The sequence below is a fragment of the Variovorax sp. GW460-12-1-14-LB1 genome (assembly GCF_059423605.1).
The window spans coordinates 1-44,357 of record NZ_JBWKYF010000056.1 but is presented as its reverse complement, the minus strand read 5'-3'; the positions used below and the strand labels follow the sequence as shown (position 1 = coordinate 44,357).

At 69.3% G+C, this 44,357-nt stretch carries 35 protein-coding genes; 18 read left to right on the top strand and 17 right to left on the bottom strand.

What is annotated here, in order from left to right; all coding sequences use genetic code 11:
* Positions 1-207: 207 nt before the first annotated feature.
* Positions 208-2,388 (bottom strand): 1,4-alpha-glucan branching protein GlgB, encoded by a 2,181-nt coding sequence (gene glgB, locus AC07Y4_RS23990; protein WP_487848769.1) that lies wholly within the window; start codon positions 2,386-2,388, stop codon positions 208-210.
* 5 nt (positions 2,389-2,393) lie between these two features.
* Positions 2,394-4,052, bottom strand: coding sequence for an alpha-amylase family glycosyl hydrolase (locus tag AC07Y4_RS23985; RefSeq protein WP_495275203.1), 1,659 nt, complete (start codon positions 4,050-4,052; stop codon positions 2,394-2,396).
* Positions 4,053-4,182: 130 nt separating this feature from the next.
* Between AC07Y4_RS23985 and AC07Y4_RS23980 the strand changes: the two genes are divergently transcribed.
* From AC07Y4_RS23980 to gshB, 9 genes are all read left to right on the top strand, one after another.
* Positions 4,183-5,658, top strand: a complete 1,476-nt coding sequence (locus AC07Y4_RS23980) for an FAD-dependent oxidoreductase (RefSeq protein WP_487848767.1) — start codon at positions 4,183-4,185, stop codon at positions 5,656-5,658.
* An 87-nt stretch (positions 5,659-5,745) separates the two neighbouring features.
* Positions 5,746-8,376 (top strand): leucine--tRNA ligase, encoded by a 2,631-nt coding sequence (leuS, locus tag AC07Y4_RS23975; RefSeq protein ID WP_369644976.1) that lies wholly within the window; start codon positions 5,746-5,748, stop codon positions 8,374-8,376.
* A gap of 35 nt (positions 8,377-8,411) precedes the next feature.
* Positions 8,412-8,933 carry an LPS-assembly lipoprotein LptE gene (locus tag AC07Y4_RS23970; RefSeq protein ID WP_062477729.1) on the top strand — a complete coding sequence of 174 codons (522 nt, stop codon included), beginning with the start codon at positions 8,412-8,414 and terminating at the stop codon, positions 8,931-8,933.
* A gap of 20 nt (positions 8,934-8,953) precedes the next feature.
* A complete protein-coding gene (gene holA / locus AC07Y4_RS23965; protein WP_062477727.1) occupies positions 8,954-10,024 on the top strand; it encodes a DNA polymerase III subunit delta in 1,071 nt (356 codons plus the stop codon).
* 64 nt (positions 10,025-10,088) lie between these two features.
* Positions 10,089-11,381, top strand: a complete 1,293-nt coding sequence (locus AC07Y4_RS23960) for a glutamate-5-semialdehyde dehydrogenase (protein WP_487848766.1) — start codon at positions 10,089-10,091, stop codon at positions 11,379-11,381.
* 184 nt (positions 11,382-11,565) lie between these two features.
* Positions 11,566-12,882: a glutamate--cysteine ligase gene (gene gshA, locus AC07Y4_RS23955; RefSeq protein WP_062477724.1), complete on the top strand. Its 1,317-nt coding sequence runs from the start codon at positions 11,566-11,568 to the stop codon at positions 12,880-12,882.
* A 156-nt stretch (positions 12,883-13,038) separates the two neighbouring features.
* Complete coding sequence (locus AC07Y4_RS23950; RefSeq protein WP_062477721.1) at positions 13,039-14,907, top strand: potassium transporter Kup; 1,869 nt, start codon at positions 13,039-13,041, stop codon at positions 14,905-14,907.
* 41 nt (positions 14,908-14,948) lie between these two features.
* Positions 14,949-16,232 (top strand): benzoate/H(+) symporter BenE family transporter, encoded by a 1,284-nt coding sequence (locus AC07Y4_RS23945; protein WP_487848765.1) that lies wholly within the window; start codon positions 14,949-14,951, stop codon positions 16,230-16,232.
* Positions 16,232-17,185, top strand: coding sequence for a glutathione synthase (gene gshB / locus AC07Y4_RS23940; protein WP_095743317.1), 954 nt, complete (start codon positions 16,232-16,234; stop codon positions 17,183-17,185). Before AC07Y4_RS23945 ends, gshB begins: the two co-directional genes overlap by 1 nt.
* On the opposite strand, the gene AC07Y4_RS23935 is transcribed toward gshB, so the two are convergent.
* The 13 genes from AC07Y4_RS23935 to AC07Y4_RS23875 form a co-directional block, all read right to left on the bottom strand.
* Positions 17,186-19,393 (bottom strand): TonB-dependent receptor, encoded by a 2,208-nt coding sequence (locus AC07Y4_RS23935; protein ID WP_487848764.1) that lies wholly within the window; start codon positions 19,391-19,393, stop codon positions 17,186-17,188. It abuts the gene before it with no gap.
* A 115-nt stretch (positions 19,394-19,508) separates the two neighbouring features.
* On the bottom strand, positions 19,509-20,276 hold the full coding sequence (locus tag AC07Y4_RS23930; protein ID WP_056584331.1) for a class II glutamine amidotransferase: 768 nt from the start codon (positions 20,274-20,276) through the stop codon (positions 19,509-19,511).
* Positions 20,277-20,296: 20 nt separating this feature from the next.
* Positions 20,297-20,929: a CHAP domain-containing protein gene (locus AC07Y4_RS23925; protein WP_487848763.1), complete on the bottom strand. Its 633-nt coding sequence runs from the start codon at positions 20,927-20,929 to the stop codon at positions 20,297-20,299.
* A gap of 72 nt (positions 20,930-21,001) precedes the next feature.
* A complete protein-coding gene (locus AC07Y4_RS23920) occupies positions 21,002-22,114 on the bottom strand; it encodes a class II histone deacetylase (protein WP_487848762.1) in 1,113 nt (370 codons plus the stop codon).
* Positions 22,111-23,142 (bottom strand): branched-chain amino acid ABC transporter permease, encoded by a 1,032-nt coding sequence (locus tag AC07Y4_RS23915; protein ID WP_495275202.1) that lies wholly within the window; start codon positions 23,140-23,142, stop codon positions 22,111-22,113. Before AC07Y4_RS23915 ends, AC07Y4_RS23920 begins: the two co-directional genes overlap by 4 nt.
* A 10-nt stretch (positions 23,143-23,152) precedes the next feature.
* The gene (locus AC07Y4_RS23910) at positions 23,153-24,019 is read right to left on the bottom strand and encodes a branched-chain amino acid ABC transporter permease (protein WP_095743322.1); all 867 of its coding nucleotides are present in this window, start codon (positions 24,017-24,019) and stop codon (positions 23,153-23,155) included.
* Positions 24,020-24,032: 13 nt separating this feature from the next.
* Positions 24,033-24,731 carry an ABC transporter ATP-binding protein gene (locus AC07Y4_RS23905; RefSeq protein ID WP_487848760.1) on the bottom strand — a complete coding sequence of 233 codons (699 nt, stop codon included), beginning with the start codon at positions 24,729-24,731 and terminating at the stop codon, positions 24,033-24,035.
* Positions 24,718-25,473, bottom strand: coding sequence for an ABC transporter ATP-binding protein (locus AC07Y4_RS23900; protein ID WP_487848759.1), 756 nt, complete (start codon positions 25,471-25,473; stop codon positions 24,718-24,720). Before AC07Y4_RS23900 ends, AC07Y4_RS23905 begins: the two co-directional genes overlap by 14 nt.
* Positions 25,470-26,780, bottom strand: coding sequence for an ABC transporter substrate-binding protein (locus AC07Y4_RS23895; protein WP_159273605.1), 1,311 nt, complete (start codon positions 26,778-26,780; stop codon positions 25,470-25,472). Before AC07Y4_RS23895 ends, AC07Y4_RS23900 begins: the two co-directional genes overlap by 4 nt.
* Before the next feature lie 107 nt (positions 26,781-26,887).
* Positions 26,888-27,871, bottom strand: coding sequence for a Bug family tripartite tricarboxylate transporter substrate binding protein (locus AC07Y4_RS23890; protein WP_354348013.1), 984 nt, complete (start codon positions 27,869-27,871; stop codon positions 26,888-26,890).
* 56 nt (positions 27,872-27,927) lie between these two features.
* Positions 27,928-29,382, bottom strand: a complete 1,455-nt coding sequence (locus AC07Y4_RS23885; protein WP_487848758.1) for an amidase — start codon at positions 29,380-29,382, stop codon at positions 27,928-27,930.
* 101 nt (positions 29,383-29,483) lie between these two features.
* Positions 29,484-30,479: a helix-turn-helix domain-containing protein gene (locus AC07Y4_RS23880; protein ID WP_487848757.1), complete on the bottom strand. Its 996-nt coding sequence runs from the start codon at positions 30,477-30,479 to the stop codon at positions 29,484-29,486.
* Between the two features lie 125 nt (positions 30,480-30,604).
* Entirely contained in the window at positions 30,605-31,135 is a 531-nt protein-coding gene (locus AC07Y4_RS23875; RefSeq protein WP_487848756.1) for a MarR family winged helix-turn-helix transcriptional regulator, read from the bottom strand.
* Between the two features lie 143 nt (positions 31,136-31,278).
* Here AC07Y4_RS23875 and AC07Y4_RS23870 point away from each other — a divergent pair, with 143 nt between their 5' ends.
* From AC07Y4_RS23870 to AC07Y4_RS23830, 9 genes are all read left to right on the top strand, one after another.
* The gene (locus tag AC07Y4_RS23870) at positions 31,279-32,721 is read left to right on the top strand and encodes an NAD-dependent succinate-semialdehyde dehydrogenase (RefSeq protein WP_487848755.1); all 1,443 of its coding nucleotides are present in this window, start codon (positions 31,279-31,281) and stop codon (positions 32,719-32,721) included.
* A 31-nt stretch (positions 32,722-32,752) separates the two neighbouring features.
* The gene (locus tag AC07Y4_RS23865) at positions 32,753-34,132 is read left to right on the top strand and encodes an aminotransferase class III-fold pyridoxal phosphate-dependent enzyme (protein ID WP_487848754.1); all 1,380 of its coding nucleotides are present in this window, start codon (positions 32,753-32,755) and stop codon (positions 34,130-34,132) included.
* Entirely contained in the window at positions 34,129-35,373 is a 1,245-nt protein-coding gene (locus AC07Y4_RS23860) for a Tm-1-like ATP-binding domain-containing protein (protein WP_487848753.1), read from the top strand. Before AC07Y4_RS23865 ends, AC07Y4_RS23860 begins: the two co-directional genes overlap by 4 nt.
* Entirely contained in the window at positions 35,370-36,041 is a 672-nt protein-coding gene (locus AC07Y4_RS23855; protein ID WP_487848752.1) for an HAD-IA family hydrolase, read from the top strand. The genes AC07Y4_RS23860 and AC07Y4_RS23855 overlap by 4 nt, the downstream gene beginning before the upstream one ends.
* An 11-nt stretch (positions 36,042-36,052) precedes the next feature.
* Positions 36,053-37,444 carry a transaminase gene (locus tag AC07Y4_RS23850; RefSeq protein ID WP_487848751.1) on the top strand — a complete coding sequence of 464 codons (1,392 nt, stop codon included), beginning with the start codon at positions 36,053-36,055 and terminating at the stop codon, positions 37,442-37,444.
* The gene (locus tag AC07Y4_RS23845; RefSeq protein WP_487848750.1) at positions 37,441-38,238 is read left to right on the top strand and encodes an SDR family oxidoreductase; all 798 of its coding nucleotides are present in this window, start codon (positions 37,441-37,443) and stop codon (positions 38,236-38,238) included. Before AC07Y4_RS23850 ends, AC07Y4_RS23845 begins: the two co-directional genes overlap by 4 nt.
* Positions 38,235-39,005, top strand: a complete 771-nt coding sequence (locus AC07Y4_RS23840) for an SDR family NAD(P)-dependent oxidoreductase (protein WP_487848749.1) — start codon at positions 38,235-38,237, stop codon at positions 39,003-39,005. Before AC07Y4_RS23845 ends, AC07Y4_RS23840 begins: the two co-directional genes overlap by 4 nt.
* A 116-nt stretch (positions 39,006-39,121) precedes the next feature.
* Complete coding sequence (locus tag AC07Y4_RS23835) at positions 39,122-41,116, top strand: O-linked N-acetylglucosamine transferase, SPINDLY family protein (RefSeq protein ID WP_487848748.1); 1,995 nt, start codon at positions 39,122-39,124, stop codon at positions 41,114-41,116.
* Positions 41,117-41,209: 93 nt separating this feature from the next.
* Positions 41,210-41,629, top strand: a complete 420-nt coding sequence (locus AC07Y4_RS23830; protein ID WP_062479768.1) for a hypothetical protein — start codon at positions 41,210-41,212, stop codon at positions 41,627-41,629.
* Positions 41,630-41,650: 21 nt separating this feature from the next.
* Here AC07Y4_RS23830 and AC07Y4_RS23825 read toward each other — a convergent pair whose 3' ends face one another.
* Together AC07Y4_RS23825 and AC07Y4_RS23820 are read right to left on the bottom strand one after the other, a co-directional pair.
* Entirely contained in the window at positions 41,651-42,736 is a 1,086-nt protein-coding gene (locus AC07Y4_RS23825; RefSeq protein ID WP_487848747.1) for an ABC transporter substrate-binding protein, read from the bottom strand.
* Positions 42,737-42,873: 137 nt separating this feature from the next.
* Positions 42,874-44,328 (bottom strand): DHA2 family efflux MFS transporter permease subunit, encoded by a 1,455-nt coding sequence (locus tag AC07Y4_RS23820; RefSeq protein WP_495275204.1) that lies wholly within the window; start codon positions 44,326-44,328, stop codon positions 42,874-42,876.
* Positions 44,329-44,357: the final 29 nt, after the last annotated feature.

The following is a 44,357-nucleotide window of genomic DNA, read 5'->3' as shown; positions in this document are numbered from 1 at the left end:
GGATCAGGGCTCGCCCTTGTTTGAGCGAAGCGAGTTTGGGCGAGACCCCGCGAAACGTGAGCACCGCAGGTTGCCCGAAGCGAAGCGTAGGGACGCAGACAGCAGGGTCGCCTTTCTTTTGCCTACGTTTCTTTGGCGAAGCAAAGAAAAGTAGGTCGCCTGCCGGGGCGAGACCCGGCCTCGGGAAAAAAGACGATTCCAGGCCTATCAAGCCAACACCCACATCACGGTAGCGAGCGGCGGCACGCTGACCGAAATCGAATCTGCTTTCCCATGCCAGGCGGTGGGAGCGCTCTCGACAATCCCGTTTCCCACGCCGCTGCCGCCATACACCGAACCATCGGTGTTGATGATTTCGCGATAAGTCCCCGCGACAGGAACGCCAAGCCGATACGCATGCCGAGGCAACGGCGTGAAGTTGCAAGCCACCACCACAAACGTCCCATCCCGAGCCCGCCGAACAAACGCAAACACCGACTGCGCCACATCGTCATGCACCAACCACTCGAACCCGGACCCTTCATGGTCCAGCTCATGCAAAGCAGGAAAGTGCCGATACACGTTGTTCAGATCGCGCACCAACCGCCGCACCCCTTGATGCCCCGCATGCTCGAGCAAGTGCCAGTCCAACCCGCGATCCGCATTCCACTCCGCGTACTGCGCAAACTCCCCGCCCATGAACAGCAGCTTCTTCCCCGGATAAGCCCAGAGGTACCCATACAGGTTGCGCAGCCCCGCGAACTTCTGCCATTCATCCCCAGGCATGCGCCCGATCATCGATCCCTTGCCGTGCACCACTTCGTCATGTGACAGCGGCAACACGAAGTTCTCGCTGTGCGCGTACATCAGCCCGAAGGTGATCTGCTGGTGATGGTGCTTGCGATAGACCGGATCGGTCCCGGCATACGCCAGCGTGTCGTTCATCCACCCCATGTTCCACTTGTAGTGAAACCCCAGCCCGCCGTCTTCCGGCGGTCGCGTCACCCCCGGAAAGCTCGTCGACTCTTCCGCAATGGTCACAGCCCCCGGACGCTCCACGCCCACCACGCGGTTCATGCGGCGAAGGAAGTCGATGGCCTCCAGGTTCTCGCGCCCGCCCTGCGCATTCGGCACCCACTCGCCGGCCTTGCGGCTGTAGTCGCGGTACAGCATCGACGCCACCGCGTCCACGCGCAGGCCGTCCACGCCGTAGCGCTCCAGCCAGTACAGCGCATTGCCCACGAGGTAGTTGCGCACCTCCGTGCGGGCGTAGTTGAAGATCAGCGTCTGCCAGTCGTTGTGGAAGCCTTCGCGCGGATCGGCGTACTCGTACAGCGCGGTGCCGTCGAAGTTGCCCAGGCCGTGCGCGTCGGTCGGGAAGTGCGCGGGCACCCAGTCGAGGATCACGCCGAGCCCCGCGGCATGCGCGGCTTCGACGAAATGGCGGAAGTCGCCCGGTGTGCCGAAGCGTGAGGTCGGCGCATAGAGACCGATCGGCTGATAACCCCACGAGCCGTCGAAGGGATGCTCGGTGATGGGCAGCAGCTCGATGTGCGTGAAGCCCATGTCGCGCACATAGGGCACGAGCGTGTCGGCCAGTTCGCGGTAGTCCAGCCATTCCTGGCCGTGGTGCTTGCGGCGCCACGAGCCCAGGTGCACTTCATAAATGCTGATCGGAGCCTCGCGCGCATTGGCTTCGGCGCGCCCGGCGGGCATCGGCACGGGCGCGGGCAGCGGCGCCACGACGCAGGCGGTGCCGGGGCGCAGCTGCGACGAGAACGCGAAGGGGTCGGCCTTGCGCAGCACCTCGCCGCGCGACGACAGGATCTCGAACTCGTAGCTGTCGCCGGTTGTCACGTGCGGCGCGAAGATCTCCCACACGCCGCACTCGCGGCGCAGCCGCATCATGTGGCGCCGGCCGTCCCAGTTGTTGAAGTCGCCGACCACCGACACGCGCCGCGCATTCGGCGCCCACACGGCAAAGGCCACGCCCTTCACGCCGTCGATCTCGCGCAGGTGCGCGCCCAGCCGCTCCCACGGCCGCAGGTGCGTGCCCTCGGCCAGCAGCCACACGTCGGTCTCGCCGAGCACGAAGGGAAAACGGTAGGGGTCTTCGAGCCGCGAGGCGTGCCCGGTCTCCCAGTCGACCTGGAACGAGTAGCCCATGCGCGCCTCGGCCGCGGGCACGAGGCCGCTGAACAGGTCGGAGCCTTCGTGCCGCGCAAGGATCGACAGTGGCCAGCCGGTGCGCGAATGCACCACGGCCACCTGCCGCGCGCCGGGCATCAGCGCGCGCACCTCGAGGCCGTCGGCGGTCTCGTGGGGGCCGAGCACGGCGAACGGGTCACCGTGTTCGGCGCGCATCAGCGCATGGATGTCGGCAGCTTGGAGGAAGGGAGAAGGGGGCATGGGGTTCAGCGTCCTCCTGCTTCGGCAGGCGTGCCGAAGCACACGCCATAAGGCGCCAATGTCAGCAGGGGCTTTGGAGCGGCGGTGACCGTTGCGGTCGGCGCGAGCGGGTGGCCGGCCAGCGGCACCAGCGGCTCGGGCAGCGGAATCGACACCGGTTCGCTCCCCGTATTGAAGATCGCATGCAGCACCGCGTCCCCGTCGCTGCGAACGATGTGCAGCAGCGGCGCGGGCGCATCGACGAACGCCAGCGCACCCGTGCGCAGCAGCGGCTGGGTGCGCCGCCAGTGCAGCAGCGCGCGGCTGAAGGCGAGCATCGAGCCGGGGTCAGCCTCCTGCTGCGCGACGGCCAGCGGCAGGTGGGCGCTGTCCACCGGCAGCCAGGGCGTGCCGGTGCTGAAGCCGGCGTTGGGCGCGTCGGCGGTCCAGGGCATCGGCGTGCGGCAGCCGTCGCGGCCCTTGAACTCGGGCCAGAAGGCGCGGCCGTAGGGGTCTTGCAGCAGTTCGAAGGGCACGTCGGCCTCGGGCAGGCCCAGCTCTTCGCCCTGGTAGAGGCTGGCGCTGCCGCGCAGCGCCAGCAGCAGCGCGAGCCAGAGCCGGTCGCGGCGCGTGTCGGGCGCGGTGCCGTCGCTCCAGCGCGTGGCGACGCGCGGCACGTCGTGGTTCGACACCGCCCAGCAGCCCCAGCCGCCCGTCACGGCCAGTGCGGTGTCGAGCGACTCGACCTGGTGGCGCAGGTGCTTCGGGCTGTGGTCGGCCGTGAGCAGGCTGAAGCTGTAGGCCAGGTGCAGGCGCTTGCCGCGTTCGGTGTACTGCGCCATGACCGGGGGCGCGTTCTCGTCGCCGACCTCGCCCAGCGCGACCGCGCCGTAGCCGTCGAGCAGCTGGCGCAGGCGCTCGAGGAACACGAGGTTCTCAGGCTGGCTCTTGTCGTACAGGTGGACCTGCATCGCATACGGGTTGTCGGCGCGCACGGTGCTGACCTCGCCCATCGATTCGACCGTGGCGGGCGGGTTGTCGCGCAGCAGCGCGTCGTGGAACTGGTGGTTGCAGGCGTCGAAGCGGAAGCCGTCCACGCCGCGCTCGCACCAGAAGCGCACCTCGCCGAGCAGCGCGTCCTGCACGGCGGGGCAATGGAAGTTGAGATCGGGCTGCTCGGCGAGAAAGCTGTGCAGGTAGTACTGCCGCCGGCGCGAGTCCCACTGCCAGGCCGAGCCGCCGAAGACCGAGAGCCAGTTGGTGGGCGGCGTGCCGTCGGGCTGGGGGTCGGCCCAGACGTACCAGTCGGCCTTCGGGTTGTCGCGCGAGCTGCGGCTTTCGGCGAACCAAGCGTGCTGGTCGGAGGTGTGCGAGAGCACCTGGTCGATGATGAGCTTCAGGCCCAGCGCATGCATGCGTGCGCGCATGGCGTCGAAGTCGGCCAGCGTGCCGAACAGCGGATCGACGGCGCGGTAGTCGGCCACGTCGTAGCCGAAATCTTTCATGGGGGAGCGGAAGAAGGGCGAGACCCAGACCGCGTCGACGCCCAGGCGGGCGACGTGGTCGAGCTTCGACGTGATGCCGGGCAGGTCGCCGACGCCGTCGCCGTTGCTGTCCATGAAGCTGCGCGGGTAGATCTGGTAGATCACCGCGCCCCGCCACCATTCGCCGTTGCTGCCGCTCATGCCTGCCCCTGTGGTCGAAATTCATTGTGGCATGCGAAATCCGGGCCAGCGGTACGCTGTGGCAGGCGGGCGCCGCGCGGAAGTGGGTAAATTCAGCAGGGCGGGGCGCTGCCGCCCCGACCCCCGACCGATGACCACCGACGACACCGCTTTCTCCCCCTCTGCCCCACCCATCGGCCTTGCCGCGCTCGAGCGCCGGCTCGCCCAGGACCTCGACTACCTCGGCTGGCCCGCCCGCGCCTGGGTACCGCCGCGCCAGGTCGACGGCGAGCCCGTGCTCGACGTGGCCATCATCGGCGGCGGCCAGGCCGGGCTGGCCGCGGCGGGCGCGCTGGCGCAGCAGGGCATCCGCGCCGTGGTCTTCGACCGCGCGCCGGCCGGGCGCGAAGGCCCCTGGGCCACCACGGCGCGCATGGAAACCCTGCGCTCGCCCAAGGAACTCACGGGCCCGGCGCTGGGGCTGCCCTCGCTGACCTTCCGCGCCTGGTTCGAGGCCCAGTTCGGCACCGAGGCCTGGGCCGCGATGGACAAGATCCCGCGCCTGCAGTGGATGGACTACCTGGTCTGGTACCGCCGCGTGATGGGCGTGGACGTGCGCAACGACACCGCTGTTACGGGCCTGCAACCACTGCCCGACGCCAGCGCCGTGCGCCTGGACCTGCGCACGCCCGAGGGCGAACGCCGCGTGCTGGCGCGCCGCGTCGTGCTGGCCACCGGCCGCGACGGTCTGGGCGGCCCGGCCGTGCCCGCCCTTGTCGACGGCCTGCCGCGCGCCAAGTGGGCGCATTCCTCCGACGAGATGGACTACGCGCGCCTGAAAGGCCTGCGCGTGGGCGTGGTCGGCGCGGGCTCCTCGGCCATGGACAGCGCCGCCACCGCGCTCGAGGCCGGCGCGCACAGCGTCGAGCTGCTGATCCGCCGGCCCGACCTGCCGCGCGTCAACAAGGGCAAGGGCGCCGGCGTGCCGGGGCTCACGCAGGGGCACTACGACCTGCCCGACGAACTGAAATGGCGCATCCGCCACTACATCAACGTGCTGAACGTGCCGCCGCCGCACGGCAGCACGCTGCGGGTGTCGCGGCACGCCAACGCCTTCTTCAACTTCGGCTGCCCCATCCTCGCCGTGGCGCCGCAGGGCGAGGCGCTGCGCGTGGCCACGCCCAAGGGCGATTTCGAATTCGACTTCCTGATCGTGTCGACCGGTTTCCAGGTCGACTGGACCGCCCGCCCCGAATTCGCGGGCATTGCCGCCCACATCCGCACCTGGAAAGACCGTTTCACGCCCGCGCCGGGCGACGAAGACCGCGAACTGGCCGATTCGCCCGACCTCGGGCCGGCCTTCGAATTCCAGGAAACCGCGCCCGGCGCCTGCCCGGGCCTCGCGCGCATCCACTGCTTCTGCTACCCGGCGGCGCTGTCGCATGGCACGGTGTCGGGCGACATTCCCGCCATCAGCGACGGCGCGCGGCGCCTGGCGGCGGGGCTGGCCAGCCTGTTCTACCGGGAAGACGCGGCCCACCACTGGGCGAATCTGCAGGCCTACAGCGAGCCGGAACTGTTCGGCGACGAGTGGACGCCCGCCCCGCCGCCGCAGGAAAGGGCCTGATTCCGGCATGGGGCCCGGGGGACGATCACGCACGGCGCGATAATCCGCCTTCCCGGCCGCCGTCGAGCCGGGCCCTGCCGAGATGTCATGAACCCCAGCTACAAACCCAGCGACGTCGAGTCCGCTGCCCAGGCGCAATGGCGCGCCGCCGATGTCTACCGTGTCACCGAGGACGCGAGCCGCAAGAAGTACTACGCCTGCTCGATGCTGCCGTACCCGAGCGGCAAGCTGCACATGGGCCACGTGCGCAACTACACGATCAACGACATGCTCACGCGCTACCTGCGCATGAGCGGCTACAACGTGCTGATGCCCATGGGCTGGGACGCCTTCGGCCTGCCGGCCGAGAACGCGGCGCTGAAGAACGGCGTGCCACCGGCCAAGTGGACCTACGAGAACATCGCCTACATGAAGGGCCAGCTCCAGGCCATGGGCCTGGCGATCGACTGGAGCCGCGAGATCGCCACCTGCGATCCGAGCTACTACAAGTGGAACCAGTGGCTGTTCCTGAAGATGCTCGAAAAGGGCATTGCCTACCGCAAGACCCAGGTCGTGAACTGGGACCCGGTCGACCAGACCGTGCTGGCCAACGAGCAGGTGATCGACGGCAAGGGCTGGCGCACCGGCGCCACGGTCGAGCGCCGCGAGATCCCCGGCTACTACCTGAAGATCAGCGACTACGCCGAAGAACTGCTCGAGCACACCCAGCACAAGCTGCCGGGCTGGCCCGAGCGCGTCAAGCTGATGCAGGAAAACTGGATCGGCAAGAGCGAAGGCCTGCGTTTCGCGTTCACGCATGACATCCGGGACGCGAGCGGCAAGCTCATCCAGGACGGCCGCATGTACGTGTTCACCACGCGCGCCGACACCATCATGGGTGTCACCTTCTGCGCCGTCGCGCCCGAGCACCCGCTCGCCGCGCACGCCGCCACGCTCGATCCCAAGGTCGCGGCCTTCATCGAGGAATGCAAGGGTGGCGGCACGACCGAGGCCGAGCTGGCCACGCAGGAGAAGAAGGGCGTGCCCACGGGCCTGACCGTGAAGCACCCGATCACCGAGGAGCAGGTGCCGGTCTGGGTGGGCAATTACGTGCTCATCGGCTACGGCGACGGCGCCGTGATGGGCGTGCCCGCGCACGACGAGCGCGACTTCGCCTTCGCCAACAAGTACGGCATCGAGATCATCCAGGTCGTGCTGGTCGACGACGAGCCGCACTTCGACTATCACAAGTGGCAGGACTGGTACGGCGACAAGCAGCGCGGCGTGACCATCAACTCGGACAACTTCAGCGGCATGACCTACAAGGAGGCCGTGGCCGCCGTGGCGCATGCGCTGGGCCAGAAGGACCTGGGCGAGCTGCAGACCACGTGGCGCCTGCGCGACTGGGGCGTGAGCCGCCAGCGCTACTGGGGCACGCCGATCCCGATCATCCATTGCGAAGAACACGGCGCGGTGCCGGTCCCCGAAAAGGACCTGCCCGTGGTGCTGCCGACCGACTGCGTACCCGACGGCTCGGGCAACCCGCTGGCCAAGCACGAGGGCTTCCACGCCGGCGTGGTGTGCCCGGTGTGCGGCAAGGCCGCGCGGCGCGAGACCGACACGATGGACACCTTCGTCGATTCGTCGTGGTACTTCATGCGCTACTGCGATCCGACCAACGACAAGGCCATGGTCGCCGAGGGCGCCGACTACTGGATGCCGATGGACCAGTACATCGGCGGCATCGAGCACGCGATCCTGCACCTGCTGTACGCGCGCTTCTGGACCAAGGTCATGCGCGACCTGGGCCTGGTGAAGGCCGACGAGCCCTTCGCCAAGCTGCTCACGCAGGGCATGGTGCTCAACCACATCTTCTACAAGCGCAACGAGAAGGGCGGCAAGGACTACTTCCCGCCCCTCGAAGTCACGGCGGTGCTCGACGCGCAGGGCCGCATCACCGGCGGCACGCTGGCCGACGGCACCAAGGTCGAGTACGGCGGCGTGGGCAAGATGGGCAAGAGCGAACGCAACGGCGTCGACCCGCAGGACCTGATCGAGAAGTACGGCGCCGACACCGCGCGCCTGTACACCATGTTCACCGCGCCGCCCGAAGCCACGCTCGAGTGGAACGACGCGGCCGTCGAGGGCAGCTACCGCTTCCTGCGCCGCGTGTGGAACTACGGCGTGGCCCAGGCCGACGTGGCGCCCGTGGCGCTCGCCGGCCAGAGCTTCGGCAAGCCCGCCCAGGCGCTGCGCCGCGAGGTGCACACCGTGCTGCGCCAGATCGACTACGACTACCAGCGCATGCAATACAACACGGTGGTGTCGGGCGCGATGAAGCTGCTCAATGCGCTCGAGGGCTTCAAGCCCGACGGCAGCGCGGGCGACGCGGCTGCCGCGCGCGAGGGCTTCGGCATCCTGCTGCGCTGCCTGTACCCGGCCACGCCGCACATCGCGCACCAGCTGTGGCAGCAGCTCGGCTACGACAAGGCATCGGGCGACCTGCTCGACGCGCCCTGGCCCGTGGTCGACGTGGCCGCGCTGGCGCAGGACGAGGTCGAGCTCATGCTGCAGGTCAACGGCAAGCTGCGCGGCAAGCTGCTGGTGCCTGCCGGTGCTTCGAAGGACGAGATCGAGCGGCTGGCGCTCGCCTGCGACGACTTCGTCAACTTCGCCGAAGGCGCGCCGGCCAAGCGCGTGATCGTGGTGCCCGGGCGCCTGGTCAACGTGGTCATCTGAACCCGACACTGCAGAACGACGGAAACGACAGACGCATGAACATTCGCAATGCCTCGCAGCCGCGCCGCGGCTTTCTCCTGGGCCTCGGCGTGGCAGGCGCTTCGCTGGCCCTGTCCGGCTGCGGCTTCGCGCTGCGCAAGGCGCCGAACTTCGCGTTCAAGACGCTGTCGCTCGAAGGCAATACGGCGCTCATCAACCAGCTGCGGCGCGAGCTGCGCGCGGCCGGCAACGTGACGCTGGTGCCCAAGGAAGAAGCCAGCACCGCCGACGCCGTGCTCGTGGTGCTGGGCGAGGACCGCGACCGCTTCGTGATCTCGACCAACTCCGCCGGCCTGCTGCGCGAATTGCAGCTGCGCCTGCGTGTGCGCTTCAGCCTGCGCACGCCGGGCGGCAAGGAATTGCTGCCCGCGTCCGAGGTCTCGCAGACGCGCGACCTGAGCTTCAACGAGACCAACGCGCTGGCCAAGGAAGGCGAGGCCGACCTGCTGTTCCGCGACATGCAGGCCGACATCGCGCAGCAGCTGATGCGCCGGCTGGCGGCGGTGCAGTCCCTGTAAGCGTCGCTTCCGTTCTTTCAATGCAACTTGCCAGTGCCCAGCTCGGCGCCCACCTGCAAAAGGGCCTGAAGCCGCTTTACACGATCCACGGCGACGAGCCGCTGCTCGCGCAGGAGGCGGCCGACGCCATCCGCGCTGCCGCGCGCGCCCAGGGCCACACCGAGCGCAGCTCGTACACCGTGGCCGGCGCGCACTTCGACTGGAGCGCGGTGCTGGCGGCGGGGGGCTCGCTCTCGCTGTTCGCCGACAAGCAGATCGTCGAGATCCGCATTCCCTCGGGCAAGCCCGGCAAGGACGGCAGCGTCGCGCTGCAGCAGCTGGCCGAGGGCGCGCCCGGCAACGACAGCACGCTCACGCTGGTGATGCTGCCGCGCCTGGACAAGGCCACGCGCACCGGCGCCTGGTTCTCGGCGCTGGAGAACAACGGCGTGAGCATCCAGGTCGACCCGATCGAGCGGGCCGCGCTGCCGCAATGGATCGCCCAGCGCCTGGGGCTGCAGAACCAGCGCGTGATGCCCGGCGACGAAGGCCAGCGCACGCTGCAGTTCTTTGCCGACCGCGTCGAAGGCAATCTGCTCGCCGCGCACCAGGAAATCCAGAAGCTCGCGCTGCTGCACCCGGCCGGCGAGCTGAGCTGGGAACAGGTCGAGGGCGCCGTCAACAACGTGGCGCGCTACGACGTGTTCAAGCTGTCCGAGGCCGTGCTGGCCGGCAACCCGCAGCGCGTGGCGCGCATGCTCGACGGCCTGCAGGCCGAGGGCGAGGCCGAGGTGCTGGTGCACTACACGATCGCCGAGGACATCCGCGCCCTCAAGCGCGTGAAGGACGCCATGGCCGCCGGCCGCCCGCTGCCGATGGCGCTGCGCGAGAACCGCATCTGGGGCCCGCGCGAGCGCGCCTTCGAGCGCGTGCTGCCGCGCCTGGACGACCGCATGCTGACACGGCTGCTGCGCGCGGCCCATCTGGTCGACGGCATCTGCAAGGGCCTGAAGCAGCCCGACTGGCCCGCCAGCGGCTGGCAGGCGCTGCAGCGGCTGGCGCTGATGCTGTGCCGGGCCTGCAGCACGGCCGCGGCACCGCGCCGCGCCTGACGTCGATCGCCATCAAAAGGCCCGCGTCAGCCGGGCCGAAGGTCCGCGTGGGAAAATGCGCGCCATGAACGCGTTCAACGTCAGCGAGCACATGCAGACCCTCGGTCTGCAAGCCAAAGCCGCTGCATTCCTCATGGCCCGTGCGGATGCAGCTACCAAAAACAGAGCACTGAAGGCGCTGGCCCAGCGCCTGCGCGAAGCCGGCCCCGCGCTGGCCGTCGCCAATCAAAAGGACCTGGAGCGCGCCACGGCCGCCGGCCTGTCGGCCCCGATGGTCGACCGGCTCAAGCTCACGCCCAAGGTCCTGGAGACCGTGGCCGAGGGCTGCGAGCAGCTGGCCGGCATGGCCGACGTGATCGGCGAGATCATCGGCATGAAGCAGCAGCCCAGCGGCATCCGCGTGGGCCAGATGCGCGTGCCGATCGGCGTCTTCGGCATGATCTACGAGAGCCGCCCCAACGTGACCATCGAGGCCGCGAGCCTGGCGATCAAGTCGGGCAACGCCGCCATCCTGCGCGGCGGCTCGGAAGCCATCGACTCGAACAAGGCGCTGGCGCTCCTGGTGTCCGAGGCGCTGGCCGAAGCCGGCCTGCCGGTCGATGCGGTGCAGCTGGTGCAGACCACCGACCGCGAGGCCGTGGGCCAGCTGATCGCCATGCCCGAATTCGTCGACGTGATCATTCCGCGCGGCGGCAAGGGCCTGATCGAGCGCATCAGCCGCGACGCCAAGGTGCCCGTCATCAAGCACCTGGACGGCAACTGCCACGTCTACGTGGACGACACGGCCGAGTTCGACATGGCGCTGCGCATCGTCGACAACGCCAAGACCCAGAAGTACAGCCCCTGCAACGCCGCCGAAGGCCTGCTGGTGGCGGCCTCGGTGGCCGACCACTTCCTGCCCGAGATCGCCGCCATCTTCGCCGCCAAGGGCGTCGAGATGCGCTGCGACCCGGCCGCCGCCGCGATCCTGCGCGCCAGCGAGGCGCACCATCCGCAGGCCAAGGTGATCGATGCGGTCGAGTCCGACTGGTCCGAGGAGTACCTGGCCGCCGTCATCAGCATCAAGGTGGTGGCGGGGCTGGACGAGGCCATTGCGCACATCAACCGCTACTCGAGTCACCACACCGACGCCATCGTCACGCGCGACCACATCAACGCCCAGCGCTTCCTGCGCGAGGTCGATTCGGCCAGCGTGATGGTGAATGCGAGCACGCGCTTCGCAGACGGCTTCGAGTACGGGCTGGGCGCCGAAATCGGCATCAGCACCGACAAGTTCCACGCGCGCGGCCCGGTCGGCATCGAAGGCCTGACCTCGCTCAAGTATGTGGTGCTGGGGCAGGGCGAAGTCCGCGGTTAATCGGGGTCCGAAGGGCCGGGGCCATCGGGCCGGCGGCGCGGCGAGGCTCGTGCCGCGGTGTTCTTGCAACGTGTGTTGTGGATTGGGGTGCTTTGTTCTCTTTGACTGCTTGTCATCGGGCGCGCCATCCCCAAATCCTACAATTCCACTCCACCTTTAAGCACAAAACCAACAAGGCCGCTGCATGGTTCCGCATCTCGTCACTGCCCTGACCGGCCCGATCAACGAACTGGAGCAGCGGGTGCTCGACTCGATGCCCGCCATCGAGCGCTGGTTCCGCCTCGAGTGGATGGAGCACACGCCGCCGTTCTACAGCGCCGTCGACATCCGCAACGCGGGCTTCAAGCTGGCTCCGGTCGACACCAACCTGTTCCCGGGCGGCTGGAACAACCTCACCAAGGAAATGCTGCCGCTGGCGGTGCAGGCCGCGCAGGCGGCCATCGAGAAGATCTGTCCGGAGGCGCGCAACCTGCTCGTCATTCCTGAAAACCACTCGAAAAACACCTTTTATCTCGCCAACGTCGCGCAATTGGTGCGCATCTTCCACATGGCGGGCCTCAATGTGCGCATCGGCTCGATCGATCCGGCCATCAAGTCGCCCAAGAAGATCGAGCTACCCAACGGCGAGACCGTGACGCTCGAACCGGTGGTGCGCTCCAAGCGCCGCCTGGGCCTGAAGAACTTCGATCCCTGCACAATTTTGCTCAACAACGAGCTTTCTGCAGGAACGCCCGGCATCCTCGAAGACCTGCACGAGCAGTACCTGCTGCCGCCGCTGCACGCGGGCTGGTCGGTGCGCCGCAAGAGCAACCACCTGCACAGCTACGAAGAGCTGTGCAAGCGCTTCGGCAAGCTGCTGGGCATCGACCCCTGGCTGATCAACCCGATCTACGCCCGCGCCGAAGGCGTCGACGTGGCCGAGGGCCGCGGCATCGACGTGCTCACCAGCCATGTCGACGCGGTGCTCACCAAGGTGCGCCGCAAGTACAAGGAATACGGCATCAACGAGAAGCCCTTCGTGGTCGTCAAGGGCGGCCACAGCGGCAGCGGCAGCCCGGGCGTCGTGACCGTGCGCGACGCCAAGGAGGTCGAGGCGCTGATCGGCAAGTCGCGCACCGCCACCTCGTCGCCCGCCAAGACCAGCGCCGGGCGCGACCTGCGCGAGCCCACCGAGCTGATCGTGCAGGAAGGCGTGCTCACCAACGAGCGCGTGCACAACGGCGTGGCCGAGCCCGTGGTCTACATGATGGACCGCTACGTGGTGGGCGGCTTCTACCGCGTGCACGCAGAGCGCGCCGCCGACGAGAACCTCAAGCAGCCGGGCGCCAGCTACGTGCCGCTGGCCTTCTCGGAAAGCGCGCAGCTGCCGCAGCCGGGCGCCAAGCCCGGCGCCAGCGCCCCCAATCGTTTTTACATGTATGGCGTGGTGGGCCGCCTGGCCATGGTCGCGGCCAGTTACGAGATGGAAGCGACCGACCCGGACGCCGAAATCTACGAATGAGCGGCGGGGGCGGGTTGCGGCGTCGGCGGGCAACGGCAAAATAGCGGCCCCACAGCAACGGAACCAAAAGGGCGGAGGGATGCGCGGCACGGCCGCGGCACCCCGGCGTGACTGACGCGTCGATCATTGCGAGCCAACCTTTTCCCATCGACCCCCGTGTCAGCCCCCAAAAACATCTCTGCCGGCCTCATCGTCGGCGCCATCGGCGTCGTCTACGGCGACATCGGCACCAGCGTTCTCTATGCGGTCAAGGAAGTCTTCGGTCACGGCCATGTGCCGTTCACCGTGGAGAACGTCTACGGCATCCTGTCGATGTTCTTCTGGACTCTCACGGTCATCGTCTCCATCAAGTACGTCGTGCTCGTGCTGCGCGCCGACAACGAAGGCGAGGGCGGCCTGGTCGCGATGCTCGCGCTGGCCTCCCAGGCGGTGGCCGACAAGCCCAGGCTGCGCCAGCTGCTCCTGATCGTCGGCATCTTCGGCACCTCGCTGTTCTACGGCGACGGCGTGATCACGCCGGCCATCTCGGTGCTCTCGGCGGTCGAGGGCCTGGAGGTGGTGTCGCCGCACTTCAAGCACTACGTGATCCCGATCACGCTGGTCGTGCTGTTCTGCCTGTTCGCGGTGCAAAAGCGCGGCACGGCGGGCATCGGCAAGTTCTTCGGCCCCGTCACGCTGGCATGGTTCGCGGCCATCGCCGTGCTGGGCGTGTGGCAGATCGCGCACCACCCCGAGATCATCAAGGCGCTGAGCCCCTGGTATGCGCTGAAGTTCATCTGGGACAACCCGGGCACCAGCTTCATCCTGCTGGGCGCGATGGTGCTGTGCGTGACCGGTGCCGAGGCGCTGTACGCCGACCTGGGCCACTTCGGCAAGAAGCCGATCCGCATCGCGTGGTTCTCGGTCGTCATGCCGGCGCTCACGCTCAACTACCTGGGCCAGGGCGCGCTGCTGCTGGAGAACCCCGAGGCCGTGAAGAACCCGTTCTTCATGATGGCGCCTGAATGGGCCCTCATTCCGCTGGTGCTGCTGGCCACGCTCTCGACGGTGATCGCCTCGCAGGCCCTCATCACCGGCGCCTTCAGCGTCACGCGCCAGGTGATCCAGCTGGGCTACCTGCCGCGCCTGAACATCGAGCACACCAGCGTGCGCACGGCCGGCCAGATCTACATCCCGCTGGTCAACTGGGGCCTGTTCGTCGCCATCGTGATGGCGGTCGTGATGTTCCGCACCTCGAGCAGCCTGGCCGCGGCCTACGGCATCGCCGTGACCACCGACATGCTGATCACCACGATCCTCACCTTCTTCGTGATCCGCTACGCATGGAAGCTGCCGCTGGCGCTGTGCATCGCCTCGACCGCGATCTTCTTCGTGGTCGACTTCCTGTTCTTCGCCTCGAACCTGCTCAAGCTGTTCGAAGGCGGCTGGTTCCCGCTCCTGATCGGCGGCGCCGTGTTCACGCTGATGGTCACCTGGAAGGAAGGCCGTCGCCTCATGGGCGAGGCGCAGCACGCCGACGCGATCGACCTGAAGTCCTTCCTCGGCTCGGTGTTCATGAGCCCGCCCGCGCGCGTGGACGGCACGGCCGTGTTCCTCACGGCCGAACCGGGCGTGGTGCCCAACGCGCTGCTGCACAACCTCAAGCACAACAAGGTGCTGCACGAGCAGAACATGTTCGTCACCGTGCGCAACCACGAGGTGCCCTGGATTCCGATGGACAAGCGCATCGAGATCGAGGCGCTGGGCAACCACTGCTGGCAGGTGATCGTGCACTACGGTTTCAAGAACGACATCGACCTGCCGCGCGCGCTCGACAACGCACGCATGCGCGGCTGCCAGCTCGAGCCGATGACGACCAGCTACTTCCTCTCGCGCGACGTCGTGATCCCCACGCTGGGCAGCGGCATGGCGCCCTGGCGCGAGAAGCTGTTCGCGCAGATGCACCACAACGCGAGCGGTGCGGCGGCCTTCCTGGGCTTGCCCAACAACGCGGTCGTCGAGCTGGGCTCGAAGATCGAGATCTGAGGCACGCGGCGCCAGAGCGCGCGCCCCGGCAGAATCGCGGCATGCGATTCTTCAAGGACCTGAGCCTTTCGGCCTTCACCGCGGGCTTCGTCGCCGTGCTCGTGGGTTTCACGAGTTCGGTGGCCATCGTGTTCCAGGCCGCCCAGGCCTTCGGCGCCACGCCCGAAATGGCGGCCTCGTGGATGTGGGCGCTGGGCATCGGCATGGGGCTGGCCTCGGCGCTGCCCTCGCTGTGGTGGCGCAAGCCCGTCATGATCGCCTGGAGCACCCCCGGCGCGGCCGTGCTGGCCGTGGCCGGCGCGGGCTACGGCATGGGCGAGGCGGTGGGCGCCTTCATCGTCTGCGCGGTGCTGATCGTGCTCGCGGGCGCCACCGGCTGGTTCGAGCGCGTGATGAACAAGATCCCGATGGCCATCGCCTCGGCGCTGCTGGCCGGCGTGCTCGCGCGCTTCGGCATCTCGGCCTTCACGGCGGCGCAGACCGCGCTGCCGCTGGTGCTGCTGATGCTCGCCACCTACCTCGTGGGCAAGCGCCTGCTGCCGCGCTATGCGGTGCCGCTCACGCTGCTGGTGGCCATCGCCTTCACGGCCGCGCGCGGCGAGCTGGCATGGTCTTCCGTGCACTTCGCGCTCACCTGGCCGGTGTTCACGGCGCCGGTGTTCACCTGGCAGGCCATCGTGAGCCTGGCGCTGCCGCTGTTCGTCGTGACCATGGCCTCGCAGAACCTGCCCGGCGTGGCGGCGATCCGCGCCAGCGGCTACAGCGACCTGCCGGTCAGCAAGCTCATCACGATCAGCGGCCTCGCCACGCTGGTGCTCGCGCCCTTCGGCGCCTTCGCGCTCAACCTCAGCGCCATCACGGCCGCGATGTGCATGGGCCGCGAGGCGCACGAAGACCCGGCGCGGCGCTACACGGCGGCCGTGAGCTGCGGCGCCATCTACGTGGTGATCGGCCTGTTCGGCGCGGCCGTCACGGGCCTGCTCACGGCGTTCCCGAAAGAGCTGGTCGCGGCCATCGCCGGGCTGGCGCTGCTGGGCACCATCGGCGGCGGGCTGGCGGCGGCGGTGCGCGACGAGGCGCACCGCGAGGCCGCGCTCATCACCTTCCTGGTCACGCTCTCGGGCGTGACGCTGGCCGGCATCGGCTCCGCCTTCTGGGGCGTGGTGGCCGGCGCGGTGGCGCTGGCGGTGCAGCAGGTCGGCCGCGCACGGGTGCAGGTGCCCGTTGAAAAAGCCCCCGCCGGCAAGGACATCGCCGCTTCCGGCAACATGCCGCCAGAAACCCCCTCCACAGCCGCCGCTCCCGGCGCCGGAAAGAACGCCTGATGAAAAACATCCTCTTCGTCGCCGACCCGCTCGATCACTTCAAGATCTACAAGGACACGACCTTCTCGATGATGCGCGAGGCCCAGCGCCGCGGCCACCGCATCGCGGCCTGCCTGCCGCAGGACATCCAGTGGACCTCCGGCGGGCGCGTCTCGGCCGTGGTGCAGCAGATCACGCTGACGGGTGACCCGAAGGACTGGTACCGCGTCGACATCGTCGAATCGAAGGCGCTGAAGGACTTCGACGCCGTGCTCATGCGCAAGGACCCGCCCTTCGACGCCGAGTACATCTACTCGACGCACCTGCTGCAGCAGGCCGAGCGCGAGGGCGCGAAGGTGGTCAACTCGCCGCGCGCGCTGCGCGACCACCCCGAGAAGCTCGCGATCATGGAGTTTCCGCAGTTCGTCACGCCCACGCTGGTCACGCGCAGCGCGCAGGCCGTGCGCGACTTCCATGCCGAGCACGGCGACATCATCCTCAAGCCGCTCGACGGCATGGGCGGCATGGGCATCTTCCGCGTGAAGCAGGACGCGCTGAACCTCGGCTCCATCGTCGAGACGCTCAACAAGGACGGCGCCGAAACCATCATGGTGCAGCGCTTCGTGCCCGAGGTGACGCAGGGCGACAAGCGCATCCTGATCATCGCGGGCGAGCCGGCGCCCTTCGTGCTGGCGCGCATTCCGCAGGGCACCGAGGTGCGCGGCAACCTCGCGGCCGGCGGCAAGGGCGTGGCCCAGCCGCTCACGGCGCGCAACCGCGAGATCGCCGAAGCCATCGGCAAGGTGCTCGCGCCGCGCGGGCTGCTCCTGATCGGGCTCGACGTGATCGGCGATTCGGTCACCGAGATCAACGTGACCAGCCCCACGTGCTTTCAGGAAATCACCGAGCAGACCGGCTTCGACGTGCCGAAGATGTTCATCGATGCGCTCGAGGCGCACCTGGCCTCGGCCTGATCAGAAGTCGACCGACGCCGACAGCGTGAAGGTGCGCGGCGCACCGAGCACCAGGTAGCCGTTGTTCGGGTAGCCGCCCACCGAGGCCCAGTAGTTCCGGTTGGTCAGGTTGTCGATGCGCGCGCGCAGCGTCACCAGCTTGCCGGCCACCTCGGTGAGGTAGCGCGCGCCGACATCGAAGCGTGTCCAGCCGGGCACGCGCAGCGTGTTGGCGGCGTCGGCGTAGCTCGGGCCCGTGGACACCACGCGGCCGTCCAGCGACAGGCCGCGCACGCCCGGCACGTCCCATTCCACACCCAGGGTGCCCTGCGTCTTCGCGATGCCGATGACGCGGCGGCCGTCGGTCGTGGCGTCGCCCGTGGCGCGCTGCTTGGCGTCCAGGAAGGTGATGCCGCCCATCAGGCGCACGCCCTTGGCCGCTTCGCCGAACGCGGTCAGCTCCAGGCCCTGGTGGCGGTCGCGGCCTTCGGCCACGTAGTAGCCGGCGCTGTTGACGAGGGCGCGCGGCTTGTCGGTCGTGAAGAAGGCCAGGCCGCCGCCGATGCGGCCGCCGTCGAACTTGATGCCGATCTCTTTCTGCTTGGACACATAGGGCGACAGCTGCGTGCCTGCGTTGCGCACGGCGCCGCCGGTCGACACCGTGGGCGCGGTGTCGCCCTTGCTCAGGCCCTCGATGTAGTTCGCGTACAGCGACACCTGCGGCTGCAGCTTGAACACGAAGCCGGCCATCGGGCTGGTGCGGCTCTTCTCGTACGCGGTGGGCTTGCCGGTGTCGTAGGCGAAGTCGGTGCTTTCCAGCTTCTGGCGCCGCACGCCGAGCGTGAGTTGCGCGCGGTCGTCCAGGAAGGACAGCGTGTCGCCGATCGCCAGGCTGCTCAGGCGCGTCTGCGTCAGCAGCGCGGGGTTGTCCATGTCGTTGCCGCGGAACGCGCTCGCCGTGTAGGCCGGGATCGGGTAGCCGATGGGCGCGTACAGGTTGGTCTTCAGGGGGTTGAAGAAGTCCCACTTGTAGGCGTTCTTCTCCTTGAGCTGGTAATACGAGTACGAGGCCACCACCGTGTGGTTCACCGGCCCGGTCGCGAACTTGCCGCGCACGCCGGCTTCGGCCGTGCGGGTGCTGTCCTGGCGCTGGTTCTCGAAGCGCGACATGTTGCCCGCGCCGAGGTTGTTCGTGAGCGTGAGGCCGGCCAGCGCATTGCCTTCGTGGCTCTTGCGCGCGCCGCCGGCGATCCAGGCCGTGACGCTGTCGGTGAGGTCGTACTCGCCGCGCAGCGAGCCGAAGGTGTCGCGCTCGTTGGAGTAGGTCCAGGGCTGCGCGTAGTTGAGCTGGTTGTCGGGCGCGGACGGCACGCGCGTCACGCCGGCGCCGAGCGTTACGTTCGGGCGCGTGCGCGTGAGCCGGTGTTCCTGGTGGCCGAGGTCCGCCGAGATGCGCGCGTTGCGGCTGCGCCAGTCGAAGCCGACCGAGGCCACGTCGAGCTTGACCTGCTCGGCGTTCACGCCGGTGCCGCCGTCGCGGTGGGCCGCGTTCAGGCGCACGCCCAGGCTCTGGTCGGGCCCGAAGCGGCGCGCGATGTCGGTCGACACATAGCTCTGCGAGCCGCTGGCCGTGCCGAGCGTGACCTGCGTGAGCGGGTCGTTCGGCGCGCGCTTGGGCAGCAGGTTGATGTTGCCGCCGATGCCGCCGCCCGTGGGCGTGGCGCCGTTCAGGAAGGCGCTCGCGCCGCGCAGCACCTCGACGCGCTCGAACAGCTCCGACGAGATGTACTGGCGCGGCAGCAGGCCGTACAGGCCGTTGTAGGCGATGTCGTCCGAATTCACCACGAAGCCGCGGATGAAGTACGACTCCTGGAAGTTGCCGAAGCCGCGCGCCACGCGCACCGAGGGGTCGTTCTGCAGCACGTCGGCCACGCTCTTGGCCTGCTGGTTCTGGATCAGCTCGTGCGTGTAGCTGGTGCTGGAGAAGGGCGAATCCATCATGTCCTGGTTGCCCAGGATGCCCACGCGCCCGCCGCGCGCCACCTGCCCGCCTGCGAAGGGCTTGGTCAGGCCTTCGGCCGAGGCGTCGGCGCTGGCTTCGACGGTGACGGTGCTCAGCGTGCCGCTGGCCGGTTCGGCCGGCGGCGTCTGCGCCAGGGCCGTCAGGGCGTGAAGGGCCAGCAGCGAGGCGGCCACGGTCGGACGGAGAAAGAAACGGGGAGCGGGCATGAAAGATCGACCGGATGCAAATGAGAACAGTTATTGTTCATTGTTTGCACTCACTCATCGATACTTTCTTGCGCTGTTGCAAAAAAGTGTCAGCCAAAAGACTGAATTTCAGGTCTCAGCGTGGCATCCGTTGGCCGTCCACGAACACATGCAACTCGCCCGAGGTGAACGGCGTCCACGTCTCGTTGGTGGTGAGCGGCGCCGTCACCACCACAGCCACGCGGTCGGTGGGCGTGGTGTGCTGGGCGAAGTCGATCTCCAGGTCTTCGTCCGACAGCTGCGCCGTCACGAAGGGGTGGCGGCGTTCCACGTACCAGAGGTTGGTGGAGGCATGCGCCCACAGCGCCTGCCCGTTGGACAGCATGAAGTTGAAGGTGCCGTGCGCCGCCAGCTGCGGCGCCAGTTCGCGCAGCGTGAGCGTGAGCTCCTCGACGCTGGGCACGCCCGCGTGCGACTTGGCCAGCTCCTGCATGATCCAGCAGAAGGCGTGCTCGCTGTCGGTGTTGCCTACCGGGTGGAAGTTGCCGTGCAGGCGCGGGCGGAAGTCCTTCAGGTCGCCGTTGTGGGCGAACACCCAGTAGCGGCCCCACAGCTCGCGCACGAAGGGGTGGCAGTTCTGCAGGTTGACCTCGCCCTGCGTCGCCTTGCGGATGTGCGCGATGACGTTGCGGCTTTGAATCGGGTAGCGCCGGATCAACTCCGCCACCGGCGACTCGCAGGCCGGCTGGTGGTCGACGAAGTGGCGCAGCCCGCGGTCCTCGAAGAACGCGATGCCCCAGCCGTCGGCATGGTGGTCGGTGCGGCCACCGCGCTGCGCGAACCCCGTGAAGCTGAAGGTCACGTCGGTCGGCGTGTTGCAGTTCATCCCTAGCAATTGGCACATGGCTGTGATTAGACCGCGATTCAGGATTTGGGGGAGGCAGCAGCAGTGGTGGGCAGCCGCAGCCAGCCGAGCACGCGTTCGGTGCCCAGCTGCGTGCGCCCCTCGGCGGTGAGCGCCAGCGGCAGGCGCTCGCGCGAGGTGCCGAAGGGCCCCGGGTTCTGCTGCACGATCTCGACCGCGTCGGCGTCCACGCGCGACACGATCGCCACATGGCCGTAGGGATTGAAGAGCCACGGCGCGAACACCACGATGTCGCCCACCGCCGGCGCACTCGCGCCGCCGTTGCGGTGCTGCACCAGGTTGCGCGCGGCGTTCAACGCGCCGTCCGCCACGGCCGCGTCGAAGAAGGCCTTGGCATGGCCGCGCGCCTCGGGCATGCGGTGCTGATGCCGCTCGTAGTAGTAGCGCTTGACGAACTCCACGCACTGCCAGCGCAGGCCGATGTTGTAGCCGTCGGGCGCCACGCTGCGGCCGTCGACGTGGTTGATGGCGCCATTGAAGTACACCGGCACGCCCTCGAACTGGTCGATCACCTCGCCGGGTGCGTGCGCCGGGTTGACGTTGAAGCGGCTCGCGGCCCACAGGCCGAGCAGGGAGACGAGGACGAGGGCAGAGAGAACGACGACGGTGCGGCGGTTGATGAAGCGGGGCATGGACGGTGAAGCAGGACGCGCGGCCACGGGCCGGCAGCGACGAGCTTAGTCCATGGAAAGACCCGCCTCGCCTCAGAGCCCGTGCAGCGCCGCCATCTCGCCCATCAATTCACGCTGGAACGCATCGAAGCGCGCCGACGGCTGCTGCAGCCCGAAGAAGTCGCTGAACGGGTCTTCCACCTCGGTGCGGTGGCCCGACAGTTCTTCCACCACCGCCAGTCCGCAGAAGGGCACGCAGGCTTCCGAGTAGCCGCCTTCGTGCACCACCACCACGCGCCCGTCGCAATGCTTCGCGGCCAGCGCGTTGACCTGCCGCATCATCTGGCGGAACGACTCGGGGTGCAGCTGCATGCGCGCCAGCGGATCGACGCCGTTGGCGTCCAGCCCGCTCGCCACCACGATCAGCTCGGGGCGGTAGCGGTCGATCACCGGCGTCACGATGCGCTCGAAGGCGTGCATGTAGGCCGCGTGCCCGCCGCCGGGCTGCAGCGGGATGTTGACGTTGAAGCCCAGCCCCGCGCCCGTGCCCCGGTCTTCGGCGCCGCTGTAGCCGGGCGGGAAGCAGTTCTCCTGGTGCAGCGACAGCGTGAGCACGTCGGGGCGGTCGTAGAAGATTTCCTGCGTGCCGTTGCCGTGGTGCACGTCCCAGTCGATCACGGCCACGCGGCCCAGGCCGTGGCGTGCCTTCATGGTCTCGATGGCGACCGCGATGTTGTTGAACAGGCAGAAACCCATGCTGTGCTCGCGCAGGCAGTGGTGGCCCGGCGGGCGCGTGAGCGCAAAAGCGTTGCGGTGGCGGCCCTGCAGCACGCTGTCCATCGCCGCAATGGCCAGGCCGCTCGAGAGCTTCGCGATCTCGTAGCTGCCCGGGCCGAAGGGCGCGACCTCGCCCAGGTCGCCGCCGCCGGCGTCGCTGGCGGCCTTGAACTTCTGCAGGTAGCTCGCGGGGTGCACGCGCTGCAGATCTTCCTCGCTGGCCATCGGCGCGCTCAGCACATCGAGCTGCGCGCTCAGGCCCGACACGTCCATCAGCGACTTGATGCGGCGCTTGGAATCGGGCGACTCGGCCATGCCGCTGCCGGCCATGGGCTGCACCCAGCCGCCCACCGGCAGGAACAGGGCATGCAGCCCGCCGGGCACGTGCCAGAAGGTGCGTTCGTCGTGAAAGAAGGCGGTGGTCTTCATGCGGTGCGTCCTTGCGTGGAGGGAGGAAGGGGAGAAGAAAGAGCTGTCTCGTCGCGCGGCGGCGGATGGCGCTGCACGCTCAGGCCGCGCCAGCCCCAGCGCTCGCGCGCCAGCCCCCACAGGCCACGCGGTGCCAGCAGCATGACAGCGATGGCGATGCAGCCCATCGCGATCAGGTACCAGCCGCCCGACATCGCGAACCAGGTGTTGAACAGCTCGCGCAGCCCGAAGTAGATGACGGTGCCGATCAGCGGCCCCTCGATGGTGCCGATGCCGCCGATGATCACGATGAACATCGCCGTCACCACCCAGTTGATGTCGAAGGCCGAGTCGGGCGAGACGAACATCGTGCCCATGAAGTGCGCCCCGCCGGCCAGCCCGAAGCCCAGCCCCGACAGCACGAAGGCGATGAAGCGGTTGCGCCACACGTTCACGCCGATGCTGGTGGCGGCCAGTTCGTTGTCGCGCACCGCCATCAGCCCCAGGCCGAAGGGCGAGCGCATCAGCAGGTACACGCCGGCCACCGCGGCCAGGCCGATGGCGCCCGAGATCCAGAACGCGTTCTGCTGGAAGGTCTCGGCCTCCACCAAGCGCACGGCCTGCAGCGGCACGCCCGACTCGCCGCCGAACAGCGGGAACTTGGCGACCAAGAGCCGCACGATCTCGGCCAGCACCCACATGCCGATCGAGAAGTAGGCGTCGCGCAGGCGAAACATCAGCGGCGCCACCACGGCGGCCAGCAGCGCGCCGCCCAGGCCCGCCACCGGCACCATCCAGTAGGGCGAGATGCCCAGCCGGTCGGAGGCCACGAACAGCAGGTAGGCGCCGATGCCGGCAAAGGCCTGGTGGCCCATCGACACCAGCCCGGTGTAGCCGGCCAGCAGGTTCCACATCTGGGCCATGGCCAGCGTGATCAGCACCTCGCTGAGCAGGCGCAGCAGGCCGCCGTCGGCCACGGTGGGCGCGAAGGCGATGGCAAGGGCCGCGGCGGTGAAGCCGATCCAGGGGGCGAGGGACGGAGGACGCATCGAAGTCATCTCAGGTACGTGCGCCAGCGATGCCGTTAGGGCGCACCATCAGGACCGCGAAGAACAGCAGGTGGGCATACAGCGCGCCCGCGTTGGAGTCGAGCCGCTGGCCCACGAGCTGCGCCACGCCCAGCGCGATGCCGCCGACCAGCGCCCAGCGGAACGAGCCCATGCCGCCGATGATCACGACCTCGAACGCGCCCAGCAGCCGCTCCACGCCCGAGAAGGGCGTGAACGAGGTGCGCAGCGCCAGCAGCAGACCCGCCACCGACGCGAAGGCCAGTGACAGCCCCATCACCACCGCATACACATGGCGCGGGCGCACGCCCATCGTGCGCACGATCTCGCGGTGGTCCGAGGTGGCGCGCACCACGAGGCCGAAGCGCGAGTGCTGCAGCAGCCACTGCAGCGCGCCGAAGGCCAGCACCGCGAGCACCAGCACCAGCACCGGGTACCAGCCGATGCGCAGCCCGCCGATCTCGAAGCCGGCCGTGGCCAGCGCGCCGCCGTCGAGCGCGCGCGGGTCGGCGCCGAACAGCTCGACCATCAGGTTGCGCAGCACCACCGCGATGCCGAAGGTGACCAGCACCGGCGTGAGCGGATCGTCGGTGGCCACCGCGCGGTTCAGCAGCAGCCGCTGCAGCAGGTAGCCCATGCCGAAGGCCGCCAGTGCCACCGGTGCGATGAAGAAGAGCGGCGACACGCCGGGGAACTGCGTGGCCAGGAAGACCGCGAAGTACGCCGCCAGCACCACGAACTCGCCATGCGCGAGGTTGACCATGCGCATCACGCCGAAGACCAGCGCCAGCCCGAGGCCGAAGAGCGCATAGAGGCCGCCGAGCAGCACGCCGTTGATGAGGGTTTCGAGCCAGGCCATGGTGGGGAGGTGTTCAGTGTCCGAAGTAGGCGTTGGCGATCTGAGCGGCGCTGAAGTCCGATGCGCGGCCGGCCAGCGTGACGCGGCCCTTGAGCAGGCAGTACACGCGCTGCGCGATGCGGCAGGCGCGCGTCACGTCCTGCTCCACCACCAAAAGCGCCGTGCCCTGCGCGCGGATGTCGCCGAAGGCGCGGTAGATCTGCTCGATGACCACGGGCGCGAGGCCGAGCGAGATTTCATCGCACAGCATCAGGCGCGGGTTGGCCATGAGGGCGCGGCCGATGCTCACCATCTGCTGCTGCCCGCCCGACAGCTGCGTGGCCGGCCGGTGGCGGAACTCCTGCAGGATGGGGAAGAGCGCGTACACGGTGGACAGCGTCCAGTGGCCCGTGCGGCCGCACAGTGCGCCCATGCGCAGGTTCTCTTCCACGGTGAGCGAGGGGAACAGCATCCGCCCCTCGGGCACCAGCGCGATGCCGCGGCGCGCGATGCGCTCGGCCGGCTCGGCTTCGATGGCCTGGCCGTCGAAGCGGATGCTGCCACGGCTGCGCGAGCCCAGCCCGGCAATGGCGCGGATCAGCGTCGACTTGCCCGCGCCGTTGGCGCCGATGAGCGCGGTGGCCTCGCCTTCCGCCACGTCGAGCGAGAGGTCGAACAGCGCCTGCAGGTCGCCGTAGTGGCTGCACAGCTCGCGCACTTCAAGCAGCGGCATGGGTGCTCTCCTGCAAGGTGTCTTCGTCGCCCACGCCCATGTAGACCTCGCGCACCTCGCGGCTGGCCATGGCGGCGGCGGGTGTGTCTTCCAGCAGCTTGCGGCCGAAGTTCAGCACCATGATGCGGTCGGCCACGGCCATCAGCGCCTGCGCGATGTGCTCGATCCAGATCATCGCCACGTCCTGCTTCAGTTCGAGCACCAGCGCCACCAGCACCTGCACCTCGGCTTCGGTGAGGCCGCCGGCGATCTCGTCGAGCAGCAGCAGGTGCGGTCGCGCCGCCAGGCCCTTGGCCAGCTCGAGGCGCTTGCGGTCCAGCAGCGGCAGGCGGCCGGCCGGCACGTCGGCGCGGTCGGCCAGTCCGGTGCGCTCCAGCACGGCCCAGGCCTGGCGCGCCGCCTGCGCGCGCGGCAGCCGCGCGGCGAAGGTGGCGGCGGCCAGTGCGTTCTCGTAGGCGCTCAGGTGCGCAAAGGGCTGCGGGATCTGGAAGGCGCGCGCCACGCCCAGCCGCGCCCGCGCATCGGCACGCAGCCCGACCAGCTCGCGGCCTTCGAGCCGGATGCTGCCGGCATCGGGCACGGCCACGCCGGTGATCAGGTTGAACAGCGAGCTCTTGCCCGCGCCGTTCGGCCCGACCACGCCCAGGCACTCGCCGCGCGCGAGCGAGAGCGCCACCCGGTCGGCCACGACGATCTCGCCGTAGCGCTTGCACAGGCCGTCGATGACGAGGCAGTCGGTCATGCAGCTTTCAGCTGCGACAGCAGCTTGAGCTCGTCTTCCACTGGAATCTGCTTGGCCGTGCTGTTGTGCGTGATGACCAGCTCGTACGGGAACTTGCTGCCCGCCTTGGTCTTGCGCCACTGGCCCGCCACCATCGGCGTGACGGCCACGCTCTTGATCGGGCTGCCCTTGAAGTCGATGCGCCCCACCACCGAATCCAGCTGCAGGTTGGCCAGCGCGTCGCGCACGGCCTTCTTGTCCTTCGGGTTCGTGGCGTTCTTCAGCGCCGCAATGCCGACCTCGAACAGCGCGTGGCCGTAGCCGATGGGCTGCGTCCACTGCTTGCCGGTGGTGGCCTCCCAGTCGGCCGCCAGCGCCTTGGCGCTCTGGCCCGTGAGCGACGACTTGAACGGGAAGTTGGGCGTCCACCAGACCTCGGTCGACATGCCGTTGCCCGCCGCGCCCAGCGACTCCACGGCGCTCGGGAACAGGAACGACGCGGCCATGGTCACCACCTCGGGCCGGTAGCCCGCCTGCTGCGCCTGCTTCCAGAAGGTGGCGAAGTGGTTGGCATAGGCAAAGCCCGAGACGATGTTCGCGCGCGCCGCCTTGAAGCTGGACACCTGGTTGCTGAAGTCGTCGGTCGCGATCTTGAAGAAGCCGCCGTTGGTCTCCTTGTAGCCGCGCTGCTTCGCGCCGCCCGGGATGCCCGTGGCCGGATCGGCGAAGGCGTGGCCCGGGCCGTTGTCGATGTACAGCGTGCCCAGCGTGCGTTCCACCTTCAGCGGCTCCCACATGCCGAAGAAGTTCTTCAGCACGTCGTCGGCGCCCCAGAAGAAATGGAACGAGAACGGAAAACCTTTTTGCGGCGTGGAGCCGCGCCCGAAGGTGATGGCCTGCCACGGGCCCATGGTCGAGACCATCGGCACGCCGTTGACGTCGCACAGCTGGCCGGCGGCCAGTGCGGCGTCGCTGTCCTGCACCAGCAGCAGGTCGACCTTCTCGCGCAGCAGCAACTCGCTGGACATGGTGGCGCCGCGGTTGGCGTCGGACTGCGTGTCGCGCACCACGATCTCCACCTTGTAGGTCGTGCCGCCGATGGTCAGGCCGTCCTTCAGCGTGGCGCGCACGCGCTCCAGGCTCCAGGGGTCGGCCTCGCCGAAGTTGGCGCGAACACCCGACAGCGTGGTGAGGTAGCCGATCTTGATGGTCTTCGATTGCGCATGCGCCAGCGCAGGCACGCCGGCCAGCGCGGCCGCGCCGCCGCCGATGACGAGTTGGCGGCGTGTGAGGGCGCCGGAGGCTGCGGGGAAAAGGTCGGCGGACATGGAGGTTCTCCTTGGCGGATGAAGGATGGACAGGTCCGCATCCTCTCTCTGCGCGCCGCCGCGGCGTTATCGAAAACTGGCAAAACGCGGGCCCGTGCCCGCGGATGTCATTCGGGCCGCAGGTTGACCGACTTGGCGATGGCGCGGTAGCGCTCCATGTCGGCCTGGTAGCCGCGGCGCAGCTCGGCCAGCGTCTGTTCGGGCGCCACCTTGCTGCCGCCGAGTTCCAGCGCGCGGCGCAGCTCGGGCTTGAGCATCATCTGGTTGAAGGCCGTGTGCAGCCGCTGCTGCGCGTCCTCGGGCACGCGGTGCGACACCTGGATGCCCGCCCACAGGCTGTAGACGAAGTCGTCCAGGCCCTTGCTGTTGCGGATCAGCGGAATGGCGGTGAAGCGCTCGTGCGGCGCCGAGGCCGCGATGCCCAGCGCCTTGACCTTGCCGGCGTCCAGCAGGTCGGGCACGTTGCCGGCCAGTGGCGCAAACACCAGGTCGATCTGCCCGCCCAGCAGGTCGTTCACCAGCGGCGCGAAACCCTTGTAGGGCACGTGCAGCATCTTGGTGCCCGTCTGCTGCATGAAGCGCTCGCCCAGCAGGTGGTAGAGCGAGCCGGGGCCGATGCTGCCGTAGCTCAGCTCTTTCGTGTCGGGACGGCGCAAGAGCGCGATGAGTTCGTCGACGCTGCCCGCGCCCAGGTCCTTGCGCGCCAGCAGCACCATCGAGGTGACGGCCATCACGCCGATGGGGCGGAAGTCCTCGGCCTTGTAGCGCGCGCTGCTGAGCGTGAGCGGCGTGAGCATCAGCTCCATCGGCGAACCCAGCAGCAGCGCCGTGCCGTCGGCCGGCGCGTTGGCCGCCTTCATCACGCCGAGCGAGCCGCTGGCGCCGGGCACGTTGTCGACGATGGCCGGCTGGCCCAGCAGCCGCGACAGCTCGGGCGCGGCCAGGCGCGCGTTGATGTCGGAGCCGCCGCCCGCGGGGTAGGGCACGATCAGGTTCAGGGTCTTGCCCCCCAGGCCCTGCGCCAGGGCGGGCAGGGCGATGGGGGACAGGCCGGCGGCCAGGCCGGCAGCAATCAGCGAACGTCTGCGCATGGGTTCTCTCCTCGGGTTGTGTGAGATGTGTCGGAGTACGGGAAACAGGGGGCTTGCTACTGCAGCAGCAGCGGCGACTGCACGTTCGCGAAGGGCACGGCCTGGTGCCAGCCGTGCGCCATGCGCAGCACGTCGAGGTCGGCGCCGGGGCGGCCGATGAGCTGCAGGCCCATCGGCAGGCCGCGCGTGCCCTCGGCCTGCGAGAAGCCGGCCGGGATCGCCATCGCGGGCAGGCCGGCGAGCGAGGGGCCGATGGTCACTTCCATCCAGCGGTGGTAGGTGTCCATGGCGCGGCCGCCGACCTCGCGCGGCCAGTGCGTGTCGACCGGCAGCGGGAACACCTGCGCGGCCGGCAGCACCAGGAAGTCGAAGCGTTCGAAGAGCTGCAGCAGCGCGGCATGCCACTGCGTGCGCGTGACGGCCGCCTCGTGCAGCGCGGCGGCGCTCAGGCGCTCGCCCTGCTCGATCTCCCAGCAGGCCTCGGGCTTGAGCTGCGCGCGCGTGGCCGGGTCGGCATGCAGCCCGCGCAGCGCGCCGGCGACGATGAAGCCGCGCAGGCGCAGCCAGGCGGTCCACAGGGCGTTGAAATCGAAGGCGGGCACGGCAGGCGCGACGCTGCAGCCCAGCGTGTCGAAATGCCGCAGCGCCGATTCGCACAGCGCCATGACGCCCGGGTCCATCGGCAGGTGGCCGCCGAGGTCGCCGAGCCAGGCGATGCGCTGGCCGCGCAGCTCCGCATCGAGCGGTTGCGCAAAGGCCTCGCCGTCGCCGGCCAGGCTCAGCGGCGAGCGCGCGTCGTAACCGGCCTGCACCGACAGCAGCCAGGCCACGTCCTCGGGCGTGCGGCCCATCGGCCCTTCGCAGCCCAGCTGCTGGAAGAACAGCTCCGGCCCCGGCCCGGTGGGCACGCGACCCAGCGACGGGCGCAGGCCGTAGACGTGGTTCCAGGCCGCGGGGTTGCGCAGCGAACCCATCATGTCGCTGCCGTCGGCCACCGGCAGCATGTGCAGCGCCAGCGCCACCGCGGCGCCGCCGCTGCTGCCGCCGGCCGCATGGTCGAGGTTCCAGGCGTTGCGCGTGGTGCCGAACACCGTGTTGTAGGTGTGCGAGCCCAGGCCGAACTCGGGCGTGTTGCTGCGCCCCACGAAGAGCGCGCCGGCGCGGCGCAGGCGCTCGACCATGATCGCGTCGTGCGGCGTGACCTGCCTGGCGAACACCGGGCTGCCCATGGTGGTCGGCAGGCCGGCGGTGGCGACGAAATCCTTCGGCGCCATGGGGAAGCCGTGCAGCCGGCCCACCGCGTCGCCGCGCGCGCGTTGCGCATCGCAGGCATCGGCCTGGCGCAGCATCGCTTCGGGCGGTTGCAGCGACACCAGCGCGTTGACCTGCGGGTTGAGGCGCTCGATGCGCGCGAGGCAGGTCTGCATCAGTTCGCGGCACGAGAGCTCGCGGCGTTGCAGGGCGGCGGCGAGCGAACGGGCGCTGGGAAGGGGTGGCAGCGTGGCGGACATATGGCGGTCAACGATAGCGACCGCCTCCGCAAGCAGGTATCAAAAAACGGCAAAACTGGCGCCCCGAAAACCGAGGGATTCCCCTCGGCCCGTGCACCGGATCAGTGCCTCGTGAGCGCCGCGCCGCGCAGCGTCTGCGAGGGCAGCTCGCCGAACTGGCGCCGGTAGTCCGTCGCGAACTGGCTCAGGTGCCAGAAGCCCCAGTGCGCCGCGATGTCCTGCACCGAACGCGACTCGGGCCGCTTCAGTGCGCGGCGCACGCCGTTCAGGCGCAGCGCCCGCAGGTAGCGCGCGGGGCTCAGGCCCAGCGTTTCCTGGAAGCAGTAGTTCAGCTTGCGCTGGCTCGCGCCGATGCGGCTGCACACCTGCAGCATCGACAGCGGTTCGTCGGGCCGCGACATCATCAGCTCGCAGGCGCGGCGCACCACGCGGCGGTGCGCCTCGGTGGAACGCAGCTCGCGCAGGTCGACGTCTTCAGGCAAGGCGTTGAGCCACGCCAGCAGCACGTCGTCGCGCAGCTGCACCGTGGCGACGGGGTCGTCGAGCAGGCTGGGCATCGCGTCGAGCGCGCTGAAGGCGCCGCGCAAGGTGCCGCGCAGCGACTGCATGGTGGGGTCGTCGAAGTGCAGCACCACGCGCCGTTCGAGCCATGCCGGCGGCGCGCGGTCGTTCAGGCGTTCGGTGAGCGACTGCAGCAGCGCGTTGTCGACCACGATGCCCGTCAGCTCGAAGCCCGGCGGGCTGCACAGGTCGAGTTCGTCGCAGCGTCCGACCATCACCGATTCGGTGTCCAGCCGCTGGCCCGAGAAGCGCGCCTCGCCGTCCTGCCGGCAGGTGAGGGCGAAGCCGCAGCAGTCGGGGTTCATCTCGCCGTGCTGGCGCAGCGCGCGGTTGGTGGTCTCGCGCACCAGCCGCAGGCCGGGCAGTTGCACGTGGTCGAGAAAGCCGGCGAAGCTGCCGCCCGAGAGCATGTCGCACGCCAGGTGCCAGCCGTTCTGGCCGCTGGCGTAGGCGTCGATGTCGTGCGTGGACAGGGTCCAGCGCGTCGCGACGGTGGGGGCGGGGGCAGGAAGAACGGAGGCGGTCTGGCTGGTCATGGCGGTCCGGCGAAGCGGTGGCAGGGGTGCGAAGACCCATGCCGGAAGCAATCTCCAGACCAGATTGTTTCGTTGACAACGATCTTAAAGTGACAGGGCAAACCCCTAAGCCACCCGACCGTGGCCTATGCGAGTTCGCCGCTGGGCTCGAAGCCGGTGGTGCTGTCGAACAGCTTCTGCACGATGGTCTGCAGCACCTGGCGCTCGTCGGCCGTGAGCTGCGAAAACAGGCGCTGCGCGGTGTCGTGCGCCAGCGGCACCATGTCGCGGTACAGCGCCAGGCCTTCTTCCTCGAGCGACACGATGACCTTGCGGCGGTCGTCGGCCGAGGGGTGCATGTTGGCCAGGCCCAGGTCCACCAGCCGGTGCTGCGCGCGGCTCACGCGGGCCTTGTCCATGCTCGTCTTCTGTGCGATTTCGAGCGCCGACAGCGCACCGTACTTGCCCAGCACCACGACGATGCGCCACTCCGGAATCTGCAGCGAGAAGCGGCTGGCGATCGACTGGCCTACCGTCTGGCTCACGCGGTTGGCGACCACCGAGAGTTGAAAGGGCAGGAAGGTCTCGAGGTCGAAGGCCGGGGCGCTCGCGGCGCTGCTGCGTGCCTTGGGCAGGGGCTTGGCGCTGGGCCGGGAAGGGGTGCGTGAACGGGGCACGGTGAGGTCGTGGCGTGGAGGCGTCGTGAAAGAAGATCGGCGCGGACAGTATAGGAAGGCCCTTGCGCATCACGCACGAGGCCGCGCGAGGTTTGCCAGTTTTCGATAACGCGGCAAGGGGCTCGCTCCCTATCGTGCAGGGCATGGACTACCCCGAACTCGCACTGCACATCGCCGGTCAATGGCGCACGCAGACCGCCGGCGGCCGCCGCGCGGTCGTCAACCCTGCCACTGAAGAAGTCATCGCACAGCTGCCGCTGGCCGGCCGCGAGGAGCTCGCCGAAGCGGCCGCGTCCGCGCGTCGCGGCTTCGTGCAGTGGCGCGGCAAGAGCGCACTCGAACGCTGCAACATCCTGCGCACCGCCGCGCAACACATCCGCGAGCAAGCCAAGGCCATCGCGCACGTGCTCACGCTCGAACAGGGCAAGCCGCTGGCCGAGTCGCTGCGCGAGGTCACGCTGTCGGCCGACATCATCGACTTCCAGGCCGAGGAGGCCAAGCGTTTGTACGGGCGCCTCGTGCCGCCGCGTGTCGAGGGCATCCTCTCGCAGTCGGTGATGCGCCAGCCTGTGGGGCCGGTGGCGGCCTTCACGCCGTGGAACTTTCCGGCCAACCTGCCGGCGCGCAAGCTCGCGAGCGCACTGGCCGCGGGCTGCAGCGTGGTCATCAAGCCCGCGGAAGAAACGCCGGGCACCTGCATGCTGCTGGTACGCGCCTTTCTCGACGCGGGCGTGCCGCCCGATGCACTGAACATGGTGTGCGGCGACCCGGCCGAGGTGTCGTCGTTCCTCATCGACCATCCGGCCATCGCCAAGGTGTCGTTCACCGGCTCGGTGGCCGTGGGCAAGCTGCTGGGCGAGCAGGCGGCGCGGCATGTGAAGCGCTTCACCGGCGAACTCGGCGGCCACGCGCCGGTGATCGTCTGCGACGATGCCGACTTTCCCTTCGCGCTCAAGCAGTCGCTGGCCGCCAAGTTCCGCAACGCGGGCCAGGTGTGCGCGTCGCCGATCCGCTTCTACGTGCCGCGCGCACGCTTCGCTGAATGGAGCGAAGCCTTCGTGCAGGCCGCGCGCGCGCTGCGCCTGGGCGACGGCACCGACCCCGCCACGCAGATGGGCCCGCTCGCGCACGCGCGCCGCATCGAGGACATGCAGCGCTTCGTCGACGACGCCGTGGAGCGCGGCGCGCAGCTGCTGTGCGGCGGCCACCGCGTGCAGCGCCCCGGCTTCTTCTTCGAGCCCACCGTGATCGCCAACGCTCCGGCCGACAGCCGCGTGATGCGCCAGGAGCCCTTCGGCCCCATCGCCGTGCTGCAACCGTACGACACGCTGGACGAAGCCATCGCGCAGGCCAACGCCTTGCCCTACGGCCTGGGCGCCTACGCCTTCACGCGCGACCTGCACACCGCGCACCGCCTGGGCGACGCGCTCGAGGCCGGCATGGTCGGCATCAACCACTTCGGCGTCTCGCAGCCCGAGATGCCCTTCGGCGGCTGGAAGGAAAGCGGCATCGGCCAGGAGATGGGCGCCGAAGGCCTGCTGCACTACACCGAGGTCAAGACCCTCACCGTCGGCGTGCCGTTCTGAGCACGCGCATCGAACACTTCCGGAGACCTGCATGACAACGAAAGAAGCCGCCGCCGTGGCGGCGCTCAAGCAAGACAACGCCCAGTACCTGTGGCACCCCATGGCGCATCCGCAGGCCATGCTCAAGACGAAGCCCGACATCATTGCGCGCGGCCAGGGCTGCTGGATCTGGGACGTGGACGGTCACAAGATGCTCGACGGCGTCGGCGGCCTGTGGGCCGCGAACCTGGGCCACAGCAACCAACCGGTGCGCGACGCGATCGTCGCGCAGCTGGACGAGCTGCCCTTCTACAACGTGTTTCGCGGCACCACGCACCCGCGCGCCATCGAGCTGTCGGCTCGCCTGGTCAAGACCATGGAACCCGACGGCGTGGCCGCCGTGTTCTTCAGCAACGGCGGCTCCGACGCGGTCGAAGGCGCGCTCAAGCTCGCGCGCCAGTACTGGAAGCTCAAGGGCCAGGCCGACCGCTTCAAGTTCATCGCGCTGCGCCAGGGCTACCACGGCGTGCACTTCGGCGGCATGAGCGTGAACGGCAACCTGAACTTCCGCCGCGCCTACGAGCCGCTGCTGCCGGGCTGCTTTCACGTCGACACGCCGTGGCTGTACCGCAACCCCTACACGCAGGACCCGGAAGAACTCGGCGAGATCTGCGCCACGCTGCTGGAGCGCGAGATCCAGTTCCAGGGCCCCGACACCGTGGCCGCCTTCATCGCCGAGCCGATCCAGGGCGCGGGCGGCGTGATCGTGCCGCCGCCCAACTACTGGCCGCGCGTGCGCGAGATCTGCGACAAGTACGGCGTGCTGCTCATCGCCGACGAGGTCGTCACCGGCTTCGGCCGTGGCGGCGCGATGTTCGGCACGCGGCTGTGGAACGTGAAGGCCGACCTGTGGTGCCTGGCCAAGGGCATCTCGTCGGGCTACGTGCCGCTGGGCGCCACCGCCATCGGCAACAAGGTGGCCGAGGTCTTCCTCAACGACCCCACGGGCCAGGCCGCGGTGGGCCACGGCTACACCTACAGCGCGCACCCGGTGGCGGCAGCCGCGGCGCTCGCCACGCTGGACCAGATCGAGGCGCTCGACGTGCCCGGCAACGCGGCGCGCGTGGGCGCGCATTTCCAGGCGCGCGTGCGGCCCTTCGTCGACAAGTTCAGCTTCGTCGGCGACGTGCGCGGCATGGGCCTCATGCTGGGCATCGAGATGGTGGCCGACAAGGCGACGCGCACCACGCTGCCGCGCGGCAACCCGATCGCCGCGAAGGTGGCGCAGGCGGCCTACCAGCGCGGGCTGATGGTGCGCATCTCGGGGCCGAACCTCATCCTCTCGCCGCCGCTGGTCATCACGCGCGAGGAGGTGGACTTCATGGTCGATGCGCTCGAAGGCGCGTTCGCCGACGTGGAAGCGACGCTGTGAGCCGAGCGCCCACGATCCTGCTGATCGGCACCGCCGACACCAAGAGCGCCGAGCTGCTGTTCATGCGCGAGTGCATCGAGGCCGGTGGCGGCCGTGTCGTCGTGATGGACGTGGGCGTGCTCGACGGCGCGCCCTTCGTGCCCGACATTCCCAACACCGAAGTCGCCGCGGCCGCCGGCAAGACCGTCGCCGAGGTGGCGCAAAGCGGCGACGAGAACAGCGCCATGACATTGATGGCGCGCGGCGCCGCGAAGCTCGCCGCGCGCTGGCAGGCCGAGGGCCGCATCGACGGCCTGCTCGCGCTGGGCGGCACCATGGGCACCGACCTGGCGCTCGACGTGGCGCAGGCGCTGCCGCTGGGCGTGCCGAAGGTGCTGGTGTCGACCATCGCCTACTCGCACCTGCTGCCGCCCGAGCGCATTCCGCCCGACCTCATCATGGTGCTGTGGGCCGGCGGGCTTTATGGCCTCAACAGCCTGTGCCGCTCGGCCCTGAGCCAGGCCGCGGGCGCGGTGCTCGGCGCCTGCCGCCAGGCCTGCGTGCCGGCCTTCGAGAAGCCGCTGGTGGGCATGACCTCGCTGGGCTCCAGCGCGCTCACCTACATGAAGACGCTCAAGCCCGCGCTCGAAGCGCGCGGCTACGAAGTCGCCGTGTTCCACACCACCGGCATGGGTGGGCGTGCCTTCGAGGCGCTGGCCGCCGAAGGCCGCTTCTGCGCGGTGATGGACTTCAGCCTGCAGGAGCTGGCCAACCAGCTCGGCGGCTCGTGCGTGACGGCCGGGCCTGATCGCCTGCTCGGCGCGGGCCGCGCAGGCACGCCGCAGATCGTCGCGCCCGGCGCCATCGACATGCTCGACTACCCGGCCTGGCAGTCCACGCCCGAAGGCCTGGAAGGCCGGCCCACGCACATCCACAACCGGCTGCTGGCCTCGACACTGAGCGCGCCCGCGTTCCGCCGTGGCGTGGCCGCCGAGATCGCGCGCCGCCTCGCGCGCGCCGAGGGCGCCACCTGCCTGCTGATGCCGCTGCAAGGCATCGAAGGCTGGGACCGGCCCGGCGAGCCGCTGCACGACCCCGAAGGCCTCGCGGCCTTCACCGAGGCACTGCGCGGCAGTGTCGATCCGGCGCGGCTCGTCGAGCTCGATGTGCACATCAACGACAGCGCCTTCTGCGACGCCGCATTGCGCGTGTTCGACGCCTGGGTGGCCGACGGCACCGTACCCGCAGGGAGCCGCGCATGAGCCCCGCCGCACAAGCCCTCGTGCTCGACTTCGGCGGCGTCATCAGCCGCACGCTGTTCGAGACCCACGCGCTCACCGAAGAGGCGCTGTCGCTGCCGCGCGGCACGCTCACCTGGCGCGGCCCCTTCGACCTCGCGAGCGATCCGCTGTGGCGCGACATGCAGGCCGACAAGCTCTCGGAGCGCGACTACTGGATGGCGCGCACGCGCGAAGTGGGCGCGCTGGTCGGCGAACGCTGGGACCGCATGGAGACCTTCGTGCAGCGCGCGCGCGGCGCCGACCCCGAGGCCGCCATCCGCCCCGAGGCGCTCGCGGCCATCGAGGCGGCGCGCCGCGCCGGCTGCCGGCTCGCCATCCTGTCGAACGAGCTCGACCTGTTCTATGGCGCGGGCTTTCGCCAGCGCCTGCCCTTCATGAGCGCCTTCGACGTGGTGGTCGATGCCACGCACACCGGCATCCTCAAGCCCGATGCGCGCGCCTACCAGCAGTGCCTGGACCAGCTCGGCCTGCCCGCCGATGCCTGCGTGTTCGTCGACGACCAGCTGCGCAACATCGCCGGCGCGCAGCGCGTGGGCCTGCGCACCGTGCACTTCGACGTGATGTATCCGGGCGCGAGCTATGCGCAGGCGCTCTCGATGCTGGGCGTTTCTCCTTCTTCTTCCCTTTGACCGAGTTCCCGATGACCCCGACCTTCGAACCCACCGTGCCGCGCGAGCGCGTGCAGGCCCTGATGCAGGCCGAACAGGCGCGCTATGCGCGCACCCACGCGCGCAGCGGCGAACGCTTTGCGCAGGGCCAGCGGGCCTGGCTCTACGGCGCGCCCTCGCACTGGATGCGTCGCTGGATCGGCGGCTGGCCGCTGTATGTGCAGGACGCGCAGCTGCCCTACGGCGCGCGCTTCGTCGATGTGGACGGCAACGGCTACGCCGACTTCTGCCTGGGCGACACCGGCGGCATGTGCGGCCACGGCCACCCGGCGGTGGTCGAGGCGCTGGCGCGGCAGGTGCGCGTGGGCAGCTCGCTGATGCTGCCGACCGACGACGCGGCCTGGGTCGGCGAAGAGCTGTCGCGCCGCTTCGGCCTGCCGTACTGGAACCTCACGACCTCGGCCTCGGACGCCAACCGCGCCTGCATCCGCCTGGCGCGCATGGTCACGGGCCGGCCGCGCGTGCTGGTGTTCTCGGGCTGCTACCACGGCTCGGTGGAAGAGGCGCATGTGGAGCTGCGCGACGGCGCCGTTGCGATGCGCAACGACATCCACCCCAACGGCTTTCCGCACGACCAGCTCTCGGCCGTGGTCGAGTTCAACGACGTGCCCGCGCTGGAGCGCGCGCTGCGCGCCGGCGACGTGGCCTGCGTGCTGGCCGAGCCGGCCATGACCAACTACGGAATGATCGCGCCCGCGCCCGGCTTTCACGACGCGCTGCGCCGCCTCACGCGCGAGACCGGCACGCTGCTGGTCATCGACGAGACCCACACCATCTCCAGCGGCCCCGGCGGCTACACGCGCGAGCATGGGCTCGCGCCCGACATGTTCGTGATCGGCAAAGCGATTGCCGGCGGCATTCCCGCCGCCGCCTTCGGCCTCAGCGCCGAGACCGCCGAGCGCGTCTGGCAGGTGCTGCCCAAGCTGCACCCGACGAAACGCCAGTCGGCGCACGCCGGCTTCGGCGGCACGCTGGCGGGCAACGCGCTCACCGTGGCCGTGATGCGCGCGGTGCTCTCGCAGGTGCTCACGCCCGAGGCCTTCGATCGCATGCTGGTGCTGGCGCAGCGCCTGGCCGAAGGCGTCAACGCCAGCATCGCCGCGGCGGGATTGCCGTGGCATGCCACGCAGGTCGGCGCGCGCGTGGAGACGCTCTTTTGCGCCGACGCGCCGCGCAACGCGAGCGACGTGCGCCGCACGCGCGACGGCGAGCTCGAGGCGCTGCTGCACCTGTACATGATGAACCGCGGCGTGCTCATCACGCCCTTCCACAACATGATGCTGTGCTGCCCCGGCACCACCGAACGCGAGGTGGACGAGCACAACGCGGCCTTCGCCGAGTTCGTGCGGGAGTGCAAGGGATGAGCACGCCCGATCTCTTCGGCCTGCAGGGCAAGGTCGCGCTGGTCACCGGTGGCGGGCGCGGCATTGGCGCGGCCATCGCGCAGGTGTTTGCGGAGGCCGGTGCCTCGGTGCTCATCGCCAACCGCACCGGCAGTGCGGGCGAGGCGGTGGCGGCCGCGCTGCGTGCGCGTGGCTTCGCGGCGCAGGCACTGGCCTGCGACATCGGCCGGCGCGACGAGGCCGAGCGCGCGGTGGCCGAGGCGGTGCGCGTGTTCGGCGCGCTCGACATCGTGGTCCACAACGCGGCCGTGAACCCCTGGGCTGCCATCGACGCGATGACCGACGAGCAGTTGGAGCACACGCTGGCCGTCAACCTCAAGGCCTGCTTCTGGCTCACGCAGGCCGCTGTGCCGCACCTGCGTGCGCGCGGCGGCGGGCGGCTGCTCGTCACCTCGTCGGTGACCGGGCCGCGCGTGGCCATGCCGGGCAGCGCGCACTACGCGGCCAGCAAGGCCGGCGTGAACGGCTTCATCCGCACCGCGGCGCTGGAGTACGCGCGCGAGGGCATCACCGTGAACGGCGTGGAGCCGGGCTACATCGCCAAGCAGGGCGGCTCGCTGCTGTCCGACCCGGCCAAGGCCGCGCGCATCGCGCGCCACATCCCGGCCGGCGAACTGGGGCGGCCCGAGGACATCGCCTACGCGATGCGCTTCCTGGCGAGCCCGGCGGCGCGCTACATCACGGGGCAGACGATCGTGGTCGATGGTGGTTCGACCTTGCCCGAAAGCCCGTTCTTCGCGGAGGCATCGGAGTGACCGCGCGCCTGCATGGCAAGGCCTGCCTCGTCGTCGGCGCGGCGACCGGCATCGGTGCCGCCGTGGCCGCGCGCTTCGCGGCCGAAGGCGGGCGCGTCGCGGTGGCCGGCTGGCCGCGTCCGCAGCCGGTGGGCGACGGCCCGGCCTTCGATTGCGACGTGACCGACGACGCGGCGGTGCGCGCCACCGTGGCCGCGGTGCAGGCCGCGTTCGGCCGCATCGACGTGCTCGTGAACTGCGCCGGCATCGTGCGCAGCGACGACGCGGCCGACATCGACGACGGCGACTGGCACCGCCTGCATGAGGTCAACCTCGGCGGCACCATGCGCTGCCAGCGCGCCGTGCTGCCCGGCATGGTGGCGCAGGGCGGCGGCGCCATCGTCAACATCGCCTCGGTCGCGGCCTTCAACGCCGGCGCCGGCATGGCGAGCTATGCGTCCAGCAAGGCCGGCGTGGTCGCGCTCACGCGCTCGGCCGCGCAGGCCTACGGCCCGCAGGGCGTGCGCGTGAACGCGCTGTGCCCCGGCTGGGTCGACACGCCCATGAGCCGCCAGGAGATGCGCGACCTGGCCGCCGAACGCGGCATCGACGAAGACGCCGCGCGCGCGCAGACGGTGGCGCGCATCGCGCTGGGCCGCATGGCCACGCCCGAGGAGATGGCCGCCGCCTGCCTGTTCCTGGCCAGCGACGAAGCCTCGTTCGTGACCGGCGCGGCGCTGGTGGCCGATGGCGGGGCGCGGGTGCCGGCCGCCGCGCGCGCAGCCTGAAGTGCGCAGGGTCCGAGGAACCCCGTTGACCCGATAAGGGGCCGATTGCCGAATCGGAAGTTGTGCTCTAGTCTCCCGATCCTTGCGAGGAACGAAGGAGAAGACGAGGCCATGAAATGAGCGTTCGGTCCGCAGAGTTGCTCTTCCAGAGGGGACAGTATTGCAATGCACAAAAGGTCCTGGAGGGACTGGTGCAGGCCGGTCGAAGCGTGGGGGCCGCGCATCGACTGCTCGGCTTCATCGCGGGCCGGCAACTGGATTTCGGGAGGGCCGTGGAGCAGCTGCGGAACTCGTTGCACTACGAGCCCGGTTGCCTCGAGACCTGGTACTACCTCGGCGTCGCCTTGCTTCGCTCCGATCAGCACAGGGCCGCGGCAGAGGCCTTTGGCCAGGTTCTTTTGCGCAATCCCGATGTCTTCGAGGCCGCGCATGATTTGGGGCTCGCACTGCTCGCCACCGGGAGAACCACGGAGGCCCTCACGCATTTCGAGCGCGCGGTGCACTTGCGGCCGGATGCGTTCGAAGCCCATCTGAACCGAGGGGCAGCCTGTGGAAAGCTGCGGATGTACGAGCAGGAGTTGGCATGCTACGAGCGCGCCATGGCACTGCAGAAGTCGCACCCTGCGTTGATCATGAATTACGGTACGGCACTGTGCCAGGCACGCCGTTTTTCCGACGCGGTCGACCTGTACGAGAGCACCTTGCGAGACCATCCCGGCGAAGCGGACTTCGCGTTCGCCCGCGGTGGGCTTTGCTACGCCAAGGCGGCAATCGCCGACTGGCAGGGTCTCGATGAACAGGTGGCGCTGTTGCGCGATGAAATTCGCCAGGGATGGGTGTGCGTCGAGCCCTTTGCGCTTCTGAATCTCCCCTCGACACCGAAAGAGCAATTGCAGGCAGGGAGGCTCCATGCGGCAAGCCTTTATCCGATGGCGCCCCAGCCGCTGCATGCCATCGAGCGGAAAAGGGAGGGGCGAATACGCTTGGCTTACATGTCTGCCGATTTCGGAAAGCATGCGACGTCTTACCTCATTGCCGAAGTGTTCGAGCGACATGACCGCGAGCGCTTCGAGATCACTGCGATCTCCCTGCGAAGGAGCGACGGCAGCGCCATGCGCCAGCGTCTCGAGCGTGCCTTCGACCGCTTCATCGATGCGCATGAGCTGTCGGACATGGAAGCGGCGCAGGCCATCGTCGATCTGGAGATCGACATCCTGGTAGACCTGGGTGGCTATACCTACGGTGCAAGACCTTCGGTGCTGGCTTTGCGGCCCGCGCCAGTTCAGATCAGCTACCTGTGCTTTCCAGGCACGCTCGGTGCGCCGTTCATCGACTATCTGGTGGCCGACGCGTTCCTGGTTTCCGAGGCGGCGCATGAGGATTTCAGCGAGAAGATCATCTGCCTGCCCCACAGCTACCAGCCCAACGACTCGCGTCGCACGATGATTTCCGGGCCCATGTCGCGCACCGCCGTCGGCCTGCCGGAAGGTGCCTTCGTCTTCTGCAACTTCAATGGCAGCCAGAAGCTCAACGCCCAGTTTTTTGGCATCTGGGCCCGCCTGCTGAATCAGGTCGACAACAGCGTTTTCTGGCTCAGGAGTGGCTCCGATCTCTACAACGACAACCTGCGCTCATGGGCCCGCGAACACGGCGTCGATTCAGGACGGCTGGTTTTTGCGCCTTGGGTTGAACAAGAGACGCACCTCAGGCGATTGCAACTGGCCGATCTTTGCCTGGACAACCTGCCCTACAACGCACACACGACGGCCAGTGACGCGCTCTGGGCGGGGGTGCCGCTGGTGACCTGTGCCGGCCCCACCTTCGCGGGCCGCGTGGCGGGCAGCGTGCTCACGGCAGCGGGTTTTCCGCAGCTGATCACAGATTCGCCGTCCGCTTATGAGGCGCTGGCCCTGGCCCTTGCCACGGACCCGTCACGCCTCGCCGCGTTGCGGGCCGAGCTGGCTGCGGCGCGCGACACCTGCACGCTGTTCGACACGGGGCAGTACACCCGCCATCTCGAACAAGGATTCACCGCAGCCTGGGAGCGGTGCCGTGCGAACCTGGCACCGGACCACATCGACATTGGCCGTACCCGGCGAGTCCCGGCCTGAATCTGAGCTTCTGGCCGTCGACGGCGGTGCGCGATGCACATGCCACGACGCCCGCCCGGGCGTATGCTTGCGCGCCGCGGAGGGTTTTCAAAGATGCTTCCCATCGTCGTTGCGCTCATGGCGACCGTCATCCTGCTGGTCTGGATGGGGTTCTTCATGATGGGCTCGCTGCCCTTGCTCGTGCTCTCGCACGACACCCCGCTGGATTCGCGCTTCATCCGCGGCCTGTTCAACGTCTACTACGTGGCCGTGGTGCTCACCGCGAGCGCGGCGGCGCTCAGCTATGCGTGGTGCGGCAAGCCCTTCTTCGCAGTCGGCATGGCCTTCATCGCCGGCCTGGCCTTCGCGCTGCGCCGCTGGCTCATCATTCCGCGCATGGACCTGCTGCGCCACACGATCCCGGCCACGGACACGTCGATCGTGCAGTTCCGCAAGCTCCACATCGCGGGCATGGTGCTCAACGTGATGCAGCTGGGCACGGTGGCCTGGGCGCTCACGCAGCTGGGGTTGTGAGCGACACCGGCCTCTCTGTCTCTAGCGCAGGAACCGCCCTTCCTTCGTCACCCGCACCATCTCGATGAAGCGCGAGCCCGTGTTGCTGGCGCCGGTGAAGTCGATCTCCATGTTGCCGATGCGCAGCTTCATCGCCTTCAGCGTGGCGTGCAGCTTGGCGCGCGTGAGGTCGCGGCCGGTGCGGCGCAGGGCCTCGATCATCACGAGCGCGTTCACATAGCCTTCGTAGCTGAGGTAGCCGATGTCGACCTTGGCGCGCTCGGCCAGCTGGCGGAATTCGCGCGCGGTGGCGTCGACCTCGCTCCAGGGGTAGGGCACGATCTGCGAGATGGCCAGGCCGCTGGTCTTGTCGCCCACGAGCTTGGCCGTGACGTCGCCCGGCACGATCGACATGCCGTAGAACATCTGGCGCCCGCCGGCGGTCCAGGCGCTCTTCATGACCTCGCCGCCGATGCCGCCGCCCAGGTACATGAGCACGGCCTGCGCCTGGCTGTCGGCCAGCGCCTTGCCTGCGGCCTCGTTGGTCGTGCCGTCGCCCTTCACGGGAACCGCCGCCACGGGCTTGAGCTTGAGCGTGTCGAGCGCCGCCTCGACCAGCCGCGCCACTTCGGCGCCGCCGGGGTTGTCCAGGTAGGCCACGGCGATGCGCGAGACGCCGATGGTGCTCAGGTGCTGCACCAGCGCCTGCGCCTCGCGCGCGAAGGTGGCGCGCACGAAGTAGCCCGAGCCGGCGACCTTCTCGCGCGCCGAGTCCGACACCGCATAACCGCCCACCATCGGCGCGCCGCTCTGGCCCAGCACCTTGGCCGCGGCGGCGGTGGTGCCCGAGCCCACGCAGCCGAAGAAGGCGAAGGCACGGTGCTCGGCGAGCAGCTTCTCGTAGTTGGCGACGGCCTTCTCGGGCTTGAGCTCGTCGTCGAGCGAGACCAGCTTGAGCTTGCGGCCCGCGAGCCCGCCCTGCGCATTGACCGCGTCGAAGGCCAGCCCGGCGCCGGCCATCACGACCTTGATCGGCACGCCCAGCGGACCGCTCAGGATGCCGGTGTGGCCGAGGACGATCTCGCCGTCGCTGACGCCGTTCTCGGCGGCCAGGGCGGTGGAAGGCAAGGAAAGGAGGGGGCCGAGTCCGGCCGTCGCCGCGGCCGAGGCGGCGAGAAAACGTCTGCGATGCATGGAACCGATTCCGCTTTTAGATACAACTGATAACAATTGAAAGCGAAAGCGAGTCCCCGCGCCGCCGGGGTTTACCCCCTGTGTTGCGCCGTGTCCTCGCCGGGCGGCTCGCGCAGCTGCCAGGCCGCGCAGACGGCCAGCGCGCACAGGCCGGCCAGCATGAGGAACACCTCGTCGAAGGCGGCCAGCCGCGCCGCGGTGCTCACCGGGTTGGCGAGCGAGTCGCCGTGCGCCGCCAGGCGCCATTCGAGAATGATGGCGCACAGGCTCACGCCCACGGCGCCGCCGAGCATGCGCACGAAGCTGATCGCGCTGGCGCCCTGCGGGATGAGCGGCTTGGCCAGCGGGCGCATCGACCCGAGGTTGAGCGAGGGCAGGATGAAGCCCAGCCCGATGCGCCCGACGATCGCGAACACCACCAGCAGCCACAGCGGGCTGTCCAGCCGCAGCACGGCCATGAGCGCGAACGACACCGCCAGCAGCGCCAGGCCGATGCTCACCAGGAGCCAGGTCGGTTGCTTGTCGGCCAGCCGGCCCACGCCCGCGATGGTGAAGGCCAGCACGATGCCGGCCGGCAGCAGGGTGGTGCCCACGTGCGAGGCCGACAGGTGCAGCCCCACCTGCATGTACACCGGCAGCAGGTAGGTCGAGCCGAACAGCGCGGTGCCGTAGATGAAGGCGACCAGGCTGCCCATCGCGAACTGGCGGTAGCGAAAGAGCGCGAGGTTCATGAGCGGCGCGCCGCCCGAGGCCATGAGCCGGCGCTGCCACCACACGAAGGCGGCGAAGGCCACGAGCGCGCCGGCCAGCAGCAGCGCGGCCTGCAGCGGCGAATCGCCGCGCAGCTCGACCAGCCCGTTCAGCAGGCACAGCGTGCCCACGGTGCCCAGCGCCAGTCCGCGCGCATCGAGCCCGCTGCCGCGCGTCGCGGCCACGCCGCCGGGCGCGGTCTTGGGCACGAACTTGTAGGCCAGCCAGATCGAGGCCAGGCAGAAGGGCACCACCATGAAGAAGATCGAGCGCCAGCCGAACAGGTCGACCAGCACGCCGCCGATGCTCGGCCCGATGGCCGGCGCCAGCACCACGCCCATGCCGAAGATGCCGCTGGCGCGCCCCTGCTCGTGCGGCTCGAAGGCGCGCAGGATGATGATGGCCGGAATGGGCTGCACCACGCCCGCGGCCAGCCCCTCGGCCACGCGCGCCAGCAGCACCAGCGGGTAGTGGTTGGCCAGCCCGCCCACGATGCCGCCGGCCAGCAGCAGGAGCATCGTGCCCACGTAGGTGCGCCGGTAGCCGTAGCGCGACAGCAGCCAGGGCGTGGTGAGCATCGACACCGTCATCGCCACCATGAAGCCCGAGCTGACCCACTGCGCGCGCTCCTGGCCCAGCGCGAAGTGGTGGCTCATGTCGGGGATCGCCACGTTGACGATGGTCGAGGACATGATGGACGCCATCGTCCCCACCATGACCGACAGCAGCAGGTACCAGCGGTAGCGCTCGCCGTAGCGGGCGCGCAGGGCGCCCATGGAGGGCGGCGTGTCAGGGGGTTGGGGGG

Coding starts and splice junctions, on each gene's coding strand:
- glgB (WP_487848769.1), bottom strand. CDS start 2,388: ATGCCCCCTTCTCCCTTCCTCCAAGCTGCCGACATCCATGCGCTGATG.
- AC07Y4_RS23985 (WP_495275203.1), bottom strand. CDS start 4,052: ATGAGCGGCAGCAACGGCGAATGGTGGCGGGGCGCGGTGATCTACCAG.
- AC07Y4_RS23980 (WP_487848767.1), top strand. CDS start 4,183: ATGACCACCGACGACACCGCTTTCTCCCCCTCTGCCCCACCCATCGGC.
- leuS (WP_369644976.1), top strand. CDS start 5,746: ATGAACCCCAGCTACAAACCCAGCGACGTCGAGTCCGCTGCCCAGGCG.
- AC07Y4_RS23970 (WP_062477729.1), top strand. CDS start 8,412: ATGAACATTCGCAATGCCTCGCAGCCGCGCCGCGGCTTTCTCCTGGGC.
- holA (WP_062477727.1), top strand. CDS start 8,954: ATGCAACTTGCCAGTGCCCAGCTCGGCGCCCACCTGCAAAAGGGCCTG.
- AC07Y4_RS23960 (WP_487848766.1), top strand. CDS start 10,089: ATGAACGCGTTCAACGTCAGCGAGCACATGCAGACCCTCGGTCTGCAA.
- gshA (WP_062477724.1), top strand. CDS start 11,566: ATGGTTCCGCATCTCGTCACTGCCCTGACCGGCCCGATCAACGAACTG.
- AC07Y4_RS23945 (WP_487848765.1), top strand. CDS start 14,949: ATGCGATTCTTCAAGGACCTGAGCCTTTCGGCCTTCACCGCGGGCTTC.
- gshB (WP_095743317.1), top strand. CDS start 16,232: ATGAAAAACATCCTCTTCGTCGCCGACCCGCTCGATCACTTCAAGATC.
- AC07Y4_RS23935 (WP_487848764.1), bottom strand. CDS start 19,393: ATGCCCGCTCCCCGTTTCTTTCTCCGTCCGACCGTGGCCGCCTCGCTG.
- AC07Y4_RS23930 (WP_056584331.1), bottom strand. CDS start 20,276: ATGTGCCAATTGCTAGGGATGAACTGCAACACGCCGACCGACGTGACC.
- AC07Y4_RS23925 (WP_487848763.1), bottom strand. CDS start 20,929: ATGCCCCGCTTCATCAACCGCCGCACCGTCGTCGTTCTCTCTGCCCTC.
- AC07Y4_RS23920 (WP_487848762.1), bottom strand. CDS start 22,114: ATGAAGACCACCGCCTTCTTTCACGACGAACGCACCTTCTGGCACGTG.
- AC07Y4_RS23915 (WP_495275202.1), bottom strand. CDS start 23,142: ATGCGTCCTCCGTCCCTCGCCCCCTGGATCGGCTTCACCGCCGCGGCC.
- AC07Y4_RS23910 (WP_095743322.1), bottom strand. CDS start 24,019: ATGGCCTGGCTCGAAACCCTCATCAACGGCGTGCTGCTCGGCGGCCTC.
- AC07Y4_RS23905 (WP_487848760.1), bottom strand. CDS start 24,731: ATGCCGCTGCTTGAAGTGCGCGAGCTGTGCAGCCACTACGGCGACCTG.
- AC07Y4_RS23900 (WP_487848759.1), bottom strand. CDS start 25,473: ATGACCGACTGCCTCGTCATCGACGGCCTGTGCAAGCGCTACGGCGAG.
- AC07Y4_RS23895 (WP_159273605.1), bottom strand. CDS start 26,780: ATGTCCGCCGACCTTTTCCCCGCAGCCTCCGGCGCCCTCACACGCCGC.
- AC07Y4_RS23890 (WP_354348013.1), bottom strand. CDS start 27,871: ATGCGCAGACGTTCGCTGATTGCTGCCGGCCTGGCCGCCGGCCTGTCC.
- AC07Y4_RS23885 (WP_487848758.1), bottom strand. CDS start 29,382: ATGTCCGCCACGCTGCCACCCCTTCCCAGCGCCCGTTCGCTCGCCGCC.
- AC07Y4_RS23880 (WP_487848757.1), bottom strand. CDS start 30,479: ATGACCAGCCAGACCGCCTCCGTTCTTCCTGCCCCCGCCCCCACCGTC.
- AC07Y4_RS23870 (WP_487848755.1), top strand. CDS start 31,279: ATGGACTACCCCGAACTCGCACTGCACATCGCCGGTCAATGGCGCACG.
- AC07Y4_RS23865 (WP_487848754.1), top strand. CDS start 32,753: ATGACAACGAAAGAAGCCGCCGCCGTGGCGGCGCTCAAGCAAGACAAC.
- AC07Y4_RS23855 (WP_487848752.1), top strand. CDS start 35,370: ATGAGCCCCGCCGCACAAGCCCTCGTGCTCGACTTCGGCGGCGTCATC.
- AC07Y4_RS23850 (WP_487848751.1), top strand. CDS start 36,053: ATGACCCCGACCTTCGAACCCACCGTGCCGCGCGAGCGCGTGCAGGCC.
- AC07Y4_RS23845 (WP_487848750.1), top strand. CDS start 37,441: ATGAGCACGCCCGATCTCTTCGGCCTGCAGGGCAAGGTCGCGCTGGTC.
- AC07Y4_RS23835 (WP_487848748.1), top strand. CDS start 39,122: ATGAGCGTTCGGTCCGCAGAGTTGCTCTTCCAGAGGGGACAGTATTGC.
- AC07Y4_RS23830 (WP_062479768.1), top strand. CDS start 41,210: ATGCTTCCCATCGTCGTTGCGCTCATGGCGACCGTCATCCTGCTGGTC.
- AC07Y4_RS23820 (WP_495275204.1), bottom strand. CDS start 44,328: ATGGGCGCCCTGCGCGCCCGCTACGGCGAGCGCTACCGCTGGTACCTG.